This is a genomic window from Aeromonas sp. ASNIH4 (assembly GCF_002934425.1).
GTDB classification, from domain to species: Bacteria; Pseudomonadota; Gammaproteobacteria; order Enterobacterales; family Aeromonadaceae; genus Aeromonas; species Aeromonas hydrophila.
Map to the genome: position 1 here is coordinate 168,215 of NZ_CP026217.1, position 56,214 is coordinate 224,428.

A 56,214-nucleotide genomic window follows, 5' to 3' on the forward strand; every position below is an offset into this window, starting at 1 on the left:
CTAGCTGGCCTGACGGACCGCTAGCCTGGCCAGTGGGCCCAGTAACCGGCGGCCAGCAGGGTGAGGGTGCAAAAGCCGGTCTCGACGGCGCCGCCGCTTTTGAGCGGCCAGCCCGGCAGCCGGTAGCGGCGCTTGCTGGGCCACAGCAGCGGAATGCCGGCCGGGGTGAGCCAGTCTCCCAGCAGGTGGCTGAGGTAGCCGATGATGAGAGCATCCTTGACGCCGGTGGGCAGCATGGCGGGAGCCAGGCTCTGATCCAGTCCCCAGATGGCGGCGGCCACCGCCAGCAGGCTGTGGGTGAAACCGCGATGGCCGAACAGTCGTGACAAGGGTTTGGAGATCCAGGGCAGGCGTTGCCCCAGCACCGACTTGGGGTGGTCGAGGTCCGGCAGCAGGGCGCTGGCCAGTGCGGCAGGAATGGTGTGCCACAGGCTGGCGTCGGCCAGGGCCGGCGTCAGCTGGAGTTTGTGGGCGAGTAGGGTGCAGGTAACGGAGAAGAGCAGGTGCCCTTGGGCGGTCATGATGGCTACGACATGGGAAAATGGCGGCGCATCTTACCAGTGTCGCGGGCCATTGCAGCAAAAAACCGGGGCCCGAGGGGCAGCCCGGTCATTAACTGCGCGGATCTTCCACCTTGGCGTCGGCAGGCACCCGTTTTTTGCCCAGCACCATGGCGCGCACCAGGTCGCTGCGGGTGAGGCGATCGGTCAGGATCACCACGGCCGCATGGACGCCGACGGCGGCCATCAGGGTGTTGGCAATGATGCCGTGCAGCTCTTCCAGCCAGTCTTCGCCCCAGAAGGCATCCCAGGTGGTGAGCCAGCCGGTGACCACGGTGCCGACCAGCGACAGCAGCAGCAGCCAGATCATCAGGGCGCCGACCGGGTTGTGGCCGAGGTAGTAGGGGTGACGCCTCTGGGCCAGCTGACGCAGGTAGTAGCGTACCCGGGCCGGGGTCGGCCACCACTGGCCAAAGCGGGCGTAATGGGGTCCAACCAGCCCCCACAGCAGGCGGATGATCAGCAGGATGCCCACTGTGTAGCCGGCATATTTGTGGGGCTTGCTGCCCTCTTCCAGCACGAAGAAGTTGAGCAGGCAGAGGGTGACGGTGGCCCAGTGAAACACCCGGATGAGGGGATCCCAGACTTTCACTTCAGAGGTTGTCATGGCGTGGCTCCATAGAAAGGGCCGGCAGGAGACCGGCCCATGGCCGGATTATTCGTCGATCTCTTCTTTCACTTTCTTCAGATCGGTCGGGTCGAAGTAGATCTCGACCTTGCGCTTCTCCTTGTCCCAACCGTAAATCTCGTAGCAGTTGGTCTTGGTGACCTTGAACTTCTTGATGTCGTAGCCCATCGCCTTGATCTGCTGCTGGGCGTCGGCTTCGCTCATCCACTTGCTCTTGTCGGCCTGGGTACATTGGGGATCGGCCAGGGCTGTGCCGCTCAACAGGGGGATCAGTAACAACAGGGGGGTCAGTTTCATTGCTTGCTCCTTGCGGGTGGTTGGGTCAACAGCCACAAGGTTAGTTCACCTGCCTTAAGAAAGAATTAAGCGCAAAGGGAAATGAATGGGTCTCCCCGGCGGCCGGCCGGGGAGGGGGCAATCAACTCAGCTTGCCCCGGATGAGCCACTTGTCGAGGGCGTTGGCGAAGCGCTGCTTGTCGGCCGCGTTGAGGGGGGCCGGTCCGCCGGTCTGCACCCCGGCCGAGCGCAGCTCCTCCATGAAGTTGCGCATGCCGAGCCGCGCCTTGATGGTCTCACGGGTGTAGATCTCGCCGCGGGGATTGAGCGCCTCGCCGCCGGCATCGATCACCCAGGAGGCGAGCGGGATGTCGCCGGTGATCACCAGATCGCCGGGTTTGACCTGCTGGGCGATGACATGATCTGCCACATCGAAGCCCTTCTCCACCTGCTGGGTCTTGATGAAGGGGGAGGGGGGCACCCGCAGCCCCTGATTGGCCACCAGCGTGGTGACGACCTGGGCACGGTGGGCGGCGCGGTAAAGGATCTCCTTGACCGGAATGGGGCAGGCATCGGCATCAACCCAGATGGGCATGGCAGGGCTTCCTGTGTCTGAAACGAGTGGCGCATCTTAACACGGCCGGCGCGGGGCGGCTGCCCCGGGGCTGAGTCGGGCCCGGCTTTGGTGTAAGCTGGGCCGATGAACATGAGCGAAAAGGACGAGCAGATGGATCGGGTGCCCAGTGACGTAATTTATGGCCTGACCCTGGATGGCAGGGGTGGCATGCAGCCACTGGTGGCGGGCAGCGAGATACCGGCGCAGCAGCCGGGCTGGCTGCATCTGGACTACGGCAATCCGGAGGCGGCGCGCTGGCTGCTGCAGACCCCGTTGCTCAATGATGCGGCGCGCGAGTCGCTGCTCGGTCAGAGCAATCGCCCCAAGCTGGTCCGGATGGGGGAGACGGTGCTGCTGATCCTGCGCGGCATCAACCACAACAAGGATCACAGGCCGGAAGAGATGGTGGCGCTGCGCATCTACATCACCCCGGATCTCATCATCAGCAGCCGGCGCCGGCCGCTGCTGTCGGAACAGGATGTGTTCAACCAGCTCAAGCTGGGGGGCGGCGCCGATACCCCGGCCGACTGGCTGGTGGAGATCTGCGACGCCCTGACCGACCGGGCCGGGGAGTTCGTCGAGGAGCTGCACGATCAGATCCTGGATCTGGAGGAGATGGTGCTGATGCGCGACCTGCCCGCCAACGGCAGGCTGGCGCTGATCCGCAAGCAGCTCATCATGATCCGCCGCTACCTCTCGCCGCAGCGGGATCTGGTGGCGCGCCTCGCCAACGAGAAGATCAGCTGGCTGGATGAAGATGACCGGCGGCGTCTGCTGGACATCGCCGACCGGCTGCGGCGCTGGCTGGACGATCTGGATGCCGGGGTGGCGCGTACCGCCGTGCTGGCGGACGAGATCAACAACCTGATGGCGGAGGCGACCAACCGCCGTGCCTACCAGATGTCGGTGATGGCGCTGCTGTTCCTGCCCGCCAGCTTCCTGACCGGCCTGTTCGGCATCAACCTGGGGGGCATTCCCGGGGCCGAGAGCCCGACCGCCTTCTGGATCTTCTGCGGCTCCCTGGTGGCGCTGGCGACCGGGCTGGCGGTCTGGCTCAAGCATCGGCGCTGGTGGTAAGGAGCAGACATGACGACATGGGAATCTTTTGGCGTGACCCTGCTGTTGCTGCTGGGTCACACCCTCATTCGCGGGCTTATTCACAAGAGCCTGCTGGCGCTGGCCCAGACCCGGCAGGTGAGCGAGAACCGGGTGCTCTACGTGGAGCACGTGTTCCACTTCCTGCTCGGCTGCGCCACCCTGCTGATCCTGGCCGGGGTGTGGGGGCTCGACTTCTCGCGGCTGGTGGTGCTGGCCTCCTCCTTCTTCGCGGTGCTGGGCGTCGCCATGGTGGCGCAGTGGTCGATCCTCTCCAACATCACCGCCAGCATCACCATCTTCTTCGCCTTTCCCTACAAGATTGGCGACCGGATCCGGATCCTCGACAAGGATGACTCGGTCACCGGGGTCATCACCGAGATCGGTCTGTTCTACGTGCGGGTGCGCGATGACAACGGCGATCTGGTCACCTATCCGGCCAACCTGATCCTGCAAAAGCCGGTCAGGCGGCTGGAGGGCAAGGGGGTGGATCCCCTGCAACCGGAATGAGAAAAGGCTCCCGCGGGAGCCTTTTTTGAGCCTGCCGATCCCTCAGCGTTCGAAGAAGCGGTAGAGATGCTCGACCTGGATCGGGCAATCCGCCACTAGGTGCACGTGCTGGCGGGCCTCCTCGACCGAGCCGAAGTAACGGGGGCAGCCCAGGGTGTCGGTCATCTCGTACAGCTTGCCGTCCTGACCCCTGAACTCCACGATCCAGCCGGGCAGGATGGCGTCCTGCAGGATCTCGGCTTCCTTGAAGGCTTGTTGCTGATAGAGCTGGCGAAGTTCGCTGACTGTCATGACATCCTCCCGTGACGCTTGATGCCACTTCAAGTCTAGTGGTTGCGGTCGGGGTCGGCCGGCTCATTTGGCCGATTTGAGGTGCTCCCAGGCCCAGCGCAGACGGATGAAGGTGTCGGCATCGCCCCCGCGATCCGGGTGGTGTTGCAGCGCCAGCTCCCGCCAGCGGCGGCGGATGGCATCGGGCTGCGCCCCGGTCGGCAGGGCGAACAGGGTTAGCGCCTCGGCCCTGTGTTCATCCCGCTCACAGGCCCGCCAGAAGCTGCCGAGCAGCGCCTCCACCTCCTCCCGATCGGTCTGCCAGAACACCTGCCAGTCAAGGTAGTAACTGCGCAGCGCCTCGCCCTGGGCGAGGGCGCTTGCCCCCTCGCGGGTAGCGAGCGGTTCGAGCCGGATATCCAGGGTGCTGATCACCAGCCACCACCCTTCGCCATGAAGCTCGGCCTGCAGCTGGTAGAGGGCGTTCATGATGAGGAAGTTGAGGCGAAACAGCTGCAGCTGCTCATCTCCCGGCAGGGGTGGGATGACCTCCTGGCGGCGCAGCTCGGCCAGCAGCTCGTGCACCTTGTAGCTGCCGCTTGCCTGCCGCAGCAGTGTCAGCAGCGGGGCCAACAGCGGGTTGGGCCGGGTCTCGCTCATGGGGCGGCCGTCTCCTTAGGCGGCTGCAGGGCGATCAACAGCTCCCCGGCCAGCGGTTCGACGGGGCCGGTGACGATGCGTGCCCGTCCCTTGCCGTCCAGCACGAACAGCGGAATGGCGCCCAGGTTGGCCTCCTGGTACTGGGTCCAGTCGAACGTCTCACTCAGCCGAGTCGCCTTGATCTGGCCGCCCCGGCTCAGCAGGCCGCTCAACCGGGCGTAGTTGACCTCGGGACCGAACAGGTTCTGGCGGGCGCGAAAGGTGGCGCTCTCCCGATTGGCCTTGCCGTGCTGCTCGCTGGAGCGCAGGGAGTAGACCTTCTCCTCGCCGTAGAGGTGGGCGAAGTGCAGCACGCCGAGGGCGTTGTTGTGGCGGTTGGGGGAGAGCGCCAGCACGGTGCTGATGCTGGTGAGCGGCAGGTGCAGCTCGGCGTGTTCGGATTGCGGGTTGCCGAAGTAGCAGGGCAGGTTGCTCATCCGCGCCTGACGGCAGAACTCCCAGGCCGGATCGCAGAGCTGGACCGGCACCCCCTGATCCGCCAGGGCCCGGCCGATGGCCCTCGCCACCGAGTTGGCCCCGATGATGAGCCAGGTGTTGGGGGCGCTCTGGCGCATCTTGAGCAGGCCGGCCAGCGGCGCCGAGGTGAGGCTCTGCAGCACCACGGTAGAGATGATCACCGCAAACACCAGCGGCACCAGCTTGTCGGCATCGGGAATGCCGGCCTGGTGCAGGCTGATGGCGAAGGAGGCGCTGACCGCCGCCGCCACGATGCCGCGCGGTGCGATCCAGCCGAGCAGGGCGCGGGCCCGCCAGGAGAGATCCGAGCCCCAGGTGGAGACCAGGATGCAGAGCGGGCGCGCCACGAACTGCACCACGCACAGCAGCGCCAGCACCATGGGGCCGAGCTGCCAGAGCTGGGCCAGATCGAGGCGGGCCGCCAGCAGGATGAACAGGGAGGAGATGAGGATGACGGCGAGATCCTCCTTGAAGGCCAGCACCTCCTCCAGATCCAGCCCCTCCTGATTGGCGAGCCAGATGCCAAACACGGTGACCGCCAGCAGGCCGGATTCGTGGCTGAGCCAGTTGGAGAGGCTGAAGGTGACCAGCACCAGCGCCAGCACCCCGAACTTGTGCAGGCTGACCGGCAGCCAGTCCTTGCGGATCAGCAGGGTGGTAAGCCAGCCGGCGCCGACCCCGATGAGCGACCCTACCCCCACCGTCTTGGCTAGCGCCAGCAGGGTGTGGCCGATGAGATCACCCTGGCTGCCGAGGCGCACTGCCTCGAACACCAGCACCGCAAACAGGGCGCCGATGGGATCGATGACGATCCCCTCCCAGCGCAGGATGCGGTCTACCTCCCGGGTCGGGCGGATCACGTTGAGCATGGGGGCGACCACGGTCGGGCCGGTCACCACCAGCACGGCGCCGAGCACCATGGCGACCCGCCAGTCCAGCCCCAGCAGGAAGTAACCGGCGCTGCCGATGACGGCGAAGCTGGCCAGCATGCCCACCGAGCAGAGGTTGCGCACCACCTTGCCGATCCCTTTCAGCTCGGCCAGGTGCAGGGTCAGCGCCCCCTCGAACAGGATGATGGCGACCGACAGGGAGACCAGCGGAAACAGCAGGTCGCCGAGCAGGGCGTCGGGGTCGAGCAGGCCGCTGACCGGGCCAAGCAGCAGACCGGTGAGCAGCAGAAACAGGATGGCGGGCACCCGCAGCGACCAGGCCAGCCACTGGGCCAGCACTGAGACCAGGGCGATCCCGGCCAGGGAGAGAGCAATCATGCAGACCTCGATTAAGGCGATGAACCCAGAGGAAGTGTAGTGGGGAAGATGGTCAGATTGACACCAGCCGGCGGCGGGAACAAGGGGAGAAGCGGATCGCGCGACAGCGGGCGTCACGGGGGCATGGCCGCGGGAGAGGGGCGGGGTGTGGCCGCTGGCTGCGGCCACCAGCCGGATTAGATGGGACTCTCTTTGTGGAGTTCGGTGACGCAGTCGGCCACCGCCAGCACCAGCGCCGAGCGCACCACCTGATCGAGCCGGTTCAGCTGCATCTGGTAGAAGGGCCAGTCCTCCTCGTTGGCGGGGGCCTCCTGCGGCATCATGCCGCCCTGGCTGACGCCGTGCAGACGTGCCAGCAGATCGCGGATCGGCTTGTCGCTGAAGCGGTAATCCTTGGGGTCGCGCACCAGAAAATCGCGGATCTTCAGGTAAGCCTCGAGATCCTGATAGCGCTCGAGGGAGATGAGGCCGAGGGCGAAGATGAGCTTGAGGCGCACCTCCAGCTGGCCGAGAGGGCCGCTCTGGTTGAGCAGGGGTTCGATGGCGTATTTGACGGCATACTCCTCCTGACGGAACGCGCGTCGCATCAGAGAGTCGACCGCCTCTTCCAGGATGGTCACGACCTCGAGAAAGAAGCCGCGAGGGCCATCCTGCTCGTTCAGTCGCTCCAGTACTTCATCTTCCTGGTGTGTGGTCATAAGTGCATTGGGTCCAGCTGACAGGGAGAGAGTGGACCTCTCTCCCGGTTTTTATCATATGGGGCAAATTCCCATGCCATTCAACCGGTTGATGCGGCTGCTTGGCGGTGAGTGCGCCCCATCAGGTCACTTCAAATTGCCATAACGGGTGACGATGGCGCTGACGATGTCGCTGTCGGCAGCCAGGCCGGTGATGCGAGCCAGAGCCTGGGCCGGGCCCAGCTCCGCCAGCAGCTGTTGCAGTTCCACCGCCTGCGGGTCATCGGCGTTGCGATAGTGCAGCGCCGCGGCGATCCCCTCCTGCAGGTGATCGCTCGGCAGGCCGTACTCCAGGGTGCCGAGCAGCGGCTTCACCAGCCGATCCCCCGCCGCCAGCTTGCGCAGCGGCTGACGGCCGACCCGGTCAATCTCGTCCACCAGATAGGGGTTGGCGAAGCGGGCCAGGATCTTCTCGATGTAGGCGGCGTGCAGGCGCGGGTCGAAACCATAGCGTTGCACCAGCACGGCGCCGCTCTCCTCCATGGCGCGACGTACCTTGCTGCGGATCAGCGGATCCTCGATCGCCTCGCGGATGGTGCGATAGCCCCTCAGCTTGCCGAGGTAGGCGGTGACGATGTGGCCGGTGTTGAGGGTGAACAGCTTGCGCTCGACGAAGGCCATCAGGTTGTCGGTGGGCTCCATGCCCGCCACCTGCGGCAGCTCGCCCTTGAACTGGGTCTGGTCGACGATCCACTCGCTGAAGCTCTCTACCGTCACTTCCAGCGGATCATCGTTGGCCGCCGCCGGCGGAACGATGCGATCCACCGCCGAGTCGACGAAGCCGATGCAGGCGTCGAGGGTGGCATGATACGCGACCGGCAGGTACTTGAGTACCTCCTGCTTGAGATGGCTGGTGCCGCGCACCATGTTCTCGCAGGCGATGACGTTGAGCGGCGTCAGGTTGCCGGCATCGAAGCGGGCCTGCAGCCCCTTGGCCAGGGTGCTGGCAATCTTGTCCAGAATGTTGGGGCCGACCGCGGTGGTGACCAGATCGGCGGTGATGATGCGGGCGATCACCTCGTGGCCGGCGGAGCTCACCGCCGCCACGTTGCGTACCACGTCCAGCTTCTGATCCGCCCCTACCACGTGCACCTTGTACTCCTGGCGGTGGTTGAGCTGATCGATCAGGGTCTCGTTGACGTCGGCGAAAGTGACCTGGTGGCTGGCGTCAGCCAGCAGTTTGCCGATGAAGCCGCGACCGATGTTGCCGGCACCAAAATGCAATGTTTTCATGATATTAACCTCTTGAACCAAAGACGATGAAGGACGATCAGGCAGCCTGTTCGGCACCCAGCAGATCCAGGAATTCCTGGGGATCCTGAGTGCTGGCCAGCCGGTCGATGAGGCCGGGTTCGTCCAGTGCATTGGTCAGGCGGGTTATCACCTGCATGTGTTCGTCGTTGCGGGCGGCGATGCCGATCACCAGCCGCGCCACTTCATCGGCCGCCTCGCCGAAGGCGACCCCGGCCGGGTATTGGCAGATGACGATACCGGTGCGCTTCACAAACTCCTTGGCGGCGATGGTGCCGTGCGGCACAGCGATGGATTCGCCGAGGTAGGTGGAGACCAGCTGTTCGCGCTCCAGCATGGCGTTGACGTAGTCGGGCGCCACGTAGCCCCGCTCCGCCAGCAGCTTGCCGGCAGCCCGGATGGCGGCCTCCTTGTTGTCGGCCTTGAGCCCAAGGTGCACGTCATGACGGCTCAGGGTGAACACCTCGGCGGCCTGCGGCTCGTAGCTGTCGTCGTTGGCGGCTACCAGCAGTTGCGGGTTGGCGACGTCATCGTTGGCGGCCTGGGTCAGGCTCTGTACCAGCTCCTGATAGAGACCGTTGTCGAGGAAGTTGGTGAGCGAGATGTGGTGGGCGTGCGGCGCGTGGCGACGGGCCCGCTCGGTCAGATCCTTGTGGGTGATGACCCAGTCCACCTGATCGTCGAGCTGATCGATGGCGCGGTTGGTGACGCTGATGTCGAGGCCGGCGGCCTGCACCCGCTTGCGCAGCAGGCCGGCGCCCATGGCGCTGGAGCCCATGCCCGCATCGCAGGCGACCACGATGTTGCGCACTGCCATCAGTTCACCGCCCGGCTTCTTGGCCGCTGCGGTCTCGGGCTTGGCACCCTTCATGGCTTTCATCTTGCGGGTAGCTTCACCGAGGGCATCGGCCTCGTCGGCTTCCGGCTGCTGGGCACGCACGAACACGGCGGCGACCAGGAAGGAGACGGTGGTGGAGGCGACGATGGAGAGCAGCACCCCGATCAGGGAGGCTTTCGGCGTCATCAACAACACGGCGAAGATGGAACCCGGTGAGGCGGGGGAGACCAGACCTGCGTTGAACAGGGTCAGGGTGAACACCCCGGTCATGCCGCCGGCGATCACCGCCAGGATGAGGCGCGGGTTCATCAGCACGTACGGGAAGTAGATCTCGTGGATGCCGCCGAAGAAGTGAATGATGGAGGCACCGGCAGCGGACTGCTTGGCGGCGCCGCGACCGAACACCATGTAGGCCAGCAGCACGCCCATGCCCGGGCCCGGGTTCGCTTCGATCAGGAAGAAGATGGAGCGGCCGTGCTCGGTCGCCTGCTGGATCCCCAGCGGCGAGAAGATGCCGTGGTTGATGGCGTTGTTGAGGAACAGGATCTTGGCCGGCTCAACGAAGATGGAGGTGAGCGGCAGCAGGTTGTTGTCCACCAGGAAGCCGACGCCACCGGCCAGTACGCCGGAGAGCACCTTGACGAAGGGGCCGATCACGAAGAAGGCGAGGATCGCCAGCAGCATGCCGATCAGGCCGGCGGAGAAGTTGTTGACCAGCATCTCGAAGCCGCTCTTGACGCGACCTTCCATCGCCTTGTCGAAACGCTTGATGGCCCAGCCACCGAGCGGGCCGACCATCATGGCGCCCATGAACATGGGAATGTCGGTCCCCACGATGACGCCCATGGTGGTGATGGCACCGACCACGCCGCCGCGCTCACCGCCCATCAGCTTGCCGCCGGTATAGCCAATCAGCAGCGGCAGCAGGTAGGTGATCATGGGGCCGACCAGCTTGGCCAAGGTTTCGCTCGGCAGCCAGCCGGTGGGGATGAAGAGGGCGGTAATAAAGCCCCAGGCGATGAAGGCGCCTATGTTGGGCATGACCATATTGGACAGGAAGCGTCCAAAATTCTGTATCTTGACTTTGGTATCCGGTGATAACATGTCGGGACCCCGTTTTAAGCCTGTTTGATTAAAAGTGGTAGTCGGGCTGGCCGGTTTTGCCGAACCGCCATCCCTGTCGTCTAAGCAACTTCAATCTACCAGCTTGTGATCAAATTAGGCTGAAAACGGGGTGTCTTGTGACACATCTCTCAAATACCACGACCACCCCCCTCCCTTCATAGTGATGTCGATCACATTCACTCTCTGTATTTCGGCTACATTTCGATCTTTACTGCCGCCAGCATCGTTTTTATGTGACACAAATCACCCTTTGCTGTTTGCGCAAACCCGATGTCAATGTGATCCAATTCTCACTTTCATTATTTGTATTCAATTGGAGCAATTCGTCTGACCTGAAAAGTGAGGGTATTGACGATGGATTGCTTGAATCCACATCAAAATAACCAATGAGTCAATTATTTTGTAACCCACTTTCAGTTTTTCATGATGTTCTTCAGCCGCAGAGCCGACGCATCAGCCACTCCAACGGGCCTCGCTCGAAGCGCATATTCCAGAGATTGGCAAACAGCAGCGCCGCCAGGGCGAAGAGGCTGGCGGCCAGCACCACCTCGGGCAGATCCTGCCCCTGCAGCCAGCCGATGGCCTCCAGTACTCCCATGCCGAGCATGATGTGGGCCAGATAGAGGGTCAGGGTCTGCCGGCCGACCGGCAGCCACACTCGCCACCAGCGGGCCTCGGGCAGGGCGCGTCCCAGCCAGAGGCAGAGGGCGATCAGGGTGCTGGCCGCACCCATGCCGAACAGCAGGTAGAGCGGCGCCGGGGGAATGGGCTGGGTCGCCAGCAGTGGCGCCAGCTCGGGGTTCGGCAAGAGGGTCGGCAACCAGAGCGACAGCCCCTTGGCCAGCGCCATGGCACTCACCCCGCCGGCCAGCAGCCAGCGCTGGGTGACCGGATTGGCCAGAGACTGACGGCTCAGCCAGAGTCCGTAGAGCAGAAAGCCCAGCCAGGGCACCACCGGGTGCCAGCCGTTGAACAGCAGATTGCGGATGAAGCCGGCCAGGGTCCAGAACTCGGGATAGCTGAAGCTGTGCCACTGCCAGCCCCGATCGTAATCGAGCAGGAACAGCAGGCCGACGAAGCTTGCCGCCAGCAGCGGGATCAGAGCCAGCAGCCAAGGGGAGGGAAGCCGGAGACAGCAGGCCCCCAGCAGAAAGTAGACGGCGTAGTAGTGGATGATGTCGGCTGGAAACACCAGGTAGTTGAGCAGCCCCACGATCAGCAGGAACAGGGCTCGCCTAGCGGTGTGGCTCATGGCCGCCGACCACGCCAGCTTGCGGGTCGACAGCCCCAGCCCGATGCCGGCCAGCACCACGAAGCTGGCGGCGGAGCGCCCTTCCAGTGCATCCAGCAGGGGCTTGAGCCAGGTCGGCCCCCCCGCCAACACCCCCATGGCGATGCGAAAATTCACCAGCACCATGCCGATAAGCGCCATGGCACGGGCCAGATCCAGTCCTTCCAGTCGATTGTGCGGGGTCGTCATGGTGGTGACTCCTTGGGGTGATCAGCGGGCCGGACCCAGCAGCTGGTCCAGCAGGGACGGCAACCTTTGTTCCACCGGTGCCTGCTGTGGATGCAGGGCCAGGGCGTGGCGCACCGCCTGCCCCTCCAGTGCGTCCAGCAGCAGCTGGGCGGTGAGATCCGGTTGCAGGTGTGCAGCCAGCTCCCCCGCCTGCTGGCCACGGCGCACCGCCGCCGCCAGGGTATCGCACAGCTGGCGCTGGTTGCTGGCGAAGGTGGCTGCCATCTCGGGGTGGCGGGTCAGCTCGGCCAGGATCTCGGTGCCGAGCAGCAGGTTCTCCGGGGTCAGCGACCAGGCGAGGTAGCCGGCGGCGAAGCGGGCCAGCGCCGCCCGGGCCGGCCCCTGGACCAGCTCATCCAGCAGGGGTTGCAGCTCGGCCGCCTCCAGCGAGGCGATCAGGGCGATCAGTTCCTCCTTGCGGGCGAAGTGGTTGTAGAGGTTGCCGAGGCTCACCCCGGCGGCGGCGGCGATGTCGCGCATGCCGGTCTGGTGGAAGCCCCGCTCGATGAAGCAGCCGAGCGCCGCCTGGATGATCTGTTCGCGTCGCTGCTCCAGCCGCAGGTTGTTGGTGGTCATGGGGATGCCTCTTGCCTGAAAACTTAACATGAGCGAACGTTCGTTCATTTGTGGGTTCACTCTATGTCCGTAACGAGCAACTGGCAAGCTCGGCACGTACAAAAAATGATCGCCGGACTCGGCGGGTGGCATGGTCCAATAAAAAAGCCCGCAGAGTGCGGGCTTTTTACAAGGTGGGGAGGCCTGGCTTATTCGGCCTTGGGGGCCTCGTCGGCAGGCGCGGCATCGGCTTCGCTGGTCGGGGCGACCGGCGCCGGGCCCGGCACCAGCTCCACCGCCGGCTTAGCGATGAGGGAGCGGGTCTCTTCCACCGCTTCGGTCAGCTTGACCTCGATGATCTGGCCGAGCTCGTAGACCACCTCGGTCTTGTCCAGATAGACACGACCGTTGTCCCAGTTGCACTCCAGCCGATCCTTGTTGTCCAGGATATGGCGGGCGGGCATGAACACCACAGCGCCGTTCTCGCGCAGACGCAGCTTGAGGCCGGCGCGCATCACGTCGATGATCTCGGCGTTGAACACCTTGTCGGTGCCGGCATCGGCCTTGAGGTAGCGGACATAGAGCCAGTCGCCGATGTCGCGCTCCACCATGCGGTGCAGGCGGCGGCAGGCGGTCAGGTGCTCGGTGAGCTCCAGGCTTGGGCGCTCACCCGGGGTCTTGCCGGCGATGACGGCCTTCAGCAGGCGATGGTTGACCATGTCGCCGTACTTGCGGATCGGGGAGGTCCAGGTGGCGTAGGCATCCAGCCCCAGGCCGTAGTGGGCGCCCGGCTCGGCGGACATCAGCGCATAGCTCTGGAAGCGGCGGATCTTGCCGTCCAGCCAGCGGGTGTCCAGGTTGTCGATCCAGCGGCGCAGGGCGCAGAAGCCGGACAGGCTGGCGATCTCTTCTTTCTCGAACGGGGCCTCGGCGCTTTTCAGCAGATCGATGGCGCCGTCGAGGGACTCTTCGTCAAAGCCGGTGTGAACGTTGAAGATGCCGTAGCCGACCTGCTTGCCGAGCACGCGGCCGGCGCAGATGTTGGCGGCGATCATCGACTCTTCCACCATGCGGTTGGCGATGCGGCGCGGCTCGACGTGAATGGCCAGCACTTCGCCGTTCTCGCCCAGCTCGAAGTCGTAGTCGGGACGATCCGGGAACACCAGAGCGTGCTCGGTGCGCCAGGCAATGCGCGCCTCGGTCATCGCCTTCATCAGCGGCAGCTGGGCCAGCACGCCGGCGTCGATATCCAGCTGTTTGCCGTGCTCGGCCCAGTCGGAGACGTCGTCATAGGTGAGACGGGCGTGGGAGCTGATGCGGGCGGCGAAGAACTCGGTCTCCTCCAGCAGCAGGCCATCCTCGGCGATGAGCAGACGGGCGCACAGGGTGTTGCGCTCCTCGCCCTCTTTCAGGGAGCAGAGCTCGTCGGAGAGGGTGCGCGGGATCATCGGCACGTTGCGGCCCGGCATGTAGACGGTGAAGGCGCGCTGGGCGGCTTCCTTGTCCAGCTCGCTGCCCTCGGCCACGTAGGCGGTCGGGTCGGCGATGGCCACCAGCAGCTCCCAGCCGTTGTCCAGTTTGCGGATGGCCAGGGCATCGTCCATGTCCTTGGTCTTGGCGCCGTCGATGGTGAAGAAGGGGGTCGCAGTCAGATCGGTGCGCGGCAGCTCTTCCTCTTCGATCACCTTCCACTCCGGCAGATCCGCCGGCTCGACCTGGGCCAGGTTGTGGCGCGCCAGCACCACCCACCAGGGCACGTTGTGATCTTCCTGCGAGGCGATCTTCTGGGTGATCTCGGCAGAGAAGTTGCCGTCCACCAGGGCGTGACGCTTGAGGGTGGCAACCACCCAGTCCCCTTCCTTGAACTCTTTCTCGTCCAGCCCCTTCTTGACGCGGGCCTTGATGGCATCCTTGATCAGCGGGTGATCGGCGACCACGTTGAGGCGGTCACGGAACATCTTGACGCGAGCCACGAAACGGGTGACGGATTGCTCCAGCAGGGCATCCGGCTCGGCCACTTCCTTCTCTTTTTCGGTACGGATCAGGGCGCTCACCCGGTCACCGTGCATCACCTTCTTCATGTAGGGAGGCGGCACGAAATAGCTGGTCTTCTCATCGACCTCCAGGAAGCCGAAGCCGCGATCGGAGGCGCGGATAACACCCTCTTTCTTGGGGATGTTTTCGCGGATTTGTTGCTTGAGCTGGGCCAGCAGCGGATTGTCTTGGAACATAAGTGAGGAACCTGAAGTGGAAAACCTGGGTGGAGACCTGATGACGGATCGCCCAGCACTATACGTTTTTACCCCTCCAAAGCCAAGGTGAATGGCCGGTTCAGCCGGGTTGCAGTGCCCGGCGACCCTGCTCGATCAGACGCTGGGATATCTGTTTGTGCAGCCCCCGTTCCAGCACCCAGCGGTGCCAGTAGAGCCGCTCGACCAGATGCTGGTCCGGGCTGAGATCGAGCAGGCTGCCCTCCGCCAGCTGGCGGCGGATCTGCAATTCCGGGATCAGGCAGCAGGCCAGCCCCTGCTCGGCCATGGCGACGAAGGCCTCGGACGAGCGCACCGTGTGGCAGGGGTAGCCGCCGGGCTCCAGCCCGAAGTGGCGGGCCATGTAGCTGACGTGCATGTCGTCGCGCTGATCGAAGGCCACCGCCGGCGCCTTGGCCAGCGCAGCCAGGGTCAGCCCCTGCGGGAAGTGGCGGGCGACGAAGGCGGGGCTGGCTGTGAGCAGGTAGCGCATCTCGCCGAGCTCGTCGACGCAGCAGCCGGCCAGCGGCTGGCCGTGCAGGCTGACGGCGCCGAACGCCTGCCCCTCGCGCACCCGATCCAGGGTGCGGCTCTCGTCATCTACCAGCAGGTTGAGCTCGATGGGGTGCTGCTCCAGCAGCGGGGCCAGGGCCGGCAGAAACCAGGTAGCCAGGCTGTCGGCGTTGACGGCGATGCTGACCCGGATCGGCGCCTGCGGCTCGGCGGGGGAGAGTTCGCCGGCCAGTTCCAGCTCCAGCTGGCGCACCTGACGGTAGTGGGCCAGCAGCTTCTGCCCGAGCGCGGTGGCCTGCAGCGGCTGGCCGCGGATCAGCAGCGGCTCGGCAAACTGCTGCTCCAGCTGCTTGATGCGTTGGGAGATGGCGGACTGGGTGATGTGCAGGCGCTGGGCGGCCCGCTCGAAGTTCTGCTCCTGCATCACCGCATCCAGCGCCAGCAGCAGCTTGTAATCCAACGCCTTCATCAGCATGCCTTATCAACAGAGGGAATTGAGAAGGGATGCTACTCAAGTGGTGGCGGGAGAACAACCGGAGAACGCTGAAAATGTCGGCAGACCAGGCGTGACAAGGGCTGCGGGGTCAAAGCGGGTTTGTCACTGTGAGATGTGACAGTGGTGGTCAAAAGGTATTCAGGGGATACTCTTTTGCGTCCGTTTTTGCATGGGGTGGAAACGGGCCATAGCGAGAACTTTTAATCCCGGGTCTTACCCCGGGATTTTTTTGTGTCGCCTTTATTCGGTGACCAGTTCGCGCGCCTCGTCATAGGCACCCTGCAGGGGCTGGCCGACGGCACGGGCGAAACGCTCATCCAGATGGAAGCGGATCCCGACCCCGCGCACGGCCCCCAGATCCACCGCCTGGCGGTGACCGAGCCGTTCGATGGGCAGGCCGAGACGGCGGAAGATCCGCTCTACCGGCAGGCTGACCACGGCAACCAGCTCGCGGATCCCCTGAGCCTTGGCGAAGGCATAGACCTCGCGGAAGATGATGCAGGTCAGTTCGCTGATGCCGTTGCCGAGCCGGGGAGCCCGTTCGGCATCGATGGCGAGTCGGGTCAGCTCCCACACGTCGTTGCTGCGCGGCGGGGCTTCACCGGCGAGGGCGGTGGGGAAGATGCTGGGCAGCATGTAATCCTGGGCACAGCTGAGCAGACGGATGCAGCCGCACAGGCCTTCCTCGTCTTCGATCAGCACCCAGTGAGTATCAGGGGTATCGAAACTGTCCTGCTCCAGACCGCGGTGGGATTCCACATCCCAGCCGAGGCGATCGGAGAAGACGCGATTGCGAAAGCGATAAAGCTCGTTTTCTACCTCCCATCTGGGGTGTTCTTTTAATTTTCCTTTGAAAACAAGCATTCAGATGTCTCCATTTCAGTGTTCGGCGCTATAATCGAGGCCCTGGCCAGGGGGGCTAGCATATGAAACAAGACCAACTGCTTGAGTACCTCGAACATTTCACTTCGGTAACGGACGGGGATCGTTTGGCCGAGTTGATCGGTCGGTTCACGCTCGGTATGGGTTACGACTACTACCGGTTTGCGCTGATCATTCCCATGTCGATGCAAAGACCCAAGGTGGTGCTGTTCAACCAGTGCCCAGACTCCTGGGTGCAGGCCTACACGGCCAACCATATGCTGGCCTGTGATCCCATCATTCAATTGGCCCGCAAGCAGACCTTGCCCATTTATTGGAACCGGCTGGATGAGCGGGCGCGTTTTCTACAAGAGGGCAGTCTTGACGTGATGGGGTTGGCGGCGGAGTTCGGGCTGCGCAACGGAATTTCGTTCCCGTTGCACGGTGCGGCAGGGGAGAACGGCATACTGTCGTTCATCACCGCCGAGCGGGCATCGAGCGAGCTGCTGCTGGAGTCCTCGCCCATCCTCTCCTGGATGTCCAACTACATCTTCGAGGCGGCGATCCGGATTGTGCGGGTCAGTCTGCGGGAAGATGACCCTCAGGAGGCCCTGACTGACCGGGAGACCGAATGCCTGTTCTGGGCCAGTGAAGGGAAAACGTCGGGTGAAATCGCCTGCATCCTGGGGATCACGGAGCGAACCGTGAACTACCACCTCAATCAGGTCACCCGTAAAACGGGGTCGATGAATCGCTACCAGGCCATCGCCAAGGGGGTGAGCAGTGGCATTTTGCTGCCCAATCTCGAGCAGGTCGTGGTCACCAACTTCCCCAAGCTGATGCAATAAAACCCGATGATTCTCGGGGCAGAGTGATTGGCTAACAATTGTCAGATCCTGCAATTGACAGTCATGGCCGAATGGCGGCCCTTCTGCCCCGAAGGGGTTATGCCTGTCGTGCAGTCATTAGCAAAACCAATGGCTCAGCAGATCAATGAATTTCTCTAAATAGAACGGCCCCCTTTATAGTGCCGTCCAATCACTCTGCTGGACGGTTCATCCATGTTTGCTACCACCCTGCAAGGCTTCACCCTCGGCCTTGCCATGATCATTCCCATCGGTGCCCAGAATGCCTTCGTGCTGAGTCGGGGCATCCACCGCAACCACCACCTGCTGACGGCGACCCTCTGCTGCCTGTGCGATCTCGTGCTGATCGGCATCGGGGTGTTTGGCGGAGCCAACCTGCTGGCGGCCAGCCCGATCGGCCTGGCCCTGCTGACCTGGGGCGGCGTGTTGTTTCTCGGCTGGTTCGGTATCCGTTCCCTGCGCAGTGCCTGGCGCGGGCAGGGAGCCAAGCTTGCGGACTCGCCCCAGTTGATGGGGGTCAAGAGCGTGCTGGCCATGACCCTCGGGGTGACCCTGCTCAACCCCCACGTCTACCTGGACACCCTGATGCTGCTCGGCTCCTTCGGCAGCCAGTTTGCCGAAGAGTTGCGGCCGGCCTTTGCGGCCGGGGCCATGCTGGCCTCGCTGGTCTGGTTCTACAGCCTGGCGTTCGGGGCGGCTGCCCTCTCGCCCTGGCTTGCGCGCGGCAGGGTTCAGCAAGCTATTGATACTATTGTTGGTTTCATCATGCTGGGGCTGGCGTTGCAACTGGCGAGCGGGGCTCTGCTGGCGTCATAAGGCTATTTTTGTGCCGCACCTCATAAAAATTAATCCCGGCTTCATGCGCTGACATATTCGTCTGTTAAATTCCCGTCGCTGGTAAAGCGACACTCATAATAAAAGGGACAAGACAGTGAATAAAACCATGAAGCTGGGTGCTATTGCAGCCATCGTGCTGTTATCTGCCTGTAGCAATGAAAACGACAGCAAGGCGCAACCGGGTGAGGTTGCCCTGCGTCTGATCCAGACCTCCGATATCCACTCCAACGTGCTGGGCTACGACTACTACCAGAACAAGGAAGATCGCAAGTTTGGCCTCTCCCGCACCGCGCTGCTGATCCGCGCGGCCCGCGCCGAAAACCCCAACAACCTGCTGCTCGACAACGGCGACCTGATCCAGGGCACGCCGCTGGCGGACTACATCTTCGAGCAGTCCGGTGCCGGTTACCTCGACAAGCAGGCCCACCCGGTGTTCAAGGCGATGAACGAGCTCGGCTACGATGCCGGCAATCTGGGCAACCACGAATTCAACTACGGGCTGGATTACCTCACCAAGACCCTGCAGGGAGCCAAGTTCCCCTATGTGAACGCCAACGTGTTCGAGGCGGGCGCCTTCAAGCGCGATGCCAAGGGGCAAATAGACTGGAGCGGCAACAAGTTCACCCCCTACCTGCTGCTGGAGCGCAAGGTGAAGGATGACAAGGGCCAGCTGCAGACCGTCCAGGTCGGCATCCTGGGGCTGACCCCGCCGCAGGTGCTGCAGTGGGACAAGCGTCACCTGGAAGGCAAGGTGGTGGTGGCCGACATGGTCGAGACCGCCAACCACTATGTGCCCGAGCTGCGCGCCAAGGGCGCTGACATAGTCGTAGTGGTGGCCCACACCGGCATCAACGCCAGCAGCTACGAGGCGATGATGGAGAACTCCGCCTGGCACCTGGCCAAGGTGAAGGGGGTCGATGCCCTGATGCTGGGCCACGCCCACAAGAACTTCCCGGGTGACTTCCCGGATCTGCCGGAGGTGGACAACAAGGCCGGCACCCTGAGCGGTATTCCGACCGTGATGCCGGGTTACTGGGGCAACCACCTCGGCATCATCGACCTCAAGCTGGAGCAGGTGGACGGCAAGTGGCAGGTGAAACAGAGCCAGGCCAGCCTGCGCAAGATCGACTCCAGCGAGGGCAGCGCGGTGGATCAACGGGTGGTGGACCTGGTACAGGCCGACCACGACGCCACCAACCAGTGGCTGGACGAGCCGCTTGGCAAGATCACCTCCTCCATCCACAGCTTCTTCGCCCTGGTGCAGGATGATCCTTCGGTGCAGCTGGTGAGCGATGCCCAGCGCAAGCATGCCGAACAGCTGCAAAAAGACGGTCTGCTCAAGGAGTCCTACCCCATCCTGTCGGTGGCGGCGCCGTTCCGTGGCGGTCGCAACGGCATCAATGACTTCACCTATGTGGCTCAGGGTGACATCTCCCTGCGCAACGTCTCCGACCTCTACATCTATCCGAACACCCTGCAGGTGGTCGAGGTGAACGGGGCCACCGTCAAGGAGTGGCTGGAGATGAGTGCCGGCCAGTTCAACCAGATCGATACCGGCAAGACCGAGGTGCAGTGGCTGGTGAACGAGAAGTTCCCCACCTACAACTTCGACGTGATCGACGGGGTCAACTATGAGGTGGATATCACCCAGCCGGCCCGTTACAACAAGGAAGGGGCCAAGGTCAGCGACGGCCAGCGCATCAGCAGCCTCACCTTCAATGGCCAGCCGATCGATCCAGCCCAGAAGTTCTACGTGGTGACCAACAACTACCGCGCCAGCGGCGGCGGCCACTTCCCGGGCATCGACGGCAGCAACATAGTGCATGAAGACCCCTTCGAGACGCGCGAGATCATCGCCCAGTACCTGAAGGCCCAGTCTGCCGACAACCCGGCCGGCTTCAGCCCGGCGGCCAACAACAACTGGCACATGAAGGCCCTGCCGGCCAACGTGGACGTGCGGCTCTACTCCTCGCCCCGCGAGGAGGCCAAGCAGCTGGCCGGTGCGGATCTGGAGTACAAGTCCACCCTGCCGATGGATGATGCCCAGCACCCTGGCTACGCCATCTTCCGGCTGATCCGTCAGTAATTCCCGGCCGACATGGCAATAAAAAAAGCCCTCGCACTGCGAGGGCTTTTTCATGGGCGGAGGGCTTAGTTGACCACGGCCACGTTGATGGTGCCGTTGCCCTGGGTCATGCGGACCCGGGCGCCCGGTACGAAGGTGGGGCTGGCCTTTTGCACCACCACGATGGATTCGCCGTTCTCTTTCTTGATCTCGAGTTCGACGCCGTCCACCTGGTTGAGCTTGTCACCGGCCGCCTTGCCGGCTGCCGCACCCGCGATGGCGCCACCGGCCGCGGCGATGTCGCTGCCGCGCCCGCCGCCAATGGTGCTGCCGAGCAGGCCGCCAACCACGGCGCCGCCGATGGTGCCGATCAGCGAGTTTTCATCGGCCTGGATCTTGACCGGGCGGGTGGAGAGGATGGTGCCGTAGCTGACGGTCTGCACCTGCTTGGCGCGATCCTTGGTGTAGACGTCACCGGAGTAGACGTCGCTGTTGGCACAGCCGCTGAGGGTGGTGGCGGTGGTGGTGGCCAACAGGGCGATGAGGGTAATGCGTTTCAACATGATGGGCCTCCTGGGCTGGCATCTAATCTGGTTTGTTCGGTCAGTGATTCAACTCTACGCCAACCGGATTGAGCATGAAACCAGCAAAGTGTAACCAATTATAAGGCCCGGGCCCCGCAAACCCCGTCACCGCCGGCTCAGTCGAGCCGTTTTTCCAGCAGCAGGCGATCCTCCCCCGGGCCGAAATAGTCGCGCTCCTCGGCCAGTTGTTGATAACCGAGTCGAAAGTAGAGGCGTTGGGCCGGATTGGCCGGATCCACCGTCAGTCTGACCCGCTCGATCCCCAGTGTCAGCAGTGACTGCTCCACCTGCAGCATCATGCGTTCGGCCAGGCCGAAGCCGCGCGCCTCCGGCAGCACAGCCAAGGAGAGCAGCCAGCCCTGCGACCGATCCTGTCCCAGTCCACCCAGGGCATAGCCCAGCAGCTTGCCGTCCAGCTCGGCCACCAGCAGCAGCTCGGGCCACAGATCCATGGCCTGGCGGAAGAAGAAGCCGGGATAGACATCCTCCCCGAATACATTGACGTCGATCTGCCAGATGGCGTGCATGTCGGTGTGGCGCGCCACTCTCAAAACGGGGGGCTGGTGCATCCGGGCTCCTGTGGTGTCGTACGTGCTGCCGGGCGGCAGTCAAAAAGGAGCCACAGGGTAGTGGGCCCGCGGGACTGATGCAAGCGGGTCTGGGGCGCTGAGCGGCAGGGCGGCCCCGACTCAGGGCGGCAGGGGACGGCTGCCCGGTCGTTTGGGGGCCTTGCGGCGGCTGTCCAGCAGGTGGCACAGGGCCAGCCAGGGGTGATGCCACAGCATGCGCGGGCCGCTCCACTTCATCACCAGCTGGATCTGCTTGCGCATGGCCGGGGCATAGCAGTGGATGTGGCAGTTGGCACAGGTGGGCTTGTGGCCGTGACCATAGCGGCAGCGGCGCAGCCGCTGGTGGGCGAACTCCTGCAACTGCTGGCAGTGCCGGCAGGCGGGATCCTGATGATGGTGGTCGCAGTAGAGGCGGATCATGGCGCTGACCGTCTGCTGCTCCCGCTTGAGCCTGGGATGCACGGGCGCCTTGTCGGCACGGGCCGGGCGCGCGGGGTGGGAGTGATGGGTCGTCATGCCGAGCATTGTCCGGACCTGGGGCGACGGGGTCTTGATACAGGTCAAACCGGCGGGCAAAAAAACAGGGCCCGCGGGCCCTGTTTCATCAGACAAGCAGCGTTATCTGCGCTTAGATGAGGCTGGTTGCCTGCTCCAGCCAGGCGAGATCCTCGCCCTCCAGCAGCGGGCTCAGGCGGCGGTAGACCTCGGCGTGATACTCGTTGATCCAGCGGAACTCGGCCGGGCTCAGCAGGCTGCGATCGATGAGGCGGGTATCGAACGGTACATAGGTCAGCCGCTCGAAGCCGAGCATCGGCAGCTCGCCGATCTGTTCCTGCTCGGTGACCACCACCAGGTTCTCGCAACGGATGCCGAAGGCATCTTCCCGGTAGTAGCCCGGTTCGTTGGAGAGCACCATGCCCGGCTGCAGGGCCACCAGACTGCCCTTGGGGGCGATGCGCTGCGGGCCTTCATGCACGCTGAGGAAGTGACCGACACCGTGGCCGGTGCCGTGGTCGTAGTTGTAACCGGCCTGCCACAGCGGCTGGCGGGCCAGCACGTCGAGCTGGATGCCGGCGGTGCCGCGCGGGAAGCGGGCCTGATCCAGCGCGATGTGACCCTGCAGTACCCGGGTGAACATCGCCTTGTGCTCGTCGGTCAGCTCACCCACCTTGATGGTGCGGGTGATGTCGGTGGTGCCGTCCAGATACTGGGCGCCGGAGTCCACCAGATAGATGCTGTCCTGGCCAAAGGTGCGCGGGGTGCCGTTGGTGTGGCGGTAGTGGCACATGGCGGCGTTGGGGCCGAGCGCCGAGATGGTGTCGAAGCTCGGCTCGACATAGTGCTCCTGCTCGCGGCGGAAGGCTTCCAGCTGGTCGGCCAGGGTGCCTTCATCCACCCCGTCGAACTCGCCGCTGGCGATCAGCCGATCCAGCCAGGCCAGGAAGCGGGTGACGGCGACGCCGTCGCGCAGATGGGCGGCGCGCATGCCGGCCAGCTCCACCTCGTTCTTGCATGCCTTGGGCAGCATGGTCGGGTCCTGACCGGCCACCAGGATGGCGCCCGCCTCTTCCATGACCAGCTGGGTCCAGGCGTTGGCGGTGTTGGGATCGGCCAGTACCTTCTGCTGATCCTCGCCGATGCGCTGCAGCACGTCACCCAGCTTGTCGATGGGGTAGACGGAGACATCCTGCCCCACGTGCTGGCTGAAGGCGAAGCAGTCGATCTTGTCGGTGTCGACGAAGAAATCCATGGTGGCGTTGGCGTAGAGCACAGCAAAGCCCAGCACCACCGGCAGCCGCTCCACGTCGCGACCACGCAGGTTGAGCAGCCAGTTGATGGGCTCGGCCTGGGTCAGCAGCACCGCATCAAGCCCGCGTTTGCGCAGATCGCTGGCCAGCATCTCGCGCTTGGCCTGGCTGGATTGGCCCGCCAGCGCTTCGCTGTAGAGGATGGCCGGGTTCTTGGTGGGGGCGGGGCGATCGCTCCAGTGCAGATCGATGGGGTTCTGCTCCACGCGCACCAGCTCGATGCCGCGCTCGGTCAGCACCGCCTTGGCATTGTGATACCAGGCCAGGCTGTGCAGGCGGGCGTCGAAGCCGACCCGGGCGCCTGACGGCAGTTGTTCGGCCAGCCACTGCACATGGGGATCTTCCACCAGATGGAGAAACTCGAAGATCTCGGCCGGTGCCTGCATGCGGGCCTGCACCGTGTAACGACCATCGATGAACAGGGCCGCCCGCTGCGCCAGTATGATGGCGAGGCCGGCGGAGCCGTTGAAACCCGTGATCCAGTCCAGTCGCTCGGCGTAGGCGGGAATGTACTCCCCCAGGTGCTCGTCGTCGTGGGGGACGATGAAGGCGTCCAGCTCCATCATGGCCAGTTCGGCCCTGACCTGGGCGACGCGGGTTTCAATAATCTCGAAATGATTCATGTCGTTAATGCCAGATTGTTGTGATGTGAGTGTTCAGTGGTTGTGGCCGCTATCCAGGATCCGCTTGATGGACTGGCCAGCCGCCTCGATATGTTGCTTGAGCAGTACCACCGCCTCGTGCTTGCGGCGGGCGCGGCACAGCTCCAGCAGCTGGGCGTGCTCGCGCTCTGCCTTGTCGACGCCATCGCTGGCGAACAGCAGCTCGAAGCGCACATAGCGGTCACAGCTCAGATTGATCTGGGCGATCAGCTCCAGTGCCTGGGGGCGGCCGGCGGCCTGATAGAGGGTGGCGTGAAAACTGTGGTTCAGTTCGGCCCAGCGTTCGATCTGGGTGCCCGACTCGAGGGCCTGGTCGAACTGGGCGAGGATCGCCTGCGCCCTGGCGAAGGTCTCCTCCGTCATCAGGTCGACGGCGTGGAACAGGGTATCGGCTTCCAGCAGGGCTCGCAAATAAAAGAGCTCCTCGATGGCCGCTGCGTCCAGCATGGTGACCACGGCGCCACGGTGGGCCTCGAACTTCACCAGCCCCTGCGCTTCCAGCTGCATCAGGGCTTCGCGCACCGGAATGCGGCTCACCGCCAGCTCCTTGGCGATGGCGTCCTGGCGCAGGGGGGCGCCGGCGGGAAACTCACCGCGCAGGATCCGGCCACGGAGGTTTTCCATCACCATTTGGGTACGGGTCTTGTAGGGTGGGGTCATGATCGGGTCACAGGGGAATCGTTACAAAATTGTATATTGTATAAAGTTGGGCTGAATCTAACGCGCAAGGGCCCACAAGGCAAGGTTTGGCGGGAGTCAAACGCCGCGCTCTGCTCAAAAAAATACCGGTCAGCTGGGCTGACCGGTATTAGATTGGCAGTAAACGGGCTGGCTGTTACAGCTGCGGGCCTGCTGCTACCAGACGCTTGCCCTCTTCATTGTCGGTGAAGCGCTCGAAGTTCTTGATAAAGCGTCCTGCCAGGTCAACCGCCATGGCATCCCACTCGGCCTTGTTGGCGTAAGTGTCGCGCGGGTCGAGGATCGCCGGGTTCACGTCGTGCAGGGCGGTCGGCACTTCCAGATTGAAGATCGGCAGCACCTTGGTCTCGGCCTTCTCGATGGAGCCATCCAGGATGGCGTCGATGATGGCGCGGGTATCCTTGATGGAGATGCGCTTGCCGGTGCCGTTCCAGCCGGTGTTGACCAGGTAGGCTTCCGCGCCGGCGGCTTCCATCCGTTTCACCAGCTCCTGACCGTACTTGGTCGGGTGCAGGGAGAGGAAGGCTGCGCCGAAGCAGGAGGAGAAGGTCGGGGTCGGCTCAGTGATGCCGCGCTCGGTACCGGCCAGTTTGGCGGTGAAGCCAGACAGGAAGTGGTACTTGGTCTGCTCCTTGGTCAGTTTGGAGACCGGGGGCAGCACGCCGAAGGCGTCGGCGGTCAGGAAGATCACCTTGTTGGCGTGACCCGCCTTGGAGACCGGCTTGACGATGTTCTCGATGTGATAGATGGGGTAGGAGACCCGAGTGTTTTCGGTCTTGGAGCCATCGTCGAAGTCGATGGTGCCGTCGGCCGCCACGGTCACGTTCTCCAGCAGCGCATCGCGACGGATGGCGTTGTAGATGTCCGGCTCGGCTTCCTTGGAAAGCTTGATGGTCTTGGCGTAGCAGCCGCCTTCGAAGTTGAACACACCGTCGTCGTCCCAGCCGTGCTCGTCATCGCCGATCAGCTGACGCTTGGGATCGGTGGAGAGGGTGGTCTTGCCGGTACCGGACAGGCCGAAGAAGATGGCCACGTCACCGTCCTGACCCACGTTGGCGGAGCAGTGCATGGAGGCGATGCCGCGCAGGGGCAGGAAGTAGTTCATCATGGAGAACATCCCCTTCTTCATCTCGCCACCGTACCAGGTGCCGCCGATGAGCTGGATCTTCTCGGTCAGGTTGAAGGCGACGAAGTTCTCGGAGTTGAGACCCTGCTCCTTCCAGTTCGGGTTGGTGCACTTGGCACCGTTCATCACCACGAAGTCCGGTTTGAAGGTTTTCAGCTCTTCATCGCTCGGGCGAATGAACATGTTTTTCACGAAGTGCGCCTGCCAGGCCACCTCGGTGATGATGCGCACGGCCAGGCGGGTATCCGGGTTGGCACCGCAGAAGCCGTCGACCACGAACAGGCGCTTGCCGGAGAGCTGTTTGGTCACCAGGGATTTCAGATGTGACCACACTTCCGGGCTGATGGCTTTGTTATCGTTTTTACCCTGGTCAGACCACCACACAGTATTCTGAGTAGTGGCGTCTTTGACGATATATTTATCTTTAGGGGAGCGGCCGGTGAAGATGCCGGTATTGACATTGACGGCGCCCAGTTCGGTCACTACGCCGCGCTCGAACCCTTCCAGGTCGGCACGTGTCTCTTCCGCAAACAGCTGGTCGTAGGAAGGGTTGCGCAGGATTTCAGTGGAGTTCTTGATACCGTACTGGTCCAGTCCTAATTGCTTGGCCAGGGTGGGTTCTGCCACGATTGTCATTGTATTCTCCTGGGTTCAGAGGTTGGTAGGGTTCTATCTGGCGTTCATCCTATCACTTAGGTGGTAGAGTTTAGCGATCGCCATCAAACTTTATAAAATAGGGTATTTTTTTGTTATTTAAGTTAAAGGCGGGTTTTGCCCGCCTTCAATTAGTGTAACTTGTTTGCATCATTACCGGGAGCCCTGCTGAACAGGGTTTCGACGTCGATCCCATCAAATTGGTACTGGGCGCCGCAATAATCACAGTGCATGTCGATCTTGCCGAGTTCCTGCACCATCTCCATGACCTCTTCCTTCTCTATCTGCAGCAGAGCCCCTTCGCAACGAGCGCGGGAGCAGGTGCAGCGGAACTCGACCGCCTGCGGATCGAACACCCGCACCTTGTCCTGGTGGTAGAGGCGGTAGAGGATCTCTTCCGCTTCCAGCCCGAACAGCTCTTCATCCTTGATGGTGCTGGTGAGCTGGGTCAGGTGCTCGAAATCGTCGCTGTGATCCTCGCTCTGGGCGGGCAGTTCCTGCAGCAGGATGCCGGCGGCGCGCGGCTCACCCTGGTGGTAGCCGGTGCGGATCCACAGCTTGGTCGCCAGCTGTTCGGACTGGGCGAAGTAGTGCTCCAGGCAGCCGGCCAGGGTGTCGGCGTCCAGCGCTATGATGCCCTGATAGCGTTCACCCTGTTCCGGGGTGATGGTGATGACCAGCTGGCCTTCTCCGATCAGGCTCTGCAGCTTGTCGTCGCTCGGCAGTTCCCCTTCATAGCGGGCCACACCACGCAGCTGCTGGTTGTTGTCGCCGTTGATGACGGCCAGCCGTACCGGGCCGTTGCCCTGCAGCTGCACCGTGATGGAGCCTTCGAACTTGAGGGTGGCGGTCAGCAGGCTGGTGGCGACCAGCAGTTCACCCAGCAGTTTTTGCACCTGTACCGGGTAGTTCTGGGCCTCAACCACGTGGCGGTAGGTGTGGTCCAGCTGGACCAGCTCGCCCCGGACTTCGTACTCTTCGAACAGATAGCGATACAGGAGATCTTGGTTACTCATCATGCATTCCTGGGTTCTTCGGTGGGGTAAATAGATAAAAACATTAATAAACAGCTGGTTAGGAACTTATTCCGGCAACTGTCGTCATAAAAGGGCCATCTTGGCGGGTCAATATTGCTTGACCTTGATCAGCTGGCGTCGCTCCTGCTTGTCGGGGCGACGCTCGGGGCTTGGCGCAAACTGGCTGTTGAAGCGGCGTGCCTCACTGTTTTCGGCCCGCTTTTTCAGGCTGGCCTCGGTCTCTTCATAGAGCTGCTGGGCCAGCGGGGCGGACTTGCGCTGCTCGCTCACCTCGAGCACCCGCACTTCCCGTTCGTCCTGACCCTGCCAGAAGCGAATGAGAGCGCCGACCTCGACATGCTTGCCCGGTTTGCTGCGCTGGCCGTTGTAATGCACCTTGCCCCCTTCAATCTGGTCGCGGGCCAGGCTGCGGGTCTTGTAAAAACGTGCCGCCCACAACCACTTGTCGAGACGGACCAGGGCTGGGGTTTCTGCGGGGTTCGGCATGAATCGACTCCGGAATGGCTGAAAGGGGTGCCTGATTATACCAGAGGCGGGCCCCGGGATAGAAACAGGGGGGCTGATGGTGTGACGGAATGTCAATTTTCGCAGCTTCATCCCATCCGGTCGGTTGTCTCTGGGTCCATTGCCGTACACAATAGCCAACCGATTTGGATGCCAGAAAATATTGATAAACATGACGCTACCGTTCAGGGATGACTTGTTGAGCTCCCTTCTGGCCCGTTGTAAAACCGTGCCACTCTCCCGATTCAGCCAGCCTCTGTTCTGGCTTCTGCTGCTGTTGCTGGCCCACCAGTGTGCCGGTCTCACCTGGCGTCTGCTGGATCTCGGCAGCCGGCCCGTCAGCCAGTCCTGGCAACCGTCGGTGGTCGCCAATCAGAGCCAGGGTGCAAACCGGCTCGACCTGAGCGGCGTCAGCCGGCTGGCACTGTTCGGCAAGGCCAAACAGCAGGCCCAGGCGGCCGATGTTGTCGCAGCCGATGCTCCCAAGACCCAGCTCAACGCCCAGCTCAACGGCGTGCTGGCGAGCTCGGATCCCGCCAAATCCATTGCCATCATCGCCCACAACGGGCTGCAGAACTCCTACGGCATCGGTGATCTCATCGATGGTACCCAGGCCAAGATCCGCCAGGTGTTCCCGGATCGGGTCATCATCGAGCGGGACGGCCGCGACGAAACCCTGATGCTGGACGGGGAAGAGTACGGCAAGCCGCTGCCCAAGCCGGGCAACCAGGACGGCAAGCTCTCCTCGGTACGCAACGAGCTGATGGGCAACCCCGGCAAGATCACCGATTACCTCAATATTTCCCCGGTCCGGGTCGATGGCCGCATGGTCGGCTATCGCCTCAATCCGGGCAGCAATCCGGAACTGTTCAATCAACTGGGGCTGGTCGCCAACGACATGGCGGTCAGCATCAATGGGCTGGATCTGCGGGATAACGCTCAGGCCATGCAGGCGATGCAGCAGGTGGCTGGCGCAACGGAAATGACCGTCACCGTCGAGCGGCAAGGACAGCTCTACGACGTTTATGTCGGCTTGTCAGAATAATGATTTGGAGTAGCACCAAGAATGATAAATAAAGGGAAGGGCTGGCGTCTGGCCACCGTGGCTGCGGCGCTGATGATGGCAGGTTCTGCCTGGGCCACCGAATATTCCGCCAGCTTCAAGAATGCCGACATCGAAGAGTTCATCAACACGGTCGGCAAGAACCTGAACAAGACCATCATCATCGAGCCTTCGGTGCGCGGCAAGATCAACGTCCGCAGCTATGACCTGCTCAACGAAGACCAGTACTACCAGTTCTTCCTGAGCGTGCTCGACGTCTATGGCTTCGCCGTGGTCCCGATGGACAACGGCGTGCTCAAGGTGGTGCGCTCCAAGGATGCCAAGACCTCCGCCATCCCGGTGGTGGACGAGAGCAACCCCGGCAGCGGCGACGAGATGGTGACCCGGGTTGTACCGGTGCGCAACGTCTCGGTGCGCGAACTGGCGCCGCTGCTGCGCCAGCTCAATGACAACGCCGGCGGTGGCAACGTGGTCCATTACGACCCCTCCAACGTGCTGCTGATCACCGGCCGCGCCGCCGTGGTCAACCGGCTGGTGGAAGTGGTACGCCGGGTCGACAAGGCGGGCGACCAGGAAGTGGACATCGTCAAGCTCAAGTACGCCTCCGCCGGCGAGATGGTGCGGCTGGTAACCAACCTCAACAAGGACGGCAACAACCAGGGCGGCAACACCTCCCTGCTGCTGGCCCCCAAGGTGGTGGCCGACGAGCGCACCAACTCGGTGGTGGTGAGCGGCGAGCCCAAGGCGCGCGCCCGCATCATCCAGATGGTGCACCAGCTGGACCGTGACCTGCAGAGCCAGGGCAACACCCGGGTCTTCTATCTGAAGTACGGCAAGGCCAAGGATCTGGTGGAGGTGCTCAAAGGCGTCAGCTCCAGCATCGAAGCGGACAAGAAGGGCGGCGCGGCCACCACCACAGGGGGTGGCGGTGCCAGCATCGGTGGCGGCAAGCTGGCCATCTCCGCCGACGAGACCACCAATGCCCTAGTGATCACCGCTCAGCCGGACGTGATGGCCGAGCTGGAGCAGGTGGTCGCCAAGCTCGATATCCGCCGTGCCCAGGTGCTGGTGGAGGCGATCATCGTCGAGATCGCCGATGGCGACGGCCTCAACCTCGGGGTGCAGTGGGCCAACACCAATGGCGGCGGCACCCAGTTTACCGACACCAACCTGCCCATCGGTTCGGTGGCCATCGCGGCCAAGGATTATCAGAAGAACGGCACCACCACCGGACTGGCTGAGCTGGCCAAAGGTTTTAACGGTATGGCGGCCGGCTTCTACAAGGGCAACTGGGCCGCGCTGGTGACGGCCCTGTCGACCAATACCAAGAGCGATATTCTCTCCACCCCGAGTATCGTCACCATGGACAACAAGGAAGCCTCCTTCAACGTCGGCCAGGAAGTACCGGTGAAGAGCGGCTCCCAGAGCTCCACCACCAGCGATCAGGTGTTCAACACCATCGAACGCAAGACGGTGGGTACCAAGCTGGTGGTGACGCCGCAGATCAACGAGGGGGATTCCGTGCTGCTCAACATCGAGCAGGAGGTCTCCAGCGTGGCGCAGAAACAGGCGACTGGTTCCGCCGATCTGGGCCCGACCTTCGATACCCGCACCATCAAGAACGCTGTGCTGGTGAAGAGTGGCGAGACCGTGGTGCTGGGCGGCTTGATGGACGAACAGAATCAGGAGAAGGTCTCCAAGGTGCCGCTGCTCGGCGACATCCCGGTGCTGGGCTATCTGTTCCGCTCCACCACCAATACCACCGCCAAACGCAATCTGATGGTCTTTATCCGGCCGACCATTTTGCGGGATGCAGACATCTACACCAGCCTCTCCAGCAACAAGTACTCCCAGTTCCGCTCCGAGCAGCAGGAGGCGGCGGCGCAGGAGGGGTACCTCACCTCGCCCAAGCGCCAGGTGCTGCCCGAGTACGGCCAGGACGTGACCATGTCGCCCGAGGCGCAGAAGCAGCTCCAGCAGATGCAGTCGGCCCCGCAGACGAGCGGCGGGTCCCAGCCATTCGTGGGTAACAAGTAATGGCGGCATACCAGCTGGATGGCGTCGACATGCCGGCAGCCCTGCCCGAGCTGCCGTTTGCCTTCGCCCGCAACTTCGGGGTGATCCTGACCGAGCGGCAGGGGGCCCCGGTGCTGCTCTGCCGCCAGGGCGTGACGCCGCAAACCCTGCTGGAAGTGCGGCGGGTGGCAGGCTGCGCCTTCACGGTGGAGCAGATGGACGGCGAGGCCTTCGAAGAGCTGCTGATGGCCCACTACCAGCGCGACTCCTCCGAGGCGCGCCAGCTGATGGAGGATCTCGGCAACGAGATGGACTTCTTCGCGCTGGCCGAAGAATTGCCCCAGAGTGAAGACCTGCTGGATGCCGACGACGACGCCCCCATCATCCGCCTCATCAACGCCATGTTGAGCGAGGCGATAAAAGAAGAGGCGTCCGACATCCATATCGAGACCTTCGAGCGGGCCCTGGTGATCCGTTTTCGCATCGACGGGGTGCTGCGGGAGATCCTGCGCCCCCATCGCAAGCTCGCCTCCTTGCTGGTGTCGCGCATCAAGGTCATGTCGCGGATGGACATCGCCGAGAAGCGGGTGCCGCAGGATGGTCGCATCTCGTTGCGCATTGGCGGCCGGGCGGTGGACGTGCGGGTCTCCACCATGCCGTCCAGCTACGGCGAGCGGGTGGTGCTGCGACTGCTCGACAAGAACAACGTGCGGCTCGAGCTCAAGCAGCTCGGCATGACGCTGGCCAACCGCAACATCATCAGCGAGCTCATTCGCAAGCCTCACGGCATCATTCTGGTGACGGGCCCGACCGGTTCGGGCAAGTCCACCACCCTGTATGCGGCGCTCTCCGAGATCAACTCGCGGGATCGCAACATTCTCACGGTGGAAGATCCTATCGAATATGACCTCGAAGGGGTGGGCCAGACCCAGGTCAACAGCAAGGTGGACATGACCTTCGCCCGCGGCCTGCGCGCCATTCTGCGCCAAGACCCGGACGTGGTGATGGTGGGGGAAATTCGCGACCTCGAGACCGCCCAGATAGCGGTGCAGGCGTCGCTGACCGGTCACCTGGTGATGTCGACCCTGCACACCAACACCGCCATCGGTGCCATCACCCGGATGCGGGACATGGGCATCGAGCCCTTCCTGCTCTCCTCCTCACTGCTGGCGGTATTGGCCCAGCGGCTGGTGCGCACCCTCTGCCCCGATTGCCGCGCGCCGCGCCCCATCACCGAGCAGGAGCGTCTGGCCATGGGCATCGAGCTGGCGCCGGATCAGCAGGTGTGGCGGCCGGTGGGCTGCGAGCAGTGCAACCACACCGGCTATCGCGGCCGGACCGGTATTCATGAGCTGGTGGTGATCGACGAAGCGGTGCGCGAGGCGATCCACAGCGCCAGCGGCGAGCTGGCCATCGAGCGGCTGATCCGGGGTCACACCCCCAGCATCCGCCGCGACGGCATCGACAAGGTACTCAAGGGGCAGACCAGCCTCGAAGAGGTGCTGCGCGTGACCCGGGAAGACTGAGATGGCAGCATTCGAATACAAGGCCCTCGACGGCAAGGGACGCAACAAGAGCGGCGTGCTGGAGGGGGATTCCGCCCGCCAGGTACGCCAGCTGTTGCGCGAGCAGGGGCTGACCCCGCTCGAGGTGAACGAGACCACCGAGAAGGCCAAGCGCGAGGCGAACCGCTTCGTGTTGTTCCGCCGTGGTGCCAGCACCGCCGAGCTGGCGATGATCACCCGCCAGCTGGCCACCCTGGTGGGGGCCGGCCTCACCATCGAAGAGGCGCTCAAGGCCGTCGCCGAGCAGTGCGAGAAGGCCCACCTGCGCAGCATGGTGGCCACGGTGCGCAGCAAGGTGGTGGAGGGCTATTCGCTGGCCGATTCGCTGGCGGCCTTCCCCCATGTGTTCGATCAGCTGTTCCGCTCCATGGTGGCGGCCGGCGAGAAGTCCGGTCACCTGGAGAAGGTGCTCAACCGCCTTGCCGACTACACCGAGCAGCGTCAGCACATGCGCACCAAGCTGCTGCAGGCGATGATCTACCCCATCGTATTGACCTGCGTCGCCATCGGCGTCATCTCCATCCTGCTCACCGCCGTGGTGCCCAAGGTGGTGGCCCAGTTTGAGCACATGGGTCAGCAACTGCCGGCCACCACCCGCTTCCTCATCGGTACCAGCGAGCTGATGCAGCACTACGGCCTCTGGTTCCTGTTGCTGCTGCTGGTGGGTGGCTTTGTCTGGCGCTGGTGGCTGACCGACGACAAGCGTCGCCGTCACTGGCACCAGCTGATCCTGCGCTTGCCGGTGATCGGCCGGGTCAGCCGGGGTCTCAACACCGCCCGTTTCGCCCGCACCCTGAGCATCCTCAACGCCAGCGCCGTGCCGCTGCTGGAGGGGATGAAGATCTCCGGCGAAGTGCTCTCCAACGACTTTGCCCGCATGCGCATCGGTGAGGCCACCGAGCGGGTGCGGGAGGGGACCAGCCTGCGCAAGTCGCTGGATGAAACCAAAATTTTTCCGCCCATGATGCTGCACATGATCGCCTCCGGCGAGCAGAGCGGCGAGCTCGACAACATGCTGGAGCGGGCGGCAGACAACCAGGATCGGGAGTTCGAAACCCAGGTGAACATCGCCCTCGGGGTATTCGAACCCATGCTGGTGGTCTCCATGGCCGGGGTGGTGCTGTTTATCGTGATGTCGATCCTGCAGCCGATCCTCGAGCTCAACAATATGGTGAATATGTAAGGTTCGGACGTTCGAATACGCTTCGCTATTCGAACCTACCAATCCAATCAACTCCGTAGGTTCGATTAGCCGACAGGCGTCATCGAACGATCGAGGTTTAACAATTTATCGTTGATGGCTCATGCCATCTCATTTCGTGAGGGAGTCAGTCATGCAAAAGCGTCGTCAATCGGGTTTTACCCTGCTGGAAGTGATGGTGGTCATCGTGATCCTGGGGATCTTGGCCAGCCTGGTGGTGCCCAACCTGATGGGCAATAAGGAGAAGGCCGACCAGCAGAAAGCGGTCTCCGACATAGTGGCGCTGGAAAACGCCCTCGACATGTACAAGCTGGACAACAACCGCTACCCGACCACCGAGCAGGGGCTGGACGCGCTGGTCAACAAGCCGACCGCCGCACCTGAGCCGCGCAGCTACCGCGAAGGGGGCTACATCAAGCGCCTGCCGCAGGATCCCTGGGGCAACCCGTACCAGATGCTGAGCCCGGGCCAGTTCGGCAAGATCGATATCTTCTCCATGGGGCTGGATGGCGAAGCCGGTACCGATGACGACATCGGCAACTGGAACCTGAAGGATTTCCAATAAGTGATCCCGCCGCGTCGCGCTCACCGAGTCATCCCGAGGCTGCCTGAATGAAGGTGGCCTCTTCTGCCCGTCGTCAGGCCGGTTTTACTCTGCTGGAAGTGTTGCTGGTGGCCATGTTGATGGGTCGGCTCGAGGCCACTGCCATGCAGTTGAGGCTGGCGCCATGAAACATAGTCGCCAGGCCGGTTTTACTCTGCTGGAAGTATTGCTGGTCGCCATGTTGATGGGACTGGTTGCCACTGCCGTCACCCTCAGCATGGGTGGCGCCAGGGGCGATAGAGAGCTCGACAAGCAGGCGCGCCGCTTCATGGCCGTGCTGCAGCAGGCGCAGGAGTACTCGGTGATGGATGGCCGGCTGGTGGGCCTGCGTGTCGAGGACAACAGCTGGCAGTTCATGCAGCGCGCGGCCAAGGATCGCAAGTGGCAGGTGATGAGCGGCGACAAGCTGCTGGATCGGGTCGAGTTGCCCGACAACATGCGGCTGGCCATCGAGCTCGAGGGCTTCAGCTGGCGGACCGAATCCGACGAGAAGTACGAGAAGGGGCGCGACGAGAAGGAGCGCACGCCGCAGGTGTTCATCTTCCCCGGTGGCGAGCTGACCCCCTTCGTGCTGACCCTGACCCAGCAGGACGACGATCAGCGCTATGTGCGCACGGTCAAGGCGGACGAGTTTGGCCGCCTGCGCCTGCTGCAGGACGAGGAGGAAGAGGAATGAACGCCCGCGGCATGACCCTGCTGGAAGTCATGGTGGCGCTGGCGGTGTTCGCCATCGCCGGGCTGGCGGTGATGAAGACTGCCAGCGAGCACCTCTCCGGCCTCAACTATCTGGAACAGAAGACCCTGGCAACCTGGGTGGTGGAGAACCAGTTGGTGCAGCAGAAGCTCGAAGCCAAGTGGCCCGGTGACAGCTGGGTGGAGGGGGACGAGCAGATGGCGGGCCAGACCTGGTACTGGCGCTATCGCGGCGTCGCCACCGCCGACAGCAACTTCAAGGCGCTGGACATGGAAGTGCGCACCGCGCCCAAGGCTGACAGCCCGGTGGCCATGATCCGGACCTATATCAGCCGATGAACCTGCATCAAGGTGTCTCCATGAGCCGGAGCCGGCATCAGCCGATGAATCTGCAGCAACGTGTATACATGAGCCAGCGTCAGGCGGGGTTTACCCTGCTGGAGATGCTGGTGGCCATCGCCATCTTCGCCGGCCTGAGCCTGGGCGCCTATCAGGTGCTGCAAGGGGTGCTCACCAGCGACGAGGTGGCCAAGCGCAAGGAGACGCGTCTCTCCGAGCTGCAACTGGCCTTCTCCGTGCTGGAGCGGGACATCACCCAGATGGTGCCGCGCAGCGGCCGCATCGACGGCGAGAACAACAAGGTGCTGCTGGCGGCCTCCCGCTTCGGCCAGCAGAGCGACGACTGGGGCATGGCCTTCATGCGCGGCGGCTGGCTCAACCCGGACGGCATGCTGCCGCGCTCAGGCCTGCAGCGGGTCGGCTGGCGGCTCAAGGATCACAAGCTGGAGCGGCTGAGCTACCTCTACCCGGATCCGGTGATCGGCACCGAGCCGCGCATTCAGCCGATGCTGGAGCGGGTGACGGCGCTGCGGCTCTACTTCTACGACAAGGGCGCCTGGAAAGAGGAGTGGACCCAGCGCAACGTGCTGCCCTACGGGCTGGCGGTGGAGCTGGATCTGGAAGACTACGGTACCATCCGTCGCCAGTTCCTGATCGGTGCCGGAGGTCAGAGGGCTGAGAATGGTAACTGATCGTCGTTTTTCCCGCCCCGGCCGCCAGGGGGGCATGGCCCTGCTGGTGGTGCTGCTCATCCTGTCGGTGATGGTGATCATCGCCAGCAACATGAGCGGCCGCCTGCAGCTGGAGCTGCGTCGCACCGCCAACCTCACCGCCGGCAAGCAGGCCTGGTGGTATGCCATGTCGGCGGAGGCGCTGGTGAGCAAGGTGCTGGCCCAGGATTTCAAGGACGACCCCAACGTGGTCAGCCTGGGGCAGAACTGGGCACGCCAGGATGCGGTCTTCCCGGTGGATGACGGCAAGCTCACCGGCCGGGTGCGGGATCTGCAATCCTGCTTCAACCTCAACAGCCTGAGCGTGCCGTTGAAGGACGGGATCAGTGGCGACGATCTGGAGAAGCAGCCCTATCCGGTCAAGGTGTTCAAGGCGCTGCTCAAGCAGCTCGAGGTGGAAGATTACGAGGCGGTGCTGCTGACCGATGCCATCCGCGACTGGACCGACAAGGATACCGTGCTGGTGTCGAGCTATGGTGCCGAAGATGCCTATTACGAAGGGCTCACCCCCCCTTATCTGACCGCCAATCAGTGGATGCTCGGCACCGACGAGCTGCGGGCGGTGCGCGGGGTGAGCGCCAAACTGTACGCCCGGCTGGCGCCCTATGTGTGCGCCCTGCCCAACGACAAGTTGGTGGTGAACGTCAACACCATCCGGCCGGAGCAGTCGGCCCTGCTGGTGGCGCTTTATCTGGACAAGGTGGGGCTGGACGATGCCAAGCGGGTGTTGACCAGCCGCCCCCAGAAGGGGTGGAAGAACAAGAAGGAGATGACGGACCAGATGCCGGTGCAGGTGGGCAACATCCAGGGGCTGGATGCGGCGCTGGACGTCAGGAGCAGCTATTTCGAGGCCAGGCTGATTGCCGAGGTGGGTGACACCCGGGCCCGGCTGGAGAGCGTCTTCGTGCGCGGCAAGGACAACAAGCTGGTGATGCTGCGCCGTCTGAACGGCGGCGCCGAATAACAAGGGAGGCGGGCGACGGCCGTTGGCCGGCCCGCGCCATCCCCCGATTGGACTGCAGCCCATGGCTGCGCGCCCGCCCATCCCGAAGGATGCGAGCGGGCATGGCAGGAGAGACATTAGTGAGCGAGAGTCTGGTCATCCGTCTGGGGACCAATGCGCAGCAGCCGGTCGAGTGGCTGGTGTGGTCGGGCGGGGAAGAGGAGGTGATCGCCTCCGGTACCCTGGCCTCGGCCCATGCCCTTGGCGAGCTGCAGGAGCGGGCCGGTGGCCGCCCGGCGGTGGTGCTGGTGCCCGGCAGCGATCTTATCTTCCGGCGGGTGAGCCTGCCGGGCAAATACAGCCGCCAGAGTGCGGCCGCCTTGCCCTATCTGCTGGAGGAGCAAATCGCCTCCGACGTGGATGAGCTGCATCTGGTGGTGCTGGGTCATCAGGGGCATGAGGTGGACCTGATGGCGGTCGACAAGGAGAAGATGCAGACCTGGCTCGGCTGGCTGGAGCAGGCTGGTCTCAAGAGCCGGCAGCTGCTGCCGGACGTGCTGGCGCTGCCGCTGGCGAGCGAGGGCTGGTCGGCGCTGCAGCTGGGCAAGGAGTGGCTGGTCCGCCAGGGGCCCTGTCAGGGCATCGTCGCCGATGAGCCGCTGCTGGCCATGTTGCTGGCGGCGGAGCCGGCGCCGATGACCATTCACAGCCATACCCCGCCGCCGGCCATTGCCGCGGCCAGCTGGCAGGCGGCCGATCCCGAGCTGCCCATGCTGCTGCTGGCCCGGGGCGCGCTCGCCAGTCAGGCCAACCTGCTGCAGGGGCCCTACCGGCCGCAGACCGAATACTCCCGCTACTGGCAGCAGTGGCGCAAGGTGGCGGTGGTGGCCGGGGCGCTGCTGGTGGTGGCGTTCGCCCAGCGCGGCGTGCAGCTCTATCAGCTGGCGGAGCAGGACAAGGCGCTCAAGGCGGAGATCCGGCAGGTCTACACCCGGATCTTCCCGGGGGAGAGCCGCATCGTCAACGTGCGCAGCCAGATGACCCAGCACCTCCAGCAACTGGGGCAGACGCCGCAGGACGGGGTGTTGATGGTGCTGACCGAGCTGGCGCCCACCTTTGCCGAAGTGCCCGACCTCAAGCCCGAGGTGCTGCGTTTCGACGCGGCGCGCGGCGAGCTCAGGTTGCAGGTGACGGCTCCCGGCTTTGCCGAGATCGAGCGTTTTCGCGAGCTGGCCGGCAAGCGCTTCGACGTGCAGCAGGGGGAGGTGCGCAGCACCGAAGGCAAGGTTGAAGGGGCACTGGTGCTGAAGGGTAAATCATCATGATGGACAAACTACAAGGCTGGTGGCGCGGCATCAGCGCCCGCGAGCAGCGGCTGGTGGCGGTGGGCGGCAGCGTGCTGTTGATCGGCTTCTGCTACTGGGTCATCTGGCAGCCCATCGGCAATCGCATCGACGAGCGCGAGCGGCAGGTATTGAGCCAGCAGCAGACCCTCGCCTGGCTGAAAGAGAAGGGTGAAGAGGTGCTGGCGCTGCAGGGTGGCCAGGGCCGCCAGCTCGATACCAGCGGCACCCTGGAAGGGGTGGTCAACCGCACCGCCTTCAACCAGAAGATCAAGATTGCCCGGCTGCAGCCCCAGGGTCAGGAGTTGCAGGTGTGGATCGACACGGTGGCGTTCGATGATCTGCTGATCTGGCTGGCGACCCTGGCGGATCGCCATGGCGTGCAGGTGCAGGTGATCGAGGTGGCCCGCGAGAATCTGGCGCCCGGCCTGGTCAAGGTACGCCGCTTGCAGCTGAGCCGTCCCCAATGAAACAACGCGTCCCGAGCAGGGCTATATGCCTGAGCGGGCGTTTGCAGTCGAGTCGTTTTCTATGAAGCAAAGAGTGCTGATTGCCGTGCTGTTTCTGGCGGCCTATCTGGTTTTCCTGCTGGCCAAGCTGCCGGCGTCCCTGGTGGTGCGCTATCTGCCGTTGCCGCCCCTGGTACAGCTGGAAGGGGTGAGCGGCACCCTCTGGAGCGGCCAGGTTGCCCGCCTGCAATACGCCAGCGAGTCGCTGACCCAGCTGCGCTGGGAGCTCAACGGCTGGTCGCTGCTGCGCTTTGCCCCTGAGGTGTCCCTGCGCTTTGGCGAGCGCAGCGGCCTCAACGGGCAGGGGGTGGTGGGTTGGAGCGGCGCCGCCTTTGGCCGCGACATCACCCTCAACGTGCCGGCCCCCTGGCTGCTGGCGCGTGTGCCGATGCAACTGCCCGTGCCGGTGACGGTGGCTGGCCAGCTGCAGCTCAAGCTCGATCAGGTAGCCCAGGGCAACCCCTGGTGCGACAACCTCTACGGCAACCTCTACTGGTACGGGGCCGATGCCGATACCCCGGCCGGCAAGCTGGTGCTGGGGGATCCCGAGATCAAGCTGACCTGCATCGACTCCCGGCTGGTGGCCGAGCTCAAGCAGGGCTCGGAGGCGGTGCAGGTGCAGGGCAAGCTGGAGCTGCAGGCCAATCGCCAGTACCTGTTCCAGGGCACCCTCAAACCCGGGCCCGAGCTGCCGGAGCAGATGAAGCAGGGGCTGCCCTTCCTCGGCCAGCCCGATGGTCAGGGGCGCTTCCCGCTGCGCTACCAGGGCCGCATCTGACGACCTTGCTGTCTGAGCTGGCAAGCATCAACACCACCCCGCCCCGGCGGGGTGGTGTTGTTATGGGGGCGTGCCGGCCGGCGCCGTGATGAGGTGATTGAGGAAGAAGCTGAACAGCTCGGCCCGCGAGCGCAGGTGCAGCTTGGCGTAGAGGTGCTTGCGGTGATTCTTCACCGTGCCGCTGCCGATGCCGAGCTCCGCGGCAATCGCCTCGGTGTCGAGCCCCTGCAACAGCAATCCCGCCACCTGACGCTCGCGGCGAGTGAGGCTTGCGCCCCCCACGCTGGCGATGGCCTGCTCCACCGTCGCTTTGAGATCGGCGCCACCCGGTAGCATCGGGCTCTGGGCCAGCAGGGTGGCTCCCTCCCGCCAGTGCTGGCGGCACAGCGAATGGATCAGCGGAAACAGCGCCTCCAGCCGGGCCAGCTCGTCACGGCTGAGGCTGCTGCGCTTGTCGAGGCGGCCCAGAAACAGCATCAGGGTGAAGCCGCCGCGCACCGGCAGGATCAATCCAACCTCCTCCTGCCAGCCAGTGGCCTGATAGAAGTGGTGGCGATACTCGGGGTCGAGCCGCCCCCGCGACACCTGCGCCAGCGTCCAGACCCCGGCCTCCAGACCCTGTTCCAGCGCCTGCATAAAGGGATCCTGACTGAAGTGGCGGGTGAGGTAGCGATCGAACAGCAGCGCCCGCTGGTGGTGCAGGTTGTCATAGAGGTAAACGGGGCGCGACCCCACCCCGAGCAGCAGGGCGCAGTCGAACGCCACCTGCTGCTGGATGAGTCGCACCAGCGCCGCCGGAAAGGCGCTGCCGTGCAGGGCATCGACGACTTCGGTCATGCTGCGGGTCATGGCATCTGTGGCAAGAGTCTGGATCATGGGCGCTGGTTCATGGTGATGGCTTCCGGATGGCGGGCTGGCTCCCCGCAATGGTCACATGATGCCCGGATGCTAGCACGATAGTGGCAAAACTGTCCCCTGGGGGACATATTCGGCGCAGGCCGGAGCGGCGAGGATGTGGCCTTTTCCCCTTGCTGTTGGAGCATCCATGATCAACCCCCACCTGCTCGATGAGCTGACCAAACGCGGCCTGGTGGCCCAGAATTCCGACCCGGTGGCGCTCGCCTCTCACCTCGCTACCCCGCGCACCGTCTACTGCGGGTTCGATCCCACCGCCGGCAGCCTGCACATCGGCCATCTGGTGCCATTGTTGATGCTGCGCCGCTTCCAGCTGGCGGGCCACACCCCGGTGGCGCTGGTGGGCGGTGCCACCGGTCTTATCGGCGATCCCAGCTTCAAGGCGACCGAGCGCAACCTCAACAGCGCCGAGACGGTGCAGGGTTGGGTGGCCAGCCTGTCGGCCCAGATAAAAGCGCTGCTGTCGACGAGCGAAGGGCTGGCGGCGCCGCAACTGGTCAACAACGCCGACTGGATGGGGCAGATGTCCGCCCTCGATTTTCTGCGGGATATCGGCAAGCACTTCTCGGTCAATGCCATGCTGGCCCGCGAATCAGTGCGCCAGCGGCTGGCTCGCCCGGATCAGGGTATCTCCTTCACCGAGTTCTCCTACGCCCTGCTGCAATCCCAGGACTTCGCGGTGCTCAACCAGCGGCTCGGCTGCACCCTGCAGATTGGCGGCAACGACCAGTGGGGCAACATCACCAGCGGCATGGATCTCACCCGCCGCCTCAATCAGGCCCAGGTCTATGGCATGACGCTGCCGCTCATCACCAAGGCGGACGGCACCAAATTCGGCAAGACCGAGGGTGGTGCGGTTTGGCTCGATCCGGCGCTCACCTCCCCTTACGCCTTCTACCAGTTCTGGCTCGGCACGGCGGACGAGGATGTCTACCGCTTCCTGCGCTACTACAGCTTTATGCCGCTGGCCGAGATTGAGGCACTGGAGGCGGAGGATGCCACGCGGCAAGGACGCAAACTGGCCCAGCAGGTGCTGGCCGACGAGCTGACCGAACTGGTGCATGGCAAGGGAGCGCTGGTGGCGGCGCAGCGCATCAGCGAACTGCTGTTCAGTGGCGAGGTGGCCCGCCTTGGCGAGAGCGATCTGGCCCAGCTGGCGCAGGATGGCATGCCGGGTTGGCGTATCGAGGGGGAAACCGATCTGGTGGCCCTGCTGGTAGAGAGCGGTCTGGCGACTTCGAAGCGGATCGCCCGCGAGCTGCTGGCGGCAGGCGCCATCAGCCTCAACGGCGAGATCCGCCGGGATGAGCCACTGACGGCGGCTGACCGGCTGTTCGGCCGCTACCTGCTGCTGCGCCGGGGAAAGAAACAGTACCGGCTGGTGACGTGGCAGGGGTGAGCGACCCGGGATCGACAAGGGCTGCCTGGGCAGCCCTTTTGTTTATCCGTCAGTTCGGAGAGCCTTGTAGCCCTGTTGGCTTACACGGCCAGCGGCAGCAACTCGGCGTCATCGTGGAAGGGATGGGGGAGGCGGTGTCTGGTTGCCCAGATGCTCCCCTGCATTTCGGCTTACCCGGCCAGCGGCAATAGCTCGGCGTAATCGCGGATCGCCGGGAAGGCGGTGATGTGCTGCTCGGGCTGGCAACTGTCCGGGTTCTGGATGGCGAGCTGATAGCCGATGCCGTAGTCGGCGGCGGCACGCAGGATCCGCTCGCTGTCATCCACGAACAGGGTGCGGGCCGGGTCGAACGCCAGCCGCTCGGCCAGTGCCTGCCAGCAGTGCTGGCTCTCTTTCGACCAGCCCAGCTCGTGGGTGCTCACCATCAGATCGAGGTGGCCGGCCAGCCCCAGCTGCGCATCCTTCACCGACAGGCTGGCGGGGTGGGCATTGGTAAAGAGCACCAGCTGCTTGCCCGCCGCCCGCAGCGCGGCCAGGAAGGGGATGACGTGGGGTCGCCACTGGATCTTGGCCAGGATCTCCTGCTTGAGGGCGCGGATGTCGAGCCCCAGCGTCTCGCTCCAGTAATCCACGCAGTACCAGTTGAGGGTGCCGCTGACGGCCTGGTAGTGCGCCTCGATCTGCACTCTGGCCTCGGCCAGCGGCAGGCCGAGTCGCTCGGCATAGCGCTCGGGCACCAGCTGCTGCCAGAGGTGGTTGTCAAAATGCAGATCGATCAGGGTGCCATCCATATCGAGCAGGACAGTGTCTATCTGGTGCCAGGGCAGTGGGGTCGGCATGGGGCCTCGGTGGTCGGGTCGAAACGGGCGGGCATTATAACGGATTTTTCCCGCCGCTTTCCCACCCTTGCCCCGTGGTGTTCGGGAGGGGAGTCGTTTACTCTTGAAACACGATTTTTTAACGAGCAGCCAGCCCGATGAGTGACCTCCACCAACGCAAACCCGTCCACCTCAGCGTCGACACCATGGCGCACGACAAGAGCAAGCCGGAGATCCTCAAGGCCGAGATCGTGGCCGAGAGCCGGCTGTTCAAGGTGGAGTCGCTCCACCTCAAGTTTTCCAACGGCGAGGAGCGGGTCTACGAGCGGATGCGCGGCGGCAACCGGGGCGCTGTCATGGTGGTGCCGCTGTTCGATGCCCATACCCTGTTGCTGGTGCGCGAGTACGCAGCGGGCACCCACTCCTACGAGCTGGGCTTTCCCAAGGGGCTGATCGACCCGGGTGAAGATGCCTTCGAGGCGGGCAACCGGGAACTGATGGAGGAGGCGGGCTTCGGCGCCAACAGCCTGACCCTGCTCAAGCAGGTGTCGCTGGCGCCGGGCTACTTCTCCAGCCGGATGGACATCTTGCTGGCGCGGGATCTCTTCCCCGAGCAGCGGGTGGGGGACGAGCCCGAGCCCCTCGAGGTGATCCCCTGGCCGCTGAACCGGATCGACGAATTGCTGGCGCGACCCGACTTCACCGAGTCGCGCAGCATCAGTGCGCTGCTGCTGGCCCAACGCTGGCTGGCGGAGCAGGCAGAGTAGCCCGCAGACGGGCAGTTTGAATACAGAGGATAACAAGATGCAGGAGTTGTTGGCCTGGGTGCCGGGGGTCAAGGAGATCGCGCGCGAAGCGGGCAGGATCCTTCACGAAATCTATCACGGCGGTCAGTTCGAGCGTCAGCTGAAGGAGGATGCGACCCCGGTCACCAGTGCTGATCTTGCTGCCGATGCCTACCTCAAACAGGCGCTGTCGGCGCTCACTCCCCACGTTCCCGTGCTGACCGAAGAGGCGGCCGACATCCCCTTCAGCCAGCGCGCCAACTGGCGTCAGTACTGGCTGGTGGATCCCCTCGACGGCACCGGCGAGTTCATCGCCGGCAGCGGCGACTTCGCCACCCTGATCGCCCTGGTGCAGGACAATGTGCCGGTGCTTGGTGTCATCTATGCCCCCGAGTCGAACGTCCTCTACTGGGCGGTGCGCGGTCATGGCGCCTTCAAGGAGGCGAACGGCGAGGTGCATCCCATCAGCGCCATGCACCACGAGCACGATCAGCCCGATTCGCTGGTGGTGGCCATCAGCCGCCGCCAGAAGCTGGAGAACCTGACCCGCCGTCTCAACCCGGCCATCAACTACGAGCTGATCCCGCTCGGCTCCAGCTCGCTCAAGTCCTGTCTGGTGGCGGAAGGGGCGGCCGACTGCTACGTGCGGCTCGGCCCCACCGGCGAGTGGGACACCGCCGCCGCCCAGTGCATCGTCGAGGCGGCCGGTGGTCGCATCCTCAGCCTGGCGCTGCAGCCGCTGCGCTACAACGAGACGGAGTCGCTGGAGAACCCGGACTTCATCGTGATGGGGGATCCGGATCTCGCCTGGGGCAGCATTCTGGCTCACTGAGCGGGTGAACAGGTCATCATTGACGGCAATCAGGCGGCCCCATGGCCGCCTGATTGCTTGGTGTGATCCGCTGGTTTCATCGGGAATGAACAGAAATATCCGCTGGCAAAGCGCGGGAATGACAGTGAATCATCACAAGAGAAGGCGGCGGAATGGCACGATTTTTCAGGTAATTCTGCAAACGATCATTTGGCCAAAATAAAAAATTGACCACGAATGAAAATTTGGTTTTAAATTTCGTTAATTTGACTGAATTTAGTTTTACTCATTTATGTGATCTCGATTCCATTCCCAATCTCACTGGCTGAAGCCCGTAATGGTAGTGATATGTTTCAGGGGGGATTTTTGAGAATTAAATCCCGATAAACCACAATGAACTCAGATTAAAACACTAACAAAAAGTGAATTAGTAATGAGTTTATCTGTAGACGTCACAGGGGAGCTGTCCGGTTCCCGCTCCACCACCGTCAGCGCCACCCCCTGGCGCCGCCACGACACCCACTGGGTCATCAGCCTGTTTGGCACCGCCGTCGGTGCCGGCATCCTGTTCCTGCCCATCAACCTGGGTCTGGGCGGGATCTGGCCCCTCATCATCGTCTCCGTGCTGGCCGGCCCCATGACCTTCCTGGCCCACCGCGGGCTGGCGCGCTTCGTGCTTTCCTCTTCGCGCCCCCACGCCGACTTCACCGAGGTGGCCCAGGAGCACTTCGGCAAGATGGCCGGCCGCCTCATCTCGGCGCTCTACTTCCTCTCCATCTTCCCGATCCTGCTCATCTACGGGGTCGGGCTGACCAACACGGTGGAGAGCTTCATGATCAACCAGCTCGGCATGGATGCCCCGAACCGGGTGATGCTTTCCGGTCTGCTGGTGTTCGCCATGATCGCCGTGATGCTGGCCGGCGAGAAGGCGATGCTGCGCGCCTTTGCCGTCATGGTCTATCCGCTGGCGGCCATCCTGGCGGCGCTCTCCTGCTACCTGATCCCCCAGTGGCAGTGGCCGCAGCTGGGCAGCCTGGAGGGCGGCAGCTTCCTCAACACTGTCTGGCTGGCGCTGCCGGTCACCGTGTTCGCCTTCAGCCACGCCGCCGCCATCTCCGGCTTTGCCAACGTGCAGCGCCGGGAGTACGGCGAGCAGGCGGAAGCCAAGAGCAGCCTGATCCTGCGCAACACCACCGTCATGCTGGTGGGCTTCGTGCTGTTCTTCGTCTTCTCCTGCGTGCTGAGCCTCTCGCCGGCCCAGCTGGCCGAGGCCAAGGCCCAGAACGTCTCGGTGCTCTCCTATCTCGCCAACATCACCGACAACCCGGTGATCGTGACCCTGGGGCCGCTCATCGCCTTCATCGCCATCAGCTCCTCCTTCCTCGGCCACTTCCTCGGTGCCCGCGAGAGCCTGAAAAGCCTGATCGCCAAGCCCACCGGTCTGTCGCTGGCCAAGGCAGACCGGCTCGGCATCGTCCTGATGTTCTTCTCCATCTGGGGCGCCGCCATCATCAACCCGGGGATCCTGGGGCTGATGGAGACCCTCTCCGGCCCGGTGATCGCCATGATCCTGTTCATCATGCCGGTGGTGGCCATCTACAAGGTGGAGGCGCTGGCCCGCTTCCGCCACCGCTGGGCCAACGGCTTCATCCTGCTGACCGGCACGCTGGCGGTGTCGGCGCTGATCTTCAGCCTGCTGAAGTAACGGCGCGCAACCAGCCGCAAAAGAGAGAGGCGACCCCAGGGTCGCCTCTCTTGTATCGGTCAGGTGGTGGCCTCAGCCGAGCTTGGCACCGTTCTCCACCGCCTGCTCGGGGATGGCGATCACCACGGCGCCGTCCGGCCGGTAGAAGCCGGTCAGCAGAAACTCCGACTGGATCGGGCCTATCTGTTTGGGGGGGAAGTTCACCACGGCGACGATCTGGCGACCCACCAGCGTCTCCGGTTGGTAGAGGTCGGTGATCTGGGCGCTGCTCTTGCGCACCCCGAGCTCGGGGCCGAAATCCGCCCACACCTTGTAGGCCGGACGGCGCGCCTCGGGAAAGGGCTCGACCCGCACCAGGGTACCCACCCTGAGCTCCACCATCTCGAAATCCTGCCAGCTTATGGTCTGCATCTTGGCTCCTCGTTGCCCATACCTTGCATGAGCCTCAGCATGCCTCGAAACCACCTGCGCCGTCTTCGGCAAACGGCCGCCCGGTTACGGCAAGCGGCCGTTTTGTTGGCGCCAGAGGGAAGGGGTCAGTCCGGTTTCGGCCAGGAAGCGCTCGGCGAAGGCCCCCTGATTCTGGTAACCGCAGCGGCTGGCTATTTCGCCGACGGGCAGAGCGGTGTGGGCGAGCAGGGTACGCGCCAGCGCCATGCGTCGCGCCCGGATGTAGTGGGAGACGCTCATCCCCACCTGCTGCTGGAAGGCGTGCTTGAACTGGCTCTGGCCGAGACAGGCGATGGCGGCTAGCTGCTCGTTGCTGAGGGGCCCGGCGAGATGCGCCTCGATATGGCGCTGCACCTTGCCGATGCGCGGAGCGAGGCGGGCACGGCCGCGCGAGCCTGCCTGCTGCGCCTCTGCCAGCAGACCCAGCCACACCTGCTCCATGCCGGCCACGTGGCGTCCCTCGACCACCATGCGGTGCAGGAAGGCGAGGTAGTGGCGCTGGGCCTGGTCCAGCTCGATGAAGGGGCGCTCGCCCAGCTCGCCGGGCAGCCAGTGACTCTCCTGCACCAGAAACGAGAGCGCCGGATCGGCGGCATAGTCGTGCCGCTCACCGGGGGCGATGATGCAGGCAAAACCGGGCGCGAGCCGCCGCCCCTGGCCCTGCACCTCGATCTCGATGGGACCGTCGAGGGGGATCACCAGCTGGGCATGGTCGTGGCTGTGGCTGCAGATGTCACTCTGGTAGCGACGCAGGCTGAAAGGGGCGGATAGCGATGACGCGGCCTGGGGCCGCGTCATCGAAGGGGGTTTGCTGTTTGGCATCTGCTGCAGGATTACTCGGCGTCGAAATCTTCGATCTCTTTGCCCAGCGCTTCCATGATGGCACGCGCCTCGGCAGGGACGCTGTCCGGATGATCCTTGCGCAGATCGTCGTCGCAGGGCAGCGGCTGACCGGTGAAGGCGTGCAGGAAGGCTTCGCAGAGCAGCTCGCTGTTGGTCGCATGACGCAGGTTGTTCACCTGGCGACGGGTGCGTTCATCGGTCAACACCTTCAGCACCTTGAGCGGGATCGAGACGGTAATCTTCTTGACCTGTTCGCTCTTCTTACCGTGTTCCGCGTAGGGGCTGACGTAGTCGCCGTTCCACTCTGTACCCATGATCCACCTGTTCTCATTTAGCCGTGAGCGCGGATTTTAACCCTTAAGGAATTTAATGGCAATCCAACAGCAAAGCCATTTAGACGTCTGGAAGTGTTGACGGCCTTTTTAAGCTGGCGTAGTGTGGTTCACCATGAGCCCGCAATGGCGGGATGGCGCGTGGCAGAAACAGCATGCCAGCGTGTGAAGAGACATCAAGGAGAGTGACATGACCCACAAGGCCACCCAAGCAGTACGCACCGGGATTGAGACTGACCAGCAACACGGTGCCGTGGTGCCGCCCATCTACCTCTCCAGCAACTACACCTTTGCCGACTTTGGCGAGCCCCGTCAATACGATTATGCCCGCTCCGGCAACCCGACCCGCACCAATCTGGCGGACGCCCTGGCGGCACTGGAAGGGGGCGCCGGCGCCGTGGTGACCGGCACCGGCATGGGGGCCGTCCATCTGGTCACAACCGCCCTGCTCAAGGCGGGGGATCTGCTGATCGCCCCCCACGACTGCTACGGCGGAACCTGGCGCCTGTTCGAGTACCTGGCGGCCAAGGGCCACTACCGGGTGCAGTTCGTCGATCAGGGGGATGCGGCGGCACTGGCCGAAGCGCTGGCCCAGCAGCCCGCGCTGGTGTGGGTCGAGACCCCCTCCAACCCGCTGCTGCGGGTGGTGGACATCGCCGCCATCGCCGAGGCGTCCCACGCGGCGGGCGCCAAGGTGGCGGTGGACAACACCTTCCTCTCGCCGCTGCTGCAACAGCCGCTGGCGCTGGGGGCCGATCTGGTGGTGCACTCCACCACCAAGTACATCAACGGCCACTCCGACGTGGTGGGCGGGGTGGCGATCGCGAAGGAACCCGAGCTGGCCGACTCCCTGGTGTGGTGGGCCAACTGTCTGGGGCTCACTTCCGGGGCGTTTGACTCCTACCTCACCCTGCGCGGCCTGCGCACCCTGGCTCCCAGGTTGCGCGCCCATCAGGAGAACACCGACCGCATCCTCGCCTTTCTGCAGCAGCAACCGCTGGTCAAACGCATCTATCACCCCAGCCTGCCGAGCCATCCGGGCCACGATATTGCGCGCCGTCAACAGTCCGGCTTCGGCGCCATGCTAAGTTTTGAGCTCGATTGCAGCGAGGCGGGCATTCGCGCCTTCCTGGCGGCCCTTACCCTCTTCTCGGTGGCCGAATCCCTCGGCGGGGTAGAGAGTCTGGTGGCCCATCCGGCCAGCATGACCCACAGGGCCATGACCCCGGCCGCCCAGCAGGCGGCAGGCATCAGCAGCCAGCTGCTGCGCCTGTCGGTCGGTATCGAGCACGGTGAGGATCTGGTGGCCGATCTGGCCGCGGCGTTTGCACAGGCACAGCAGGTGGCGAAGTAATGGAACAGCAGCTGCACAGGCACAGCAGGTGGCGAAGTAATGGAACAGCAGCAACAAGGAGAGATCGCGGTGGCAACAGAAGCAGGCTTGAAGCGACGTCACGTCCACAAATTCGGTGGCAGCAGTCTGGCGGATCCGGTCTGTTATCGCCGGGTCGCCAGCATTCTCGAACAACAAGCCGAGCAGCAGGGGGGCGGGCGAGAGCTGGTGGTGGTCTCCGCCGCCGGCAAGACCACCAACCGGCTGATCCAGCTGGTGGAACTGGCCGAGGCCGGGGATGAAGCCGCCGGTGAGGCCATCTCGGCCCTGCAGGCCTATCAGCAGAGCCTGATCGACGGCCTGCTGGAAGGGGAGCTTCACCTCGAGCTGAGCCAGCAGCTGGCCGATGACATGCAACTGATCGCCAAGACCCTGGAGGGGCAGTTTGACCGCTTCGAGCGCAACGGCCTGCTCGCCTTTGGCGAGGTGTGGTCGGCGCGCCTGTTGGCGGCCCTGCTCACCAGTCGCGGCGACAAGGCCATCTGGCTCGATGCCCGCAGCTTCCTGCGCGCCGAGGATGGCGCTCTGGTCAAGGTGGATACCGCGCTGTCCAGCGAACTGCTCAAGGCGCGACTGGCGGAACACGCCGGGCGCATCGTGGTGACCGGCTTTATCGCCGCCGACATGGAGGGTCGCTCCCTGCTGCTCGGTCGCAACGGCTCCGACTACAGCGCCAGTCTGTTGGCCCTGCTGGCGGACGGCGAATCCACCACCATCTGGAGCGACGTGGCCGGGGTCTACAGCGCCGACCCGCGCCGGGTCAAGGAAGCTCGCCTGCTGGAGCGCCTGAGCCTCGCCGAAGCCAACGAGCTGGCCCGCCTCGGCTCCTCGGTGCTGCACTCGCGCACCCTGCAACCGGTGGCCGACAGCCGCCAGCGCCTCACCCTGCGCTGCAGCTACAACCCGGACGAGGGCTGCACCCACATTCTGCGCCGTGCCCCGCGCTCCGGCGGCGCCCGCATCGTCTCCTCGGTAGATCAAATTGCGCTCATCGAGTTGAAAGTACTGCCGCAGACCAACTACGAGCAAACTGTGGCCACCATCGAGGCTTATCTCGCTCGCCATCGCCTCAACCCGCTTACCCTGCAGCGCCAGCCGGATCGCAGGATCCTGCGCCTCGCCTACACCCTCGAGGTGGCGCAGGGGGCGTTCGAGCTGCTGCGCGACTTCCAGCTGCAGGGCAGCTTCACCGGTCTTATCCAGCGCGAAGGCTACAGCCTGGTGGCGCTGGTGGGGGCCGGCGTCACCGACAACGCCGAGCAGTGTCATCGCTTCTACCAGCTGCTGGCGGATCAGCCGCTGGAGTTCGTGCAGGTGGCCAAAGACGGCCTGAGCCTGGTGGCCGTGCTGCGCCAGGTGGTGCTGGAGCCACTGCTGATCGCCCTGCACAGCGCCCTGTTCAGCCGCCCGAACCGGGTCGGTCTGGTGGTGTTCGGCAAGGGCAACATCGGCGGTCACTGGCTGAATCTCTACGCTCGCGAGAAGGCGCGGCTCGAGCATGAACTGAACCTGGCGCTCACCCTCTACGGGGTGTTCAGCTCGGAAGGGGGACTGCTCGATGAAGAGGGACTGGATCCGCTCAAGGTACAGGACAACTTCAATCCCAAGCCGCTGATCTGGCCCGAACTGCTGGCCCAGCTGGAGCAGCACGGCTTCGATACCCTGATTGCGCTGGACATGACCGCCAGCGAGACAGTGAGCCGCTACTACCCGGACTTTGCCCAGCTCGGCATTCATATCATCGCCGCCAACAAGTTTGCCGGTGCCGCCGACAGCGAGTTCTACCAGCGCATCAAGCAGACCTGCCGCGACCATCAGGTGCAATGGCGCTACAACGCCACTGTCGGTGCCGGGCTGCCGATCCAGTCCAGCATCCAGATGCTGCGCCAGAGCGGTGACCGCATTCAGGGGGTCTCCGGCATCTTCTCCGGCACCCTCTCCTGGCTGTTCCAGCAGTATGACGGCAGCCGCCCCTTCTCCGAACTGGTGGACGAGGCGTGGCAGCACGGCCTGACCGAGCCGGATCCCCGCGAGGATCTCTCCGGCCAGGATGTGCGCCGCAAGCTGCTCATTCTGGCGCGGGAGGCGGGCTTCGAGCTCGACTCCGCCGATATCGAGCTGGAGAACCTGGTGCCTGTCTCCCTGCGCAAGGTGAGCACGGATCAGTTCATGGACAGGCTCAAGGAGTTGGATGACCCGATCCAGACCGCTTTCGAGGGGGCGCGCCGGGTTGGCAAGGTGCTGCGTTACGTCGCTCGCTTCGAGCACGACGGCAAGGCGCGAGTGGGGCTGGAAGCGCTGGAGCCCCACCACCCGTTTGCCAACCTGCTGCCGTGCGACAACATCTTCGCCATCGAGAGCGACAGCTATCGCACCAACCCGCTGGTGATTCAGGGGCCGGGCGCCGGCCGGGAAGTGACGGCCGCCGCCATCCAGTACGACCTCTGGCAGATCTGTGCCAGCCTGTAACAGCGGACAAGTCGTTCAGTCAAAGAGGCGCCAGTGGCGCCTCTTTTTATTGTTTAGCTGCAGGTTTTTAGGTCTACGGGCTGATTTCCCTATCCCGTAAGCTGCCCGTTTTTTAGCTTCTTCAACAGGTTGCAGGCAAGAGTCAGGTAATAACCGGACTTGTACATGTAGCATGAACGGGCATTGCTTCCGCACAGACTGGTCAAGAGCGGGCACGGTATTGGTTCCCCCTCTTATTCGCTGAGGCGAGTACGCTTGTCCAGGTCGCGAGACAGGATGTCGAGCGAGTGGCGCCGGGCCATGGATGGCCCGTCGGCGCGTGCCGTCGGACATGCGGGTGAGCCGAAGGTACCCGAGGTAGTCGGGCGAAGAAGCGGGGGAGAAGACCTTCGGTGACTTTGGGTCTTTCCAAAGTCACTCGCCCCAGCCCGAAGGGCGGGCGAAATCCCTTTGAGACCAGCAGGCTTGCATCCACCATCCTCTAAAGCTGTAAAGCGGGCGATTGCGCCTGATAGTTAATCGACCCTGCGATTCCATGGCAACGCCTAACGACCAAGGATTCTCCAGCAACGCGGCTCTAGTGGGCCCTGTAGATATGACAAAGGGCGCCGAGGCGCCCTTTGTCATTGAGGGGAGCTTGATAGCCCCGATTATCAACCCGTGTTACGCATACCGGCTGCGATACCGGCGATGGTGACCATCAGCGCCTGATCCAGCTCGGGATGCAGGGTCTCGGCATGGTTGCGCGAGCGGCCCAGCAGCTCGACCTGCAGCACGTTGAGCGGGTCTGTGTAGGGGTTGCGCAGCTTGATGGACTCCTTGATCCAGGGCTGGTCGTCGAGCAAGTCGCCCTGCGGACGCAGCTCCAGCACCACCTGGATGGAGTCGGCAAGCTCCTGACGCAGCTGTTTGCCGAGGCCCCACAGCTCTTTGGGCACCAGCCGGGTGTCGTAGTACTCGGCCAGCCAGACGTCAGCCTTGAGGAACACCATCTCCAGCATTTCGAGGCGGGTGCGGAAGAAGGGCCACTGGCGGCTCATTTCTTCCAGTACGCCCTTCTGGCCGTCCGCGATGGCTTGCTGCAGCCCCTTGTGGGCACCAAGCCAGGCCGGCAGCATCAGCCGGTTCTGGGTCCAGGCGAAGATCCAGGGGATGGCGCGCAGGCTCTCGACGCCGCCGTTGGGTTTGCGCTTGGAGGGGCGCGAACCGAGCGGCAGCTTGCCGAGCTCCATCTCCGGGGTGGCAGCACGGAAGTAGGGCACGAAGTCCGGATGACCGCGCACGATACTGCGGTAGTGATCGCAGGAGACAGAGGCCAGCTGCTCCATCACGGCGCGCCAGCACTCCTTGGGCTTGGGTGGCGGCAGCAGGTTCCCCTCCAGCACGGCGCTGGTGTAGAGGTTGAGGCTCTGGATGGCCACCTTGGGCAGGCCGAACTTGAAGCGGATCATCTCGCCCTGTTCGGTCACCCGCAGGCCACCACGCAGGGATCCCGGCGGTTGCGACAGGATGGCCTGATGGGCAGGCGCACCACCACGGCCGACGGTACCGCCACGGCCATGGAACAGGGTCAGGCGCAGGTTGTTGGCCTCGGCCAGCGCCACCAGGGATTCCATGGCGGCGTACTGGGCCCAGCCGGCGGCCATCATGCCGGCGTCCTTGGCGGAGTCGGAGTAGCCGATCATCACGTACTGACGGCCCTGGATGTAGCCGCGATACCAGTCCACCGACAGCAGGCGCTCCATCACGGCGGTGCCCGCCATCAGGTCTTCCTGGGTCTCGAACAGCGGGGCGACCGGCATGCGGAACTTGCAGCCGGCCTCTTTGAGCAACAGCTGCACCGCCAGCACGTCGGACGGTGCGCCAGCCATGGAGATGATGTAGATGCCGAACGCATCGGGATCGTGCTGGGCGATGACCTTGCAGGTATCCAGGGTCTCGCGGGTCTCGTCGCTCGGCTCCCAGTCGGTCGGGATGAGCGGGCGGCGGGAGTTGAGTTCGTTGAGCAGGAAGGCCTGCTTGTCGTCCTCGCTCCACTCGGCGTAGTCACCCATACCGAGGTAGCGGGTCAGCTCGGAGAAGACCTGGCCGTGGCGCTCGCCATCCTGGCGGATGTCCAGCTTGACCAGATGGATGCCGAAGCAGGCCAGCTTGCGCAGCACGTCCAGCAGCATGCCGTCGGCGATGTTGCCCATGCCGCAGGCGTGCAGGGAGTGGTAGCAGAGCTCCAGCGGCTCGCGCAGCTGGGCGGTGGTCTTGACCAGATCCCGGCTCTCGCTCGCCTGGCCCTGCACCTTGGCGGTGAGGAACTCCTGGGTTTCGCGCAGCTGTTCGCGCAGCTCGCGCACCAGCGCGCGGTAGGGCTCGGGGTGATCACCGACCCGCTCGCGCACGGCGTCGGTGCAGTCGGACATGGAGAGCTCGGAGGTGAGCTCCTTGATGTCCTTGTAGAACAGGCTCACCGCCATCCAGCGGCCCAGCTCCAGCACTTCGGCGGTTACCTTGGCGGTGACAAAGGGGTTGCCGTCGCGGTCACCGCCCATCCAGGAGGTGAACTTGACCGGCGCGGCATCCAGCGGCAGCCGCACACCCAGGTGGTGTTGCAGCCGCTCGTCCAGATTGCGCATGAATTCGGGGATGGCCGGCCACAGGCTGTTTTCCACCACGGCGAAGCCCCACTTGGCCTCGTCCACCGGGGTCGGGCGCTGTTCGCGGATCTCGTTGGTGTGCCAGGCCTGGTTGACCAGCTGTTCGATGCGATTGAGGATCTTGTCCCGCTCGCGGGGCAGCAGATCGGAGAGCTCCAGCGCCTCGAGGCAGTCGTTGAGCTGCACGTGCTTGTGGATCAGGGTGCGACGGGTCACCTCGGTGGGGTGAGCGGTCAGCACCAGATCGATGTCCAGCTCGCGCACGGCCTGGATGATGGCTTCCTGCGACAGGTTGGAGGCTTTCAGCTTGTCGAACATCTGCTCCAGCGGATCCGGGGTGCAGACCTGCTCTTCGCAGCGACGGGAGATGGTGTGGAACTGTTCGGCCACGTTGGCCAGGTTGAGAAACTGGCTGAAGGCGCGGGCCACCGGCAGCAGCTCGTCATCACTCAGGTTGCGCAGGGTATCGAGCAGACGTTCCCGGTCTGTCTCATTGCCTTTGCGGGAGGATTTGGCCAACTGGCGAATGGTTTCGATCTTGTCGAGGAAGGCCTGTCCCTGATGATCCTTGATGGACTTGCCCAGCAGTTGACCCAGCATGCCTACGTTGGCGCGTAGTGCGGCGTACTTTTCGTTCATTCCACATCCTTATCTTGTTGGTGCCTGACACCCATCCGGGGTGAGAGACGACCTCACTTATTGTTGTGCGATTACAACATATGCTCCGTCATCTTAGGGTGACAATCTACCCAGATTGTCTGCGCAAGGTCAAATAACAGGCCGATTCAGAACATGTATTTCCATCACCTGTCCCGAGGTGCGATGTCATGTAACTTACTTACATTCCCGTCAATTCAGAGACAGAAACGGCGGATCAGGTGCTGCAATACGCGGGTGGTCGGTTTGACGAACGACAGATCCAGATATTCGTCCGGCTGGTGGGCTTGGGCGATGTGGCCGGGGCCCAGCACTATGGTTTCACAACCGAGCTGCTGGATGAAGGGGGCCTCGGTGCAATAGTTCACGGACTCGGCGGTCCGCCCGCTTGCCCGCTCGGCCTCGCGCACCAGCTCGGAGTCGCCTTGGCAGGCATAGGCGGGGATCGGCTCGTGCAGGTGCTGCAGGTGCAGGCAGCCCGGCTGGTGAATCTCGATGGGGGAGAGCGCCTCTTTGAGCATGCCCATCAGCTCGTCGGGGCCCACCTGCGGGGTGGGGCGCATGTCGATGTGCAGTTCGCAGCAGCCGCAGATGCGGTTCGGGCTGTCGCCCCCCTGGATGTAGCCGAGGTTCAGGGTCGGCTGCGGCACGGCGAATCTGTGGTCGGCGTACTTCTCCTTCAGGCTGTGCTGCAGCTTGAGCACCTGGCCCATGGCCTGGTACATGATCTCCAGCGCGTTGACGCCGTTGGCGGGATCCGAGCTGTGACCGCTCTTGCCGGTAATGCGAATGGCTTCCGACATGTGCCCCTTGTGGGCCACCACCGGCACCAGTCCGGTCGGCTCGCCGATCACTGCGTAGTCGGGTTTCAGCTCAGCCGCGGCGGCGATGGCGCGGGCCCCCGCCATGGTGGTCTCTTCATCGGCGGTGGCCAGGATGCGCAGCGGTTTGCTGAGCGTCTTGAGGTCGATCTCCTTGAGCGCCTCGACGATAAAGGCGAAGAAGCCCTTCATGTCGATGGTACCGAGGCCATAGAGGCGGTTGCCCTCTTCGGTCACCTTGAAGGGATCCTTGCGCCAGGCGCCCTCGTCGAACGGTACAGTATCGGTGTGGCCCGCCAGCAGCAGCCCCCCTTCGCCCTGACCTATCGTCGCCACCAGATTGAACTTGCCCGGCAGATCGGGCAGGGCGGTCACCTCGCACTGAAAGCCGAGCTGACCGAACCAGTCGGCCAGCAGCCGGATCACCGC

Annotated in this window: 54 protein-coding genes (1 of these 54 running past the window's edge); 24 read left to right on the forward strand and 30 right to left on the reverse strand. The window is 63.8% G+C overall.

Annotation, left to right across the window (positions count from 1 at the left end; all coding sequences use genetic code 11):
- Positions 1-20: 20 nt before the first annotated feature.
- The 4 genes from C2U40_RS00790 to C2U40_RS00805 all read right to left on the reverse strand — a co-directional run bounded on the left by C2U40_RS00790 (position 21) and on the right by C2U40_RS00805 (position 2,059).
- Positions 21-521, reverse strand: a complete 501-nt coding sequence (locus tag C2U40_RS00790; protein ID WP_103827340.1) for a metal-dependent hydrolase — start codon at positions 519-521, stop codon at positions 21-23.
- Positions 522-612: 91 nt separating this feature from the next.
- Positions 613-1,167, reverse strand: coding sequence for a cytochrome b/b6 domain-containing protein (locus C2U40_RS00795; RefSeq protein ID WP_103827341.1), 555 nt, complete (start codon positions 1,165-1,167; stop codon positions 613-615).
- Positions 1,168-1,215: 48 nt separating this feature from the next.
- Positions 1,216-1,485, reverse strand: a complete 270-nt coding sequence (locus C2U40_RS00800; protein WP_103827342.1) for a PepSY domain-containing protein — start codon at positions 1,483-1,485, stop codon at positions 1,216-1,218.
- Positions 1,486-1,606: 121 nt separating this feature from the next.
- Positions 1,607-2,059: a YaiI/YqxD family protein gene (locus C2U40_RS00805; protein ID WP_011704516.1), complete on the reverse strand. Its 453-nt coding sequence runs from the start codon at positions 2,057-2,059 to the stop codon at positions 1,607-1,609.
- A 105-nt stretch (positions 2,060-2,164) separates the two neighbouring features.
- On the opposite strand from C2U40_RS00805, the gene zntB reads away from it, so the two are divergent.
- Together zntB and C2U40_RS00815 are read left to right on the forward strand one after the other, a co-directional pair.
- A complete protein-coding gene (gene zntB / locus C2U40_RS00810; RefSeq protein ID WP_029301878.1) occupies positions 2,165-3,157 on the forward strand; it encodes a zinc transporter ZntB in 993 nt (330 codons plus the stop codon).
- Between the two features lie 9 nt (positions 3,158-3,166).
- Entirely contained in the window at positions 3,167-3,685 is a 519-nt protein-coding gene (locus C2U40_RS00815) for a mechanosensitive ion channel domain-containing protein (protein WP_103827343.1), read from the forward strand.
- Between the two features lie 42 nt (positions 3,686-3,727).
- Here C2U40_RS00815 and C2U40_RS00820 read toward each other — a convergent pair whose 3' ends face one another.
- From C2U40_RS00820 to C2U40_RS00870, 11 genes are all read right to left on the reverse strand, one after another.
- Positions 3,728-3,976 (reverse strand): hypothetical protein, encoded by a 249-nt coding sequence (locus C2U40_RS00820; RefSeq protein ID WP_011704519.1) that lies wholly within the window; start codon positions 3,974-3,976, stop codon positions 3,728-3,730.
- A gap of 63 nt (positions 3,977-4,039) precedes the next feature.
- Entirely contained in the window at positions 4,040-4,615 is a 576-nt protein-coding gene (locus C2U40_RS00825) for a DNA-J related domain-containing protein (protein WP_029304511.1), read from the reverse strand.
- Positions 4,612-6,399, reverse strand: coding sequence for a cation:proton antiporter (locus C2U40_RS00830; RefSeq protein ID WP_181014751.1), 1,788 nt, complete (start codon positions 6,397-6,399; stop codon positions 4,612-4,614). The genes C2U40_RS00825 and C2U40_RS00830 overlap by 4 nt, the downstream gene beginning before the upstream one ends.
- A gap of 176 nt (positions 6,400-6,575) precedes the next feature.
- Complete coding sequence (locus C2U40_RS00835; protein ID WP_005308438.1) at positions 6,576-7,097, reverse strand: MltR family transcriptional regulator; 522 nt, start codon at positions 7,095-7,097, stop codon at positions 6,576-6,578.
- Positions 7,098-7,223: 126 nt separating this feature from the next.
- The gene (locus C2U40_RS00840) at positions 7,224-8,369 is read right to left on the reverse strand and encodes a mannitol-1-phosphate 5-dehydrogenase (RefSeq protein WP_016349320.1); all 1,146 of its coding nucleotides are present in this window, start codon (positions 8,367-8,369) and stop codon (positions 7,224-7,226) included.
- Positions 8,370-8,406: 37 nt separating this feature from the next.
- Positions 8,407-10,329 carry a PTS mannitol transporter subunit IICBA gene (locus C2U40_RS00845; RefSeq protein WP_016349321.1) on the reverse strand — a complete coding sequence of 641 codons (1,923 nt, stop codon included), beginning with the start codon at positions 10,327-10,329 and terminating at the stop codon, positions 8,407-8,409.
- A gap of 454 nt (positions 10,330-10,783) precedes the next feature.
- Entirely contained in the window at positions 10,784-11,830 is a 1,047-nt protein-coding gene (locus C2U40_RS00850) for a DUF418 domain-containing protein (RefSeq protein ID WP_103827345.1), read from the reverse strand.
- Positions 11,831-11,851: 21 nt separating this feature from the next.
- Complete coding sequence (locus C2U40_RS00855; protein ID WP_168755569.1) at positions 11,852-12,445, reverse strand: TetR/AcrR family transcriptional regulator; 594 nt, start codon at positions 12,443-12,445, stop codon at positions 11,852-11,854.
- Between the two features lie 188 nt (positions 12,446-12,633).
- Positions 12,634-14,655 (reverse strand): exoribonuclease II, encoded by a 2,022-nt coding sequence (locus tag C2U40_RS00860; protein WP_029301884.1) that lies wholly within the window; start codon positions 14,653-14,655, stop codon positions 12,634-12,636.
- A 100-nt stretch (positions 14,656-14,755) separates the two neighbouring features.
- Positions 14,756-15,655, reverse strand: a complete 900-nt coding sequence (locus tag C2U40_RS00865; RefSeq protein ID WP_011704527.1) for a LysR family transcriptional regulator ArgP — start codon at positions 15,653-15,655, stop codon at positions 14,756-14,758.
- A gap of 267 nt (positions 15,656-15,922) precedes the next feature.
- Positions 15,923-16,546: an acyl-homoserine-lactone synthase gene (locus C2U40_RS00870; protein WP_011704528.1), complete on the reverse strand. Its 624-nt coding sequence runs from the start codon at positions 16,544-16,546 to the stop codon at positions 15,923-15,925.
- Positions 16,547-16,608: 62 nt separating this feature from the next.
- Between C2U40_RS00870 and C2U40_RS00875 the strand changes: the two genes are divergently transcribed.
- The 3 genes from C2U40_RS00875 (at position 16,609) to C2U40_RS00885 (ending at position 20,332) form a co-directional block, all read left to right on the forward strand.
- Positions 16,609-17,391: a LuxR family transcriptional regulator gene (locus C2U40_RS00875; protein ID WP_103827347.1), complete on the forward strand. Its 783-nt coding sequence runs from the start codon at positions 16,609-16,611 to the stop codon at positions 17,389-17,391.
- Positions 17,392-17,604: 213 nt separating this feature from the next.
- Positions 17,605-18,225 (forward strand): L-lysine exporter, encoded by a 621-nt coding sequence (gene lysE, locus C2U40_RS00880; RefSeq protein WP_011704530.1) that lies wholly within the window; start codon positions 17,605-17,607, stop codon positions 18,223-18,225.
- Between the two features lie 127 nt (positions 18,226-18,352).
- On the forward strand, positions 18,353-20,332 hold the full coding sequence (locus C2U40_RS00885) for a bifunctional 2',3'-cyclic-nucleotide 2'-phosphodiesterase/3'-nucleotidase (RefSeq protein ID WP_181014755.1): 1,980 nt from the start codon (positions 18,353-18,355) through the stop codon (positions 20,330-20,332).
- Positions 20,333-20,397: 65 nt separating this feature from the next.
- On the opposite strand, the gene C2U40_RS00890 is transcribed toward C2U40_RS00885, so the two are convergent.
- The 8 genes from C2U40_RS00890 to hslR all read right to left on the reverse strand — a co-directional run bounded on the left by C2U40_RS00890 (position 20,398) and on the right by hslR (position 27,936).
- A complete protein-coding gene (locus C2U40_RS00890; protein ID WP_005308463.1) occupies positions 20,398-20,874 on the reverse strand; it encodes a glycine zipper 2TM domain-containing protein in 477 nt (158 codons plus the stop codon).
- Positions 20,875-21,011: 137 nt separating this feature from the next.
- A complete protein-coding gene (locus C2U40_RS00895) occupies positions 21,012-21,464 on the reverse strand; it encodes a GNAT family N-acetyltransferase (protein ID WP_039215349.1) in 453 nt (150 codons plus the stop codon).
- Positions 21,465-21,584: 120 nt separating this feature from the next.
- Entirely contained in the window at positions 21,585-21,980 is a 396-nt protein-coding gene (locus tag C2U40_RS00900) for a nitrous oxide-stimulated promoter family protein (RefSeq protein WP_019840812.1), read from the reverse strand.
- Between the two features lie 112 nt (positions 21,981-22,092).
- Positions 22,093-23,895 (reverse strand): aminopeptidase P family protein, encoded by a 1,803-nt coding sequence (locus C2U40_RS00905; RefSeq protein ID WP_103827350.1) that lies wholly within the window; start codon positions 23,893-23,895, stop codon positions 22,093-22,095.
- Positions 23,896-23,928: 33 nt separating this feature from the next.
- On the reverse strand, positions 23,929-24,594 hold the full coding sequence (locus C2U40_RS00910; RefSeq protein ID WP_011704535.1) for a GntR family transcriptional regulator: 666 nt from the start codon (positions 24,592-24,594) through the stop codon (positions 23,929-23,931).
- A gap of 175 nt (positions 24,595-24,769) precedes the next feature.
- Complete coding sequence (gene pckA / locus C2U40_RS00915; protein WP_103827351.1) at positions 24,770-26,395, reverse strand: phosphoenolpyruvate carboxykinase (ATP); 1,626 nt, start codon at positions 26,393-26,395, stop codon at positions 24,770-24,772.
- A gap of 149 nt (positions 26,396-26,544) precedes the next feature.
- Positions 26,545-27,429, reverse strand: a complete 885-nt coding sequence (gene hslO / locus C2U40_RS00920; RefSeq protein WP_024943636.1) for an Hsp33 family molecular chaperone HslO — start codon at positions 27,427-27,429, stop codon at positions 26,545-26,547.
- Positions 27,430-27,537: 108 nt separating this feature from the next.
- Positions 27,538-27,936: a ribosome-associated heat shock protein Hsp15 gene (gene hslR / locus C2U40_RS00925; RefSeq protein WP_041216200.1), complete on the reverse strand. Its 399-nt coding sequence runs from the start codon at positions 27,934-27,936 to the stop codon at positions 27,538-27,540.
- Between the two features lie 214 nt (positions 27,937-28,150).
- On the opposite strand from hslR, the gene exeC reads away from it, so the two are divergent.
- The 13 genes from exeC (at position 28,151) to exeN (ending at position 39,739) form a co-directional block, all read left to right on the forward strand.
- On the forward strand, positions 28,151-28,999 hold the full coding sequence (exeC, locus tag C2U40_RS00930; protein ID WP_272481873.1) for a GspC family type II secretion system variant ExeC: 849 nt from the start codon (positions 28,151-28,153) through the stop codon (positions 28,997-28,999).
- Positions 29,000-29,020: 21 nt separating this feature from the next.
- On the forward strand, positions 29,021-31,054 hold the full coding sequence (gene exeD, locus C2U40_RS00935; protein WP_103827352.1) for a GspD family T2SS secretin variant ExeD: 2,034 nt from the start codon (positions 29,021-29,023) through the stop codon (positions 31,052-31,054).
- Complete coding sequence (exeE, locus tag C2U40_RS00940; protein ID WP_029301892.1) at positions 31,054-32,559, forward strand: GspE family T2SS ATPase variant ExeE; 1,506 nt, start codon at positions 31,054-31,056, stop codon at positions 32,557-32,559. The genes exeD and exeE overlap by 1 nt, the downstream gene beginning before the upstream one ends.
- Position 32,560: 1 nt before the next feature.
- A complete protein-coding gene (exeF, locus tag C2U40_RS00945; protein WP_010635230.1) occupies positions 32,561-33,781 on the forward strand; it encodes a GspF family T2SS innner membrane protein variant ExeF in 1,221 nt (406 codons plus the stop codon).
- 151 nt (positions 33,782-33,932) lie between these two features.
- Positions 33,933-34,364: a GspG family T2SS major pseudopilin variant ExeG gene (exeG, locus tag C2U40_RS00950; RefSeq protein WP_005308483.1), complete on the forward strand. Its 432-nt coding sequence runs from the start codon at positions 33,933-33,935 to the stop codon at positions 34,362-34,364.
- A 47-nt stretch (positions 34,365-34,411) separates the two neighbouring features.
- Positions 34,412-34,531 (forward strand): type II secretion system protein, encoded by a 120-nt coding sequence (locus C2U40_RS00955; RefSeq protein ID WP_017785800.1) that lies wholly within the window; start codon positions 34,412-34,414, stop codon positions 34,529-34,531.
- Positions 34,528-35,079: a GspH family T2SS minor pseudopilin variant ExeH gene (gene exeH / locus C2U40_RS00960; protein WP_103827353.1), complete on the forward strand. Its 552-nt coding sequence runs from the start codon at positions 34,528-34,530 to the stop codon at positions 35,077-35,079. The genes C2U40_RS00955 and exeH overlap by 4 nt, the downstream gene beginning before the upstream one ends.
- Positions 35,076-35,435, forward strand: a complete 360-nt coding sequence (exeI, locus tag C2U40_RS00965) for a GspI family T2SS minor pseudopilin variant ExeI (protein WP_005308487.1) — start codon at positions 35,076-35,078, stop codon at positions 35,433-35,435. The genes exeH and exeI overlap by 4 nt, the downstream gene beginning before the upstream one ends.
- Positions 35,436-35,479: 44 nt before the next feature.
- Positions 35,480-36,127, forward strand: coding sequence for a GspJ family T2SS minor pseudopilin variant ExeJ (gene exeJ, locus C2U40_RS00970; RefSeq protein ID WP_103827378.1), 648 nt, complete (start codon positions 35,480-35,482; stop codon positions 36,125-36,127).
- Positions 36,117-37,130, forward strand: a complete 1,014-nt coding sequence (gene exeK, locus C2U40_RS00975; RefSeq protein WP_103827354.1) for a GspK family T2SS minor pseudopilin variant ExeK — start codon at positions 36,117-36,119, stop codon at positions 37,128-37,130. The genes exeJ and exeK overlap by 11 nt, the downstream gene beginning before the upstream one ends.
- A gap of 119 nt (positions 37,131-37,249) precedes the next feature.
- Positions 37,250-38,434, forward strand: a complete 1,185-nt coding sequence (exeL, locus tag C2U40_RS00980; protein ID WP_103827355.1) for a GspL family type II secretion system protein ExeL — start codon at positions 37,250-37,252, stop codon at positions 38,432-38,434.
- Positions 38,431-38,922 carry a GspM family type II secretion system protein ExeM gene (gene exeM, locus C2U40_RS00985; RefSeq protein WP_016349344.1) on the forward strand — a complete coding sequence of 164 codons (492 nt, stop codon included), beginning with the start codon at positions 38,431-38,433 and terminating at the stop codon, positions 38,920-38,922. The genes exeL and exeM overlap by 4 nt, the downstream gene beginning before the upstream one ends.
- A gap of 61 nt (positions 38,923-38,983) precedes the next feature.
- On the forward strand, positions 38,984-39,739 hold the full coding sequence (gene exeN, locus C2U40_RS00990; RefSeq protein WP_017408951.1) for a GspN family type II secretion system protein ExeN: 756 nt from the start codon (positions 38,984-38,986) through the stop codon (positions 39,737-39,739).
- Between the two features lie 60 nt (positions 39,740-39,799).
- Here exeN and C2U40_RS00995 read toward each other — a convergent pair whose 3' ends face one another.
- A complete protein-coding gene (locus tag C2U40_RS00995) occupies positions 39,800-40,615 on the reverse strand; it encodes a helix-turn-helix transcriptional regulator (RefSeq protein ID WP_103827356.1) in 816 nt (271 codons plus the stop codon).
- A gap of 169 nt (positions 40,616-40,784) precedes the next feature.
- Here C2U40_RS00995 and tyrS point away from each other — a divergent pair, with 169 nt between their 5' ends.
- A complete protein-coding gene (gene tyrS / locus C2U40_RS01000) occupies positions 40,785-42,053 on the forward strand; it encodes a tyrosine--tRNA ligase (RefSeq protein WP_103827357.1) in 1,269 nt (422 codons plus the stop codon).
- Positions 42,054-42,223: 170 nt separating this feature from the next.
- Here the strand turns inward: tyrS and yrfG are convergent, their stop codons facing one another.
- Positions 42,224-42,892 carry a GMP/IMP nucleotidase gene (gene yrfG / locus C2U40_RS01005; RefSeq protein ID WP_103827358.1) on the reverse strand — a complete coding sequence of 223 codons (669 nt, stop codon included), beginning with the start codon at positions 42,890-42,892 and terminating at the stop codon, positions 42,224-42,226.
- Positions 42,893-43,029: 137 nt separating this feature from the next.
- On the opposite strand from yrfG, the gene nudE reads away from it, so the two are divergent.
- From nudE to C2U40_RS01020, 3 genes are all read left to right on the forward strand, one after another.
- Positions 43,030-43,638, forward strand: coding sequence for an ADP compounds hydrolase NudE (nudE, locus tag C2U40_RS01010; protein ID WP_016349349.1), 609 nt, complete (start codon positions 43,030-43,032; stop codon positions 43,636-43,638).
- Between the two features lie 37 nt (positions 43,639-43,675).
- Positions 43,676-44,488: a 3'(2'),5'-bisphosphate nucleotidase CysQ gene (gene cysQ / locus C2U40_RS01015; RefSeq protein WP_011704554.1), complete on the forward strand. Its 813-nt coding sequence runs from the start codon at positions 43,676-43,678 to the stop codon at positions 44,486-44,488.
- A gap of 412 nt (positions 44,489-44,900) precedes the next feature.
- Positions 44,901-46,172: an aromatic amino acid transport family protein gene (locus C2U40_RS01020; protein WP_103827359.1), complete on the forward strand. Its 1,272-nt coding sequence runs from the start codon at positions 44,901-44,903 to the stop codon at positions 46,170-46,172.
- A 72-nt stretch (positions 46,173-46,244) separates the two neighbouring features.
- On the opposite strand, the gene C2U40_RS01025 is transcribed toward C2U40_RS01020, so the two are convergent.
- From C2U40_RS01025 to metJ, 3 genes are all read right to left on the reverse strand, one after another.
- Entirely contained in the window at positions 46,245-46,583 is a 339-nt protein-coding gene (locus C2U40_RS01025; protein WP_103827360.1) for a tRNA-binding protein, read from the reverse strand.
- An 84-nt stretch (positions 46,584-46,667) separates the two neighbouring features.
- Positions 46,668-47,420 (reverse strand): AraC family transcriptional regulator, encoded by a 753-nt coding sequence (locus C2U40_RS01030; RefSeq protein ID WP_103827361.1) that lies wholly within the window; start codon positions 47,418-47,420, stop codon positions 46,668-46,670.
- Positions 47,421-47,455: 35 nt separating this feature from the next.
- A complete protein-coding gene (metJ, locus tag C2U40_RS01035) occupies positions 47,456-47,779 on the reverse strand; it encodes a met regulon transcriptional regulator MetJ (protein WP_005327165.1) in 324 nt (107 codons plus the stop codon).
- Between the two features lie 208 nt (positions 47,780-47,987).
- Here metJ and metB point away from each other — a divergent pair, with 208 nt between their 5' ends.
- A complete protein-coding gene (gene metB / locus C2U40_RS01040) occupies positions 47,988-49,151 on the forward strand; it encodes a cystathionine gamma-synthase (RefSeq protein ID WP_029301903.1) in 1,164 nt (387 codons plus the stop codon).
- Between the two features lie 39 nt (positions 49,152-49,190).
- Positions 49,191-51,659: a bifunctional aspartate kinase/homoserine dehydrogenase II gene (locus C2U40_RS01045; protein WP_103827362.1), complete on the forward strand. Its 2,469-nt coding sequence runs from the start codon at positions 49,191-49,193 to the stop codon at positions 51,657-51,659.
- Between the two features lie 653 nt (positions 51,660-52,312).
- Here the strand turns inward: C2U40_RS01045 and ppc are convergent.
- Both ppc and argE read right to left on the reverse strand, forming a co-directional pair.
- Positions 52,313-54,946 (reverse strand): phosphoenolpyruvate carboxylase, encoded by a 2,634-nt coding sequence (ppc, locus tag C2U40_RS01050; protein ID WP_005308531.1) that lies wholly within the window; start codon positions 54,944-54,946, stop codon positions 52,313-52,315.
- 215 nt (positions 54,947-55,161) lie between these two features.
- On the reverse strand, positions 55,162-56,214 hold the 3' portion of the coding sequence (gene argE, locus C2U40_RS01055) for an acetylornithine deacetylase (protein WP_103827363.1). Its footprint extends 93 nt past the window's final position; only the last 1,053 of its 1,146 coding nucleotides appear in the window; its start codon lies off the right edge, out of view; its stop codon occupies positions 55,162-55,164.

Coding starts and splice junctions, on each gene's coding strand:
- C2U40_RS00790 (WP_103827340.1), bottom strand. CDS start 521: ATGACCGCCCAAGGGCACCTGCTCTTCTCCGTTACCTGCACCCTACTC.
- C2U40_RS00795 (WP_103827341.1), bottom strand. CDS start 1,167: ATGACAACCTCTGAAGTGAAAGTCTGGGATCCCCTCATCCGGGTGTTT.
- C2U40_RS00800 (WP_103827342.1), bottom strand. CDS start 1,485: ATGAAACTGACCCCCCTGTTGTTACTGATCCCCCTGTTGAGCGGCACA.
- C2U40_RS00805 (WP_011704516.1), bottom strand. CDS start 2,059: ATGCCCATCTGGGTTGATGCCGATGCCTGCCCCATTCCGGTCAAGGAG.
- zntB (WP_029301878.1), top strand. CDS start 2,165: ATGAACATGAGCGAAAAGGACGAGCAGATGGATCGGGTGCCCAGTGAC.
- C2U40_RS00815 (WP_103827343.1), top strand. CDS start 3,167: ATGACGACATGGGAATCTTTTGGCGTGACCCTGCTGTTGCTGCTGGGT.
- C2U40_RS00820 (WP_011704519.1), bottom strand. CDS start 3,976: ATGACAGTCAGCGAACTTCGCCAGCTCTATCAGCAACAAGCCTTCAAG.
- C2U40_RS00825 (WP_029304511.1), bottom strand. CDS start 4,615: ATGAGCGAGACCCGGCCCAACCCGCTGTTGGCCCCGCTGCTGACACTG.
- C2U40_RS00830 (WP_181014751.1), bottom strand. CDS start 6,399: ATGATTGCTCTCTCCCTGGCCGGGATCGCCCTGGTCTCAGTGCTGGCC.
- C2U40_RS00835 (WP_005308438.1), bottom strand. CDS start 7,097: ATGACCACACACCAGGAAGATGAAGTACTGGAGCGACTGAACGAGCAG.
- C2U40_RS00840 (WP_016349320.1), bottom strand. CDS start 8,369: ATGAAAACATTGCATTTTGGTGCCGGCAACATCGGTCGCGGCTTCATC.
- C2U40_RS00845 (WP_016349321.1), bottom strand. CDS start 10,329: ATGTTATCACCGGATACCAAAGTCAAGATACAGAATTTTGGACGCTTC.
- C2U40_RS00850 (WP_103827345.1), bottom strand. CDS start 11,830: ATGACGACCCCGCACAATCGACTGGAAGGACTGGATCTGGCCCGTGCC.
- C2U40_RS00855 (WP_168755569.1), bottom strand. CDS start 12,445: ATGACCACCAACAACCTGCGGCTGGAGCAGCGACGCGAACAGATCATC.
- C2U40_RS00860 (WP_029301884.1), bottom strand. CDS start 14,655: ATGTTCCAAGACAATCCGCTGCTGGCCCAGCTCAAGCAACAAATCCGC.
- C2U40_RS00865 (WP_011704527.1), bottom strand. CDS start 15,655: ATGAAGGCGTTGGATTACAAGCTGCTGCTGGCGCTGGATGCGGTGATG.
- C2U40_RS00870 (WP_011704528.1), bottom strand. CDS start 16,546: ATGCTTGTTTTCAAAGGAAAATTAAAAGAACACCCCAGATGGGAGGTA.
- C2U40_RS00875 (WP_103827347.1), top strand. CDS start 16,609: ATGAAACAAGACCAACTGCTTGAGTACCTCGAACATTTCACTTCGGTA.
- lysE (WP_011704530.1), top strand. CDS start 17,605: ATGTTTGCTACCACCCTGCAAGGCTTCACCCTCGGCCTTGCCATGATC.
- C2U40_RS00885 (WP_181014755.1), top strand. CDS start 18,353: ATGAAGCTGGGTGCTATTGCAGCCATCGTGCTGTTATCTGCCTGTAGC.
- C2U40_RS00890 (WP_005308463.1), bottom strand. CDS start 20,874: ATGTTGAAACGCATTACCCTCATCGCCCTGTTGGCCACCACCACCGCC.
- C2U40_RS00895 (WP_039215349.1), bottom strand. CDS start 21,464: ATGCACCAGCCCCCCGTTTTGAGAGTGGCGCGCCACACCGACATGCAC.
- C2U40_RS00900 (WP_019840812.1), bottom strand. CDS start 21,980: ATGACGACCCATCACTCCCACCCCGCGCGCCCGGCCCGTGCCGACAAG.
- C2U40_RS00905 (WP_103827350.1), bottom strand. CDS start 23,895: ATGAATCATTTCGAGATTATTGAAACCCGCGTCGCCCAGGTCAGGGCC.
- C2U40_RS00910 (WP_011704535.1), bottom strand. CDS start 24,594: ATGACCCCACCCTACAAGACCCGTACCCAAATGGTGATGGAAAACCTC.
- pckA (WP_103827351.1), bottom strand. CDS start 26,395: ATGACAATCGTGGCAGAACCCACCCTGGCCAAGCAATTAGGACTGGAC.
- hslO (WP_024943636.1), bottom strand. CDS start 27,429: ATGAGTAACCAAGATCTCCTGTATCGCTATCTGTTCGAAGAGTACGAA.
- hslR (WP_041216200.1), bottom strand. CDS start 27,936: ATGCCGAACCCCGCAGAAACCCCAGCCCTGGTCCGTCTCGACAAGTGG.
- exeD (WP_103827352.1), top strand. CDS start 29,021: ATGATAAATAAAGGGAAGGGCTGGCGTCTGGCCACCGTGGCTGCGGCG.
- exeE (WP_029301892.1), top strand. CDS start 31,054: ATGGCGGCATACCAGCTGGATGGCGTCGACATGCCGGCAGCCCTGCCC.
- exeF (WP_010635230.1), top strand. CDS start 32,561: ATGGCAGCATTCGAATACAAGGCCCTCGACGGCAAGGGACGCAACAAG.
- exeG (WP_005308483.1), top strand. CDS start 33,933: ATGCAAAAGCGTCGTCAATCGGGTTTTACCCTGCTGGAAGTGATGGTG.
- C2U40_RS00955 (WP_017785800.1), top strand. CDS start 34,412: ATGAAGGTGGCCTCTTCTGCCCGTCGTCAGGCCGGTTTTACTCTGCTG.
- exeH (WP_103827353.1), top strand. CDS start 34,528: ATGAAACATAGTCGCCAGGCCGGTTTTACTCTGCTGGAAGTATTGCTG.
- exeI (WP_005308487.1), top strand. CDS start 35,076: ATGAACGCCCGCGGCATGACCCTGCTGGAAGTCATGGTGGCGCTGGCG.
- exeJ (WP_103827378.1), top strand. CDS start 35,480: ATGAATCTGCAGCAACGTGTATACATGAGCCAGCGTCAGGCGGGGTTT.
- exeK (WP_103827354.1), top strand. CDS start 36,117: ATGGTAACTGATCGTCGTTTTTCCCGCCCCGGCCGCCAGGGGGGCATG.
- exeM (WP_016349344.1), top strand. CDS start 38,431: ATGATGGACAAACTACAAGGCTGGTGGCGCGGCATCAGCGCCCGCGAG.
- exeN (WP_017408951.1), top strand. CDS start 38,984: ATGAAGCAAAGAGTGCTGATTGCCGTGCTGTTTCTGGCGGCCTATCTG.
- C2U40_RS00995 (WP_103827356.1), bottom strand. CDS start 40,615: ATGATCCAGACTCTTGCCACAGATGCCATGACCCGCAGCATGACCGAA.
- tyrS (WP_103827357.1), top strand. CDS start 40,785: ATGATCAACCCCCACCTGCTCGATGAGCTGACCAAACGCGGCCTGGTG.
- yrfG (WP_103827358.1), bottom strand. CDS start 42,892: ATGCCGACCCCACTGCCCTGGCACCAGATAGACACTGTCCTGCTCGAT.
- nudE (WP_016349349.1), top strand. CDS start 43,030: ATGAGTGACCTCCACCAACGCAAACCCGTCCACCTCAGCGTCGACACC.
- cysQ (WP_011704554.1), top strand. CDS start 43,676: ATGCAGGAGTTGTTGGCCTGGGTGCCGGGGGTCAAGGAGATCGCGCGC.
- C2U40_RS01020 (WP_103827359.1), top strand. CDS start 44,901: ATGAGTTTATCTGTAGACGTCACAGGGGAGCTGTCCGGTTCCCGCTCC.
- C2U40_RS01025 (WP_103827360.1), bottom strand. CDS start 46,583: ATGCAGACCATAAGCTGGCAGGATTTCGAGATGGTGGAGCTCAGGGTG.
- C2U40_RS01030 (WP_103827361.1), bottom strand. CDS start 47,420: ATGACGCGGCCCCAGGCCGCGTCATCGCTATCCGCCCCTTTCAGCCTG.
- metJ (WP_005327165.1), bottom strand. CDS start 47,779: ATGGGTACAGAGTGGAACGGCGACTACGTCAGCCCCTACGCGGAACAC.
- metB (WP_029301903.1), top strand. CDS start 47,988: ATGACCCACAAGGCCACCCAAGCAGTACGCACCGGGATTGAGACTGAC.
- C2U40_RS01045 (WP_103827362.1), top strand. CDS start 49,191: ATGGAACAGCAGCAACAAGGAGAGATCGCGGTGGCAACAGAAGCAGGC.
- ppc (WP_005308531.1), bottom strand. CDS start 54,946: ATGAACGAAAAGTACGCCGCACTACGCGCCAACGTAGGCATGCTGGGT.